Annotated in this window: 40 protein-coding genes and 2 tRNA genes (1 of these 42 running past the window's edge); 13 read left to right on the plus strand and 29 right to left on the minus strand. The window is 72.1% G+C overall.

What is annotated here, in order from left to right; translation table 11 throughout:
• The 3 genes from SM793_RS13920 to SM793_RS13930 form a co-directional block, all read right to left on the minus strand.
• Positions 1–163: the 5' portion of an aminodeoxychorismate/anthranilate synthase component II gene (locus SM793_RS13920; RefSeq protein WP_266270606.1), read on the minus strand. Its footprint begins 500 nt before the window's first position; the window shows 163 of its 663 coding nt (coding positions 1–163); it begins with the start codon at positions 161–163; the stop codon falls past the left edge of the window.
• A 57-nt stretch (positions 164–220) separates the two neighbouring features.
• On the minus strand, positions 221–400 hold the full coding sequence (locus SM793_RS13925; protein WP_320438474.1) for a hypothetical protein: 180 nt from the start codon (positions 398–400) through the stop codon (positions 221–223).
• 74 nt (positions 401–474) lie between these two features.
• Positions 475–1,230 carry a DUF881 domain-containing protein gene (locus tag SM793_RS13930; protein WP_320438508.1) on the minus strand — a complete coding sequence of 252 codons (756 nt, stop codon included), beginning with the start codon at positions 1,228–1,230 and terminating at the stop codon, positions 475–477.
• A gap of 120 nt (positions 1,231–1,350) precedes the next feature.
• On the opposite strand from SM793_RS13930, the gene crgA reads away from it, so the two are divergent.
• Positions 1,351–1,599, plus strand: a complete 249-nt coding sequence (gene crgA, locus SM793_RS13935) for a cell division protein CrgA (protein WP_030392407.1) — start codon at positions 1,351–1,353, stop codon at positions 1,597–1,599.
• 362 nt (positions 1,600–1,961) lie between these two features.
• Here the strand turns inward: crgA and SM793_RS13940 are convergent, their stop codons facing one another.
• A complete protein-coding gene (locus SM793_RS13940) occupies positions 1,962–2,870 on the minus strand; it encodes a rhomboid family intramembrane serine protease (protein WP_320438475.1) in 909 nt (302 codons plus the stop codon).
• A gap of 292 nt (positions 2,871–3,162) precedes the next feature.
• Between SM793_RS13940 and SM793_RS13945 the strand changes: the two genes are divergently transcribed.
• On the plus strand, positions 3,163–3,897 hold the full coding sequence (locus tag SM793_RS13945) for a DUF5324 family protein (protein ID WP_320438476.1): 735 nt from the start codon (positions 3,163–3,165) through the stop codon (positions 3,895–3,897).
• Between the two features lie 229 nt (positions 3,898–4,126).
• Here SM793_RS13945 and SM793_RS13950 read toward each other — a convergent pair.
• The 13 genes from SM793_RS13950 to dnaA all read right to left on the minus strand — a co-directional run bounded on the left by SM793_RS13950 (position 4,127) and on the right by dnaA (position 19,904).
• Positions 4,127–4,199 (minus strand) — tRNA-Ala (locus tag SM793_RS13950).
• Positions 4,200–4,390: 191 nt separating this feature from the next.
• Entirely contained in the window at positions 4,391–4,519 is a 129-nt protein-coding gene (locus tag SM793_RS13955; protein WP_014137031.1) for a DLW-39 family protein, read from the minus strand.
• A 256-nt stretch (positions 4,520–4,775) separates the two neighbouring features.
• The gene (locus SM793_RS13960; RefSeq protein WP_320438477.1) at positions 4,776–5,129 is read right to left on the minus strand and encodes a DUF6191 domain-containing protein; all 354 of its coding nucleotides are present in this window, start codon (positions 5,127–5,129) and stop codon (positions 4,776–4,778) included.
• 157 nt (positions 5,130–5,286) lie between these two features.
• Positions 5,287–5,363: transfer RNA gene (locus SM793_RS13965), tRNA-Ile, on the minus strand.
• A 16-nt stretch (positions 5,364–5,379) separates the two neighbouring features.
• Positions 5,380–6,774, minus strand: coding sequence for a cyclopropane-fatty-acyl-phospholipid synthase family protein (locus SM793_RS13970; protein WP_320438478.1), 1,395 nt, complete (start codon positions 6,772–6,774; stop codon positions 5,380–5,382).
• Between the two features lie 283 nt (positions 6,775–7,057).
• Positions 7,058–7,798: a DUF3566 domain-containing protein gene (locus SM793_RS13975; protein ID WP_320438479.1), complete on the minus strand. Its 741-nt coding sequence runs from the start codon at positions 7,796–7,798 to the stop codon at positions 7,058–7,060.
• A 158-nt stretch (positions 7,799–7,956) separates the two neighbouring features.
• Positions 7,957–10,503, minus strand: coding sequence for a DNA gyrase subunit A (gene gyrA, locus SM793_RS13980; protein ID WP_320438509.1), 2,547 nt, complete (start codon positions 10,501–10,503; stop codon positions 7,957–7,959).
• A gap of 121 nt (positions 10,504–10,624) precedes the next feature.
• A complete protein-coding gene (gyrB, locus tag SM793_RS13985; RefSeq protein WP_320438480.1) occupies positions 10,625–12,646 on the minus strand; it encodes a DNA topoisomerase (ATP-hydrolyzing) subunit B in 2,022 nt (673 codons plus the stop codon).
• A gap of 259 nt (positions 12,647–12,905) precedes the next feature.
• A complete protein-coding gene (locus SM793_RS13990; protein ID WP_320438481.1) occupies positions 12,906–13,427 on the minus strand; it encodes a DUF721 domain-containing protein in 522 nt (173 codons plus the stop codon).
• A gap of 172 nt (positions 13,428–13,599) precedes the next feature.
• Positions 13,600–14,733: a DNA replication/repair protein RecF gene (recF, locus tag SM793_RS13995; protein WP_320438482.1), complete on the minus strand. Its 1,134-nt coding sequence runs from the start codon at positions 14,731–14,733 to the stop codon at positions 13,600–13,602.
• 41 nt (positions 14,734–14,774) lie between these two features.
• The gene (gene gnd, locus SM793_RS14000; RefSeq protein WP_320438483.1) at positions 14,775–15,650 is read right to left on the minus strand and encodes a phosphogluconate dehydrogenase (NAD(+)-dependent, decarboxylating); all 876 of its coding nucleotides are present in this window, start codon (positions 15,648–15,650) and stop codon (positions 14,775–14,777) included.
• Positions 15,651–15,899: 249 nt separating this feature from the next.
• The gene (dnaN, locus tag SM793_RS14005) at positions 15,900–17,030 is read right to left on the minus strand and encodes a DNA polymerase III subunit beta (protein WP_320438484.1); all 1,131 of its coding nucleotides are present in this window, start codon (positions 17,028–17,030) and stop codon (positions 15,900–15,902) included.
• 954 nt (positions 17,031–17,984) lie between these two features.
• Positions 17,985–19,904 carry a chromosomal replication initiator protein DnaA gene (dnaA, locus tag SM793_RS14010; RefSeq protein ID WP_320438485.1) on the minus strand — a complete coding sequence of 640 codons (1,920 nt, stop codon included), beginning with the start codon at positions 19,902–19,904 and terminating at the stop codon, positions 17,985–17,987.
• A gap of 353 nt (positions 19,905–20,257) precedes the next feature.
• Here dnaA and rpmH point away from each other — a divergent pair, with 353 nt between their 5' ends.
• The 9 genes from rpmH (at position 20,258) to SM793_RS14055 (ending at position 27,097) form a co-directional block, all read left to right on the plus strand.
• On the plus strand, positions 20,258–20,395 hold the full coding sequence (rpmH, locus tag SM793_RS14015) for a 50S ribosomal protein L34 (RefSeq protein ID WP_030392420.1): 138 nt from the start codon (positions 20,258–20,260) through the stop codon (positions 20,393–20,395).
• 18 nt (positions 20,396–20,413) lie between these two features.
• Positions 20,414–20,842 carry a ribonuclease P protein component gene (rnpA, locus tag SM793_RS14020; protein ID WP_078879736.1) on the plus strand — a complete coding sequence of 143 codons (429 nt, stop codon included), beginning with the start codon at positions 20,414–20,416 and terminating at the stop codon, positions 20,840–20,842.
• Positions 20,839–21,210 carry a membrane protein insertion efficiency factor YidD gene (gene yidD, locus SM793_RS14025; RefSeq protein WP_320438486.1) on the plus strand — a complete coding sequence of 124 codons (372 nt, stop codon included), beginning with the start codon at positions 20,839–20,841 and terminating at the stop codon, positions 21,208–21,210. The genes rnpA and yidD overlap by 4 nt, the downstream gene beginning before the upstream one ends.
• Positions 21,207–22,397, plus strand: a complete 1,191-nt coding sequence (yidC, locus tag SM793_RS14030) for a membrane protein insertase YidC (protein ID WP_320438487.1) — start codon at positions 21,207–21,209, stop codon at positions 22,395–22,397. The genes yidD and yidC overlap by 4 nt, the downstream gene beginning before the upstream one ends.
• An 84-nt stretch (positions 22,398–22,481) precedes the next feature.
• On the plus strand, positions 22,482–23,012 hold the full coding sequence (locus SM793_RS14035; RefSeq protein WP_320438488.1) for a protein jag: 531 nt from the start codon (positions 22,482–22,484) through the stop codon (positions 23,010–23,012).
• Between the two features lie 175 nt (positions 23,013–23,187).
• On the plus strand, positions 23,188–24,039 hold the full coding sequence (rsmG, locus tag SM793_RS14040; protein ID WP_320438489.1) for a 16S rRNA (guanine(527)-N(7))-methyltransferase RsmG: 852 nt from the start codon (positions 23,188–23,190) through the stop codon (positions 24,037–24,039).
• Between the two features lie 266 nt (positions 24,040–24,305).
• Complete coding sequence (locus tag SM793_RS14045; protein WP_320438490.1) at positions 24,306–25,283, plus strand: ParA family protein; 978 nt, start codon at positions 24,306–24,308, stop codon at positions 25,281–25,283.
• 35 nt (positions 25,284–25,318) lie between these two features.
• Complete coding sequence (locus SM793_RS14050) at positions 25,319–26,356, plus strand: ParB/RepB/Spo0J family partition protein (RefSeq protein ID WP_413815952.1); 1,038 nt, start codon at positions 25,319–25,321, stop codon at positions 26,354–26,356.
• A gap of 123 nt (positions 26,357–26,479) precedes the next feature.
• Positions 26,480–27,097 (plus strand): GNAT family N-acetyltransferase, encoded by a 618-nt coding sequence (locus tag SM793_RS14055; protein ID WP_320438492.1) that lies wholly within the window; start codon positions 26,480–26,482, stop codon positions 27,095–27,097.
• A gap of 134 nt (positions 27,098–27,231) precedes the next feature.
• On the opposite strand, the gene trxA is transcribed toward SM793_RS14055, so the two are convergent.
• The 7 genes from trxA to SM793_RS14090 form a co-directional block, all read right to left on the minus strand.
• Positions 27,232–27,558 (minus strand): thioredoxin, encoded by a 327-nt coding sequence (trxA, locus tag SM793_RS14060; RefSeq protein ID WP_320438493.1) that lies wholly within the window; start codon positions 27,556–27,558, stop codon positions 27,232–27,234.
• Between the two features lie 135 nt (positions 27,559–27,693).
• Positions 27,694–28,659: a thioredoxin-disulfide reductase gene (gene trxB / locus SM793_RS14065; RefSeq protein ID WP_320438494.1), complete on the minus strand. Its 966-nt coding sequence runs from the start codon at positions 28,657–28,659 to the stop codon at positions 27,694–27,696.
• A 173-nt stretch (positions 28,660–28,832) separates the two neighbouring features.
• Positions 28,833–29,843 (minus strand): anti-sigma factor family protein, encoded by a 1,011-nt coding sequence (locus tag SM793_RS14070; protein ID WP_320438495.1) that lies wholly within the window; start codon positions 29,841–29,843, stop codon positions 28,833–28,835.
• Complete coding sequence (gene sigM, locus SM793_RS14075; protein ID WP_413815953.1) at positions 29,840–30,583, minus strand: RNA polymerase sigma factor SigM; 744 nt, start codon at positions 30,581–30,583, stop codon at positions 29,840–29,842. Before sigM ends, SM793_RS14070 begins: the two co-directional genes overlap by 4 nt.
• A 37-nt stretch (positions 30,584–30,620) precedes the next feature.
• Positions 30,621–32,672, minus strand: a complete 2,052-nt coding sequence (locus SM793_RS14080) for a serine/threonine protein kinase (RefSeq protein WP_320438497.1) — start codon at positions 32,670–32,672, stop codon at positions 30,621–30,623.
• A gap of 230 nt (positions 32,673–32,902) precedes the next feature.
• The gene (murJ, locus tag SM793_RS14085; protein WP_320438498.1) at positions 32,903–35,488 is read right to left on the minus strand and encodes a murein biosynthesis integral membrane protein MurJ; all 2,586 of its coding nucleotides are present in this window, start codon (positions 35,486–35,488) and stop codon (positions 32,903–32,905) included.
• Between the two features lie 56 nt (positions 35,489–35,544).
• Complete coding sequence (locus SM793_RS14090; RefSeq protein WP_320438499.1) at positions 35,545–38,022, minus strand: DUF6049 family protein; 2,478 nt, start codon at positions 38,020–38,022, stop codon at positions 35,545–35,547.
• A gap of 379 nt (positions 38,023–38,401) precedes the next feature.
• Here SM793_RS14090 and SM793_RS14095 point away from each other — a divergent pair, with 379 nt between their 5' ends.
• Positions 38,402–39,823, plus strand: coding sequence for a CCA tRNA nucleotidyltransferase (locus SM793_RS14095; RefSeq protein WP_320438510.1), 1,422 nt, complete (start codon positions 38,402–38,404; stop codon positions 39,821–39,823).
• A 120-nt stretch (positions 39,824–39,943) separates the two neighbouring features.
• On the opposite strand, the gene SM793_RS14100 is transcribed toward SM793_RS14095, so the two are convergent.
• From SM793_RS14100 to SM793_RS14120, 5 genes are all read right to left on the minus strand, one after another.
• The gene (locus SM793_RS14100) at positions 39,944–41,002 is read right to left on the minus strand and encodes a hypothetical protein (RefSeq protein WP_320438500.1); all 1,059 of its coding nucleotides are present in this window, start codon (positions 41,000–41,002) and stop codon (positions 39,944–39,946) included.
• A 34-nt stretch (positions 41,003–41,036) separates the two neighbouring features.
• Complete coding sequence (locus SM793_RS14105; protein ID WP_320438501.1) at positions 41,037–41,714, minus strand: hypothetical protein; 678 nt, start codon at positions 41,712–41,714, stop codon at positions 41,037–41,039.
• Positions 41,715–41,823: 109 nt separating this feature from the next.
• Positions 41,824–43,161 (minus strand): MFS transporter, encoded by a 1,338-nt coding sequence (locus SM793_RS14110; protein WP_320438502.1) that lies wholly within the window; start codon positions 43,159–43,161, stop codon positions 41,824–41,826.
• Positions 43,162–43,292: 131 nt separating this feature from the next.
• Positions 43,293–44,375, minus strand: a complete 1,083-nt coding sequence (locus SM793_RS14115; protein ID WP_320438503.1) for an inositol-3-phosphate synthase — start codon at positions 44,373–44,375, stop codon at positions 43,293–43,295.
• Between the two features lie 130 nt (positions 44,376–44,505).
• Entirely contained in the window at positions 44,506–45,204 is a 699-nt protein-coding gene (locus SM793_RS14120) for a PadR family transcriptional regulator (RefSeq protein WP_045938886.1), read from the minus strand.
• 508 nt (positions 45,205–45,712) lie between these two features.
• Between SM793_RS14120 and SM793_RS14125 the strand changes: the two genes are divergently transcribed.
• Complete coding sequence (locus tag SM793_RS14125) at positions 45,713–48,343, plus strand: transglycosylase domain-containing protein (protein ID WP_320438504.1); 2,631 nt, start codon at positions 45,713–45,715, stop codon at positions 48,341–48,343.
• The last annotated feature ends 12 nt before the right edge of the window (positions 48,344–48,355 follow it).

Here is a 48,355-nt window from a genome sequence, read left to right on the forward strand (position 1 = left end):
CCCGGTCGCCGTCGCGGCGCACCGCGTGCTCGACGGTCACCTCGTCGTTGCGGACCACCTCGCAGGTGGCGCCGAGCTGGTAGAGGTACTGGACCAGGTTGAAGACGAAGCTGTCGTAGTTGTCGACGACCAGGATGCGGGGCTGGGTCGGCCGGGAGGTCATGGGCGCGCGTTCTCCGAGGGGTGCGGGGACCGGGACGGGACGGGGCGGGTCGTCGGGTCAGCCGACGGCGCCGTCGCCGTTCCCGTCCACTGTGACGTCACCGAAGGGGAGCAGCGGTTCCGCCCACGGGAAGACGTAGGTGAAGAGGAGGTAGACCAGTCCCAGCACGAGGAGCACCGAGATGGCGGCCTTGACCAGGGTGTTCCCCGGCATGTGACGCCAGATCCAGCCGTACATGGTGCTCCCTCGACGTATTGGACTGGGGTCAAGAGTAGACCCGGACCCTGGGAGCGGTCCGGTGCACCGGACCGCTACTGGCCGGTGGCCGAGCGGAGGTCCGCGGTGCCCGAGTAGCCCGGCAGGGCGAGGTCGCCGCTCTCCTGCAGCTTCCAGCCCAGGCCGTAGGCCTGCACGTACTTCTGGTAGGTGCGGATCGAGGGGTCCGTGTCGACGGCGGCGCGCAGTGCGTCGGTCCGCCCGACCGCCCTGACAACGTAGGGCGGGGAGTAGACCCGGCCCTGGAGCAGCAGGGTGTTGCCGACGCAGCGGACGGCGCTGGTGGAGATCAGCCGCTGGTCCATCACCTGGACGCCTTCGGCGCCGCCGCGCCAGAGCGCGTTGACCACGGCCTGGATGTCCTGCTGGTGGATGACCAGGTCGTTGACGTCCGGCTCGCGCACCCCGGGGACGCGCGAGGTCGCGTTGGGCGGGGCGTCGTTGAGGGTGACGGTGAGGCCGGGGCCCTGGAGCGGCTCCAGCGCGGCGGCCTGTTCCAGGGCGGCCAGCCGGGCGGCGTCGGCCGGGCTGCCGCCCTGCTGCTCGGTGAGCCGCTGGGAGCGGTCCTGGAGGTCGGCGAGCTGGGCCTGGGACTGCTGGTTCTGGGCGCTGCGCTGCCGTATCACGTCGGAGAGGCTGAGCAGCGAGTTGTCGGTGCGCAGATCGGTGCCGCGGGCGGTCTGCGCGCTGATGTAGAAGAGCAGTCCGGCGAGTGCGAAGACGGCGCAGGTCAGGGCACGTCCGACAATTCGGGTGCCGGAGGCGCGGGTACGGACGGCCCGAGGGGGAATCGACAAATTAGGCACCGTACCCTTATCTCCTTCGGACCCGCCGAGCCACTACGCTAACGGACGCCGCCACACCACCGTGAACCCCTGCGCGGTCACAGCGCATCGACAGGAGAGCTCCTCGTGCCGAAGTCCCGACTCCGCAAGAAGTCCGACTACACGCCGCCGACCACGGCGACGGTGAAGATCAGTTCGGGCCGCGGCTGGGTTGCCCCCTTGATGCTGGCGCTGTTCCTGATCGGTCTGGTCTGGATCGTCACGTATTACGTGACCAGTGGCAGCTGGCCCGTCGAGAGCTGGCGGAACTGGAACATCCTGGTGGGCTTCGGCTTCATCGCGGCGGGCTTCGGCGTCTCCACCCAGTGGAAATGACGTCCGGGCCCCGGCCCTGAGTTCCTCCACCGCCGCCCCGGTACGGTTGGTCCCCGGGGCGGCTTCGTGGTGCGCCCGGACGGCTGGAGGCAGTTCCGGCGTTCGCGGTTATCCGCCTATCGCGTTTATCCACATGGTTATCCACACTGGGGAAAAGTCCTGCGGGCCTGTGGATAACTCGCGCCGGGGGCGCTTTCCACACCGCCCCGCGCCCTTCCCCGAATGCCGAATACGCACAGCTGGACGCGCGTAGAACAGTCGTCCGCAGCCATCGGCCGGCACCGCCTGTGCACAACCCCGCACCCGCTGTGGACAACCGTGCGGCCGTCGCACCCGCGCGCGTACCGTCCGGCGGGGTCGGATCACCCGCCGTAGGCGGACATCCCGACCAGGAGCATCACCAGCACCAGGCCCGCCACCCCCGCCAGCGTCAGCCACTGCACCGCCGCCCGGCGGGCCCGCGGGGCGTACATCAGGCCGGCCGCGGTCAGCATCCCGGCGACCAGCCCGCCGAGGTGGGCCCGCCAGTCGATGCCCTGCACCGAGAAGGTGACGATCAGGTTGAACACCAGCAGCGCGACGATCGGCCCGAGCGGCGCCCGGACCCGGCGGTACAGCACCACGGTCGCGCCCAGCAGGCCGAAGACCGCACCCGAGGCACCCAGCGACCGCATCGAGTCGCCGGCCACCAGGAACGCGAAGGCGCTGCCGGCCAGCCCGGAGAGCAGGTAGAGCGCGAGGAACCGGATCCGCCCCAGGGCGGCCTCCAACTGCGGGCCGAGCACCCAGAGCACCAGCATGTTGGTGGCGATGTGCCACGGCGCGGTGTGCAGGAAGACGGCGGTCAGCAGCCGGTACCACTGGCCCGGGCCCTCGGCGACGCCGTTGGTGAACGGGTACGCCGGATCGGGGGCGAAGCTGCGCAGTTCGAGGTCGTAGGCCAGCCACGGCGTGAGCACGTAGGCGGCCAGGACGAACACCACCAGGTTGATGCCGATCAACGCCTTGGTGACCAGGGGGTCGCCGCCGGCCGGGCGCCCGCCGAACCGGGTGGTCGCCCGCCGGACCTGCCGGCCGCCCTCCTGGACGCACTCGGGGCAGTGGAAGCCCACCGAGGCGTTCACCATGCACTGCGGGCAGATCGGCCGGCCGCAGCGCGAACAGCCGATGCCGGTCTCCTGCTCGGGGTGCCGGTAGCAGCGGGCCGGCCCCGGGCCGCCCCCGGGCCCCGGAGTCCGGTCGATCGGCGGCCTGGGCTCGTCCGGGAGCATCGGCTATCCCCTTCTGCCACGACTTACTACGACTTACTACGACTTGGTACGACTCGCTACGACGACACGTGCGCGCTCCCGGCGGGGATCCGCCGGACCGCCAGCCTACTGCGGCCCTACCCGCCCCCGACCGGCCCACGCACCCCCGTCACCGCGTCCCCGCTTCCGCACGGCGTCCCGCCCGGCACCCCGCGTACGGCCCACTCCGGCATGCCATCGGACAAATACGGAGGCATGATCAGCATTCAGGTGGATATGTGCATATAGGACGCCACCAGGAGGAGAGACTCTCGTGACCCGTTTGGACTCGGCCCGTGAGACGGCCGGCAACTTCGCGGACAACGCCCGGCAGCAGGCCTCCCAGGCCGCCCACACCGCGCGCGTCCAGTACGACCGGCACATCGCCCCCCAGGTCGGTCACGCCTTCGCCAGCCTGCCACCGGAGGCCCAGCAGAACGCCCTCAAGACGGTGCACCGTGCTCAGGAGAAGGCGCTCGCCGCCCGTCTGTCCGCCGCCCGGGCGGCGGACCAGGCCCGCTCCGCCGTCGTCCCCAGGGTCGCGCAAGCCGTCGAGGAGGCCCGCGCCACCGTCGTCCCGGTGGCGCAGGAGGCCCAGATGCGCGGCGCCGCCGCCCTGACCGCGATGCGCGGCAACGTCACCTCGGCCGAGATCGGCGACCTCGCGGCCCGCAACGCCCGCCGGTCCTGCCGGAGCGGCTGGGCCACCGGCCTGGCCGTGGCCGGCGTGGTCGCGATCGCCAGCGGCCTGGTCGCCTGGCAGTGGTGGCGGCACCGCAGCAACCCGGAGTGGCTGGTCGAACCGCCGACCACCGCCTCCGCCGGTCCGGTCGGCGCGCACGCCTCCGGCACCGGCGGCGGCACCGTGAACGGCTCCTCGGACATCCCGTCCGACGCCGCCGCGGTGGAGGACCGGCCCGACCCGGGCCCGTCGCAGGACCACCCCGGGCCCACCGCGGCTCCCGGCGAAGACCACCCCAAGCCGCACGATCCGCGCAAACCGCACTGAAAGAGCCCGGCGGCCGTCGACCCGAACCCAGGTCGGCGGCCGCCGGGACCATTCGGACCGGAGAAGTCCGCCAAGATCCTCGCCGCGGTCAGGACGTACATCTGCCCGACGTTCTGACCCGGGCGAGCGCGCGCGCAACGGGCCGGGCCCGGCAACGGCGAAGGGTCCGACCAGCGTTCTGCTGGTCGGACCCTTCGCCGTACCGCTGCCCACCCGAGGTGGGCGACTGTGGAGCGTAGGAGACTCGAACTCCTGACATCTGCCTTGCAAAGGCAGCGCTCTACCAACTGAGCTAACGCCCCGGGGCGGCACCATGCGCACCACCGGGCACAAGCGTACCCGGTCCCGGTGCGGATCCGGCGCCCCGTCCCGGCTCGCCGGCCGGGCGGGGCCGGGACCGTCCGGCCGACCCGGTCACCCGACCGGGCCGGCCGGCCCTGGAGGCACCGTCCGGCGCCTCCGAAGACTGTCGATCGTCAGATCGTCCGGGGCCTCAGCGACCGGCCGGGACCGGGTCGGTGGCCTCGGTCCACAGGTCCTGCTCGGCGCGGTCCGCCTGGACCTGACGGTAGACAAAGAAGCCGCCGAGGGCGACCAGGGCGACCAGGAGAAGCTTCTTCACCGCGGGACCTCGTCCTTCTTGCGTTGACGGACTCAGCAGCCGTGCGCCGATCGTTCCGATCGGGCCGACGAGTCCATGGTTTGTTACGAGCACGAACGGGCTGTCGGCTGGCCGGACTGCCCTTGCGGCCGATGATACACACCGGTGTCCCAATCGTGACCAGCCACCGCTGCCTCCAACCGACCCGTCCGGTCGGAGGATTGACGCCACACCTCCTGTCGTACGTTCCGCCCGGCGCAGACCCTCCGCAGGGCCGTCACCGTTCCTGCCCGACCGACCCCGGCACCGGACCGGAAGCCGCTGCGGGAGCCGGTACGGAAGCCACCGGCGGCACCACCACCGCCACTCCGCCCGCGAGGTCCACCCTGGTGCGCGGCGGCGCACCCTCGCCCTCCTCGTCGCGCAGCATCAGACTGCTCTGCCGCTCGTCGAGCTGGTGCTGCTTGCCGGCCGCGAACTGCGCGTGCAGCTGCTCGAAGCCGGTCGCGGATATCTGCCCCTCCCGGCCGGTCCCCCGCCAGGGCACCAGCCGCGACCGGCGCGCCCGCAGGGCCAGCTGGTCGACGAAGGACAGCGCCACCAGCACGCAGACCAGCCCCGGAATGGTCATCGCGAAGACCATCGCCATACGCGCCACCGCCTCGTCCGTCGGAAGCCGCCGGGCAGTCCCGGCCCTGCCCGGTACAACCCCCGGGCGGGGCCCGTGGTTCCGGCTCCGGGCCGGGAAACGCCGAAGGGCCCGGAGCGGTGCTCCGGGCCCTTCGCGGTGGTGGGGCTAACAGGACTTGAACCTGTGGCCTCTTCCTTATCAGGGAAGCGCTCTAACCGTCTGAGCTATAGCCCCTTGCCGCACTGAAAGATTAGCGGACCGATCGCCGATCCCCCAAATCCGATACGCCCGGCCCTCCGCCGGTGCCCTCCGGGACGGGCAGGTCGGAGGCGGTGCCCGAGGTGGCCAGCCATTCGGCGCGGGTGGCGGGCAGCCGGGCCGCGCCGTCCGCGCCGGTGCGGACCGCGAGGATCTGGTTGACCCCGATCCGGTTCTCCTCGAAGGCCAGCGCGGAGGCCGCCATGTAGAGCCGCCAGACCCGGGCCCGGCCCCGGCCGACCAGCCGGACCGCCTCCGTCCAGTGCGCCTCCAGATTGGCCACCCACTCACGCAGGGTCAGCCCGTAGTGCTCGCGGAGCGACTCGACGTCGCGCACCTCGAAGCCCGCCGCCTCCAGTCTGGACACGGTGGCACCGACCGGGGACAGCTCGCCGTCCGGGAAGACGTAGCGGTCGATGAACGGGCTGGGGCGGTACGGCTCGCCGGGGCGGTCCGGCCGGCGGGCGATCTGGTGGTTGAGCAGCCGGCCGCCGGGCACCAGCAGCCGGTACAGGTGCTCGGCGTACACCTGGTACTGGGCCTCGCCGACGTGCTCGGCCATGCCGACGCTGGAGATCGCGTCGAACGGGCCGTCCGGGATCTCCCGGTAGTCCTGGAGCCGGATCTCCACCCGGTCCGCGAGGCCCGCCTCCTCGACCCGCCGGCGGGCCAGCGCCACCTGCTCGGCGGAGATCGAGACCCCGACCGCCGTCACCCCGTAGTGCCGGGCCGCGTGCAGCACCAGCGAGCCCCAGCCGGAGCCGACGTCCAGCAGCCGCATCCCGGGCCGCAGGCCGAGCTTGCGGCAGATGAGGTCCAGTTTGGCCGCCTGGGCCGCCTCCAGACTTCTGGCGGCCGGCTCCCAGTACGCGCAGGAGTAGACCATCGAAGGGCCCAGCACCAGAGCGTAGAAGTCGTTGCCGACGTCGTAGTGGTGGTGGATCGCGGCCCGGTCCCGCCCGCGGCTGTGCGCCCGGCCGCGGGCGTCCGGCGCCTCCTCGGCCGGCGGGGCCGGCTGCGGGCCGACGGCACCGGCCCGCAGCAGGGCGCCCGCGGCGCGGCGGCCCCTGGCCCCCAGCACGTCGCCCGGGCCGAGCCGCATCCGGCGTACCTCGGGGAGTTCGGCGACGTGCGCGACGGCGCGCAGCACCTCGTACAGGTCGCTGCCCGGGGCGACGTCGAGGTCGCCCGCGACGTAGGCACGGGCCAGGCCCAGCTCGTTCGGCCGCCAGAGCAGCCGGCGCAGCGCCCGGCGGTTGCGCAGCACCAGGGTGGGCGCCCCGGGCGGGCCGGCGGCGCTGCCGTCCCAGGTCTGCAGCCGCAGTGGTACCGGGACCCCCAGCAGCCCGTCCAGGGCCTCGACCAGTCGCCTTGCGAGCTCCGCCACCGCGCGCCTCCGTCCTGCCGTGCCTTGTGCGGCCGTGCCGGTCCCGACCGGGGGGTCCGGGTGGGACCGGGAGGGCTGCGGCGGCCGGGAGGGCGGAACGGGCTGACCAAGCTAAGCCCACCACCCACCCGGCCCGTCCGGGCGGCACGCCGCGCTCCGCGGCTGTCACCCGAATGCCGACGGGCCCCACCGGCTGCAACAGCCGGTGGGGCCCGCTGATTCCGCCCCTGGGCGGAAGCGCCCCGTGCGGGGCGGGAACTGAGTCCGGGTCACGCCCGGACGGTCAGTCCTCCTCGGCCAGGGTGAGCTCGATGCCGCCGGTGAAGCCGGCCGCCGCGTTGTAGATGAACGCCGAGAGCGTGGACAGCGCGGTCAGCAGCACCACGTCGACCACGGCGATCAGCGAGGTGAAGGTCATCACCTTGCCGAAGCCCACGTAGTCCATGAGGTTCAGGCCGCCGCCGTTGGTCTCCGAAGCGGTGACGTCCTTCAGCGTCTTGGCGAGCGAGTCGAAGACGCCGAGCGAGTCCAGCGTCATCCACAGCACCGCGGCCGCCACGATGATGATGATCCCGACCGCCAGCGACAGCAGGAAGCTGACCTTCATGACCGACCACGGGTCGGCCTTGGTCACCCGCAGCCGGGCCTTCCTGGTCCGTCCCAGGCCGCCGGAGGCCACCGGCGGAGCGGCCGGACGGCGGGTGCCGCCGGCGGGCGTCCCACCGGGCGGGGTCGGGCCGCCGCCGACCCGGGTGCCCCGGGGCGGGGTCGGCTGCCCCTTGGCATAGGTGGTCGGCTGCGAGAACCCGCTCCCGCCACCCGCCGGTGCACCCGGCGGCGGCGGGACCGGCTGGCCGCCGTACCCCGCGCCGCCCTGGCCCGCACCACCGACCGGGGGCATCAGCGAGGTGGACGAGGCCGGGTGCTCGGCCGGCGGCTGCGGCACCCCGTACGCCCCGCCGCCCTGTGCTGCGCCCGGACGGCCGCCGGTGGCTCCTCCCGCAGCACCCGTGGCTCCACTCACTGGTCCTCCCGCACTTCCCACCAGGACGGCCGCACCGCCCTGCTTCGTCACTCGTCATCCAGCGCCCGGCGGGATTGCCCGGTACTGGTCGCCGGCCGGTACCGGCACGTCGTACACGTATGTACGGACGCGACGGTACCGGCCGACGCGGTACGAGGTCAGGCCTGGGCGGTCTGCTCGCCCGGCGCCGTACCCGTACCCTCGGCCGCTTCGGTGGACCCGGTGGCCTCGATGGCCTCCTCGTCCTCGACCGACTCCTCGTCCTCGGCTTCCGCGTTGCGGGCCATGCCCACGACCGCATCGCGCTTACCCAGGTTGATCAGTTGGACGCCCATGGTGTCACGTCCGGTTTCACGAACCTCGGAAACCCTCGTGCGGATCACCCCACCGGACAGGGTGATCGCCATGATCTCGTCGCTCTCGTCCACGACGAGGGCGCCGACCAGCGTGCCCCGGCCCTCGACGATCTTCGCCGCCTTGGTGCCGTAGCCGCCGCGTCCCTGGACACGGTACTCGTCCACCCCGGTCCGCTTGGCGTAGCCACCGTCGGTCGCGGTGAAGACGTAGGTGTCGGGCCGGACCACGTTCATCGAGAGCAGTTCGTCGTCCTCGCGGAAGGACATGCCCTTGACGCCCGAGGTGGCGCGCCCGGTCGGGCGCAGCGCGTCGTCGGTCGCGGTGAAGCGGATCGACTGCGCCTTCTTGGAGACCAGCAGCAGGTCGTCCGCGGCGGAGACGAGTTCGGCGCCGATCAGCTCGTCGTCGCGGCCCTCGTCGTCCTGGCGCAGGTTGATCGCGATCAGGCCGCCGGAGCGCGGGGAGTCGTAGTCCTTGAGCGGGGACTTCTTCACCAGGCCGGCCCGGGTGGCGAGGACGAGGTAGGGCTTGTCCTCGTAGGTGCGGACGGCCATCACCTGGGCGATGTGCTCGTCCGGCTGGAAGGCCAGCAGGTTGGCCACGTGCTGGCCGCGGGCGTCGCGCCCGGCGTCCGGCAGTTCGTAGCCCTTGGCGCGGTAGACCCGGCCCTTGTTGGTGAAGAACAGGATCCAGTTGTGGGTCGTCGTCACGAAGAAGTGGTCGACGATGTCGTCCTGCTTGAGCTGGGCGCCGCGCACGCCCTTGCCGCCGCGCTTCTGCGAGCGGTAGAGGTCGGAGCGGGTGCGCTTGACGTAGCCGCCGCGGGTGATCGTGACGACGATGTCCTCCTCGGCGATGAGGTCCTCGATCGAGAGGTCGCCGTCGGAGGGGATCAGGGTCGAGCGCCGCTCGTCGCCGTACTTCTCGACGATCGCGGTGAGTTCCTCGGAGATGATCTCGCGCTGGCGGACCGGCGAGGCGAGGATCGCGTTGTACTCGTCGATCTTGCGCTGCAGCTCGTCGTGCTCGTCCATGATCCGCTGCCGCTCCAGGGCGGCCAGCCGGCGCAGCTGCATCTCCAGGATCGCGTTGGCCTGGAGCTCGTCGATCGAGAGCAGCTGCATCAGGCCGCTGCGGGCGGCGTCGGCGCTCGCCGAGGCCCGGATGAGCGCGATGACCTCGTCGATCATGTCCAGGGCGCGGAGCAGCGCGCGCAGGATGTGGGCGCGCTCCTCGGCCTTGCGCAGCCGGAAGGTGGTGCGCCGGACGATGACCTCGACCTGGTGGTTGACCCAGTGCCGGATGAAGGCGTCCAGCGACAGGGTGCGCGGCACGCCGTCGACCAGGGCCAGCATGTTGGCGCCGAAGTTGGTCTGCAGCTCGGTGTGCTTGTACAGGTTGTTCAGCACGACCTTGGCGACGGCGTCGCGCTTGAGCACGACCACCAGTCGGGTGCCGGTGCGGGACGAGGACTCGTCGCGAACGTCCGCGATGCCGGCGACCCGGCCGTCCTTGACCAGGTCGGCGATCTTCAGCGCGAGGTTGTCCGGGTTGACCTGGTACGGCAGCTCGGTGATCACCAGGCACTGGCGGCCCTGGATCTCCTCGACCTCGACCACGGCGCGCATGGTGACCGAGCCGCGGCCGGTGTGGAAGTAGTCGTTGATGCCGCGGTGGCCGACGATCAGCGCGCCGGTGGGGAAGTCGGGGCCCTTGATCCGCTCGATCAGGGCTTCCAGCAGCTCCTCGTTGGAGGCGTCCGGGTGCTCCAGCGCCCAGAGTGCGCCGGAGGCGACCTCGCGGAGGTTGTGCGGCGGGATGTTGGTGGCCATGCCGACGGCGATGCCGGTGGCGCCGTTGACCAGCAGGTTGGGGATGCGCGCGGGCAGGACGGTCGGCTCCTGCGAGCGGCCGTCGTAGTTGGCGGCGAAGTCGACGGTGTCCTCGTCGATGTCGCGCATCATCTCCATGGCCAGCGGCGCCATCTTGCACTCGGTGTAGCGCATGGCCGCGGCCGGGTCGTTGCCCGGCGAGCCGAAGTTGCCGTTGCCGTCGACCAGCGGCATCCGCAGCGACCACGGCTGGGCCAGCCGGACCACGGTGTCGTAGATCGAGGTGTCACCGTGCGGGTGGTAGTTGCCCATCACGTCGCCGACGACGCGGGCGCACTTGTAGTAGCCCTTCTCGGGGCGGTAGCCCCCGTCGTACATCGCGTACAGCACCCGGCGGTGGACCGGCTTGAGGCCGTCGCGCACCTCGGGCAGTGCCCGGCTGACGATGACGCTCATGGCGTAGTCGAGGTACGAGCGCTGCATCTCGGTCTCGAGCTCGACCGGCTCGATGCGCATGGTCGCCGTGGTGGCGACCTCGGGGGTCTCGGGCTGCTCGCCGTCGGGACGGTTGTCGTCGACCACTGGTGGTCAGTTTCCTTTCACGCGGACTGGTACGTGCGGGGCCTGCGGGCAGGCGTCACACGTCCAGGAAGCGGACGTCCTTGGCGTTGCGCTGGATGAAGGAGCGGCGGGCCTCGACGTCCTCGCCCATCAGGACCGAGAACAGTTCGTCGGCGCGGGCGGCGTCCTCCAGGGTGACCTGGAGGAGGAGGCGGTGCTCGGCGTCCATGGTGGTGATGCGGAGCTCCTCGGCGTTCATCTCGCCGAGACCCTTGAACCGCTGGATCGCGTCGTCCTTGGGCAGCCGGCGCCCGGCCTCGACGCCCGCCGCGATCACGGCGTCGCGCTCGCGGTCGGAGTAGGCGTACTCGAAGTCCTCCTTGCCCCACTTGATCTTGTACAGCGGCGGCATCGCGAGGTACACGTAGCCCGACTCGACCAGCGGCCGCATGAAGCGGAACAGCAGGGTCAGCAGCAGGGTGCGGATGTGCTGTCCGTCGACGTCGGCGTCGGCCATCAGCACGATCTTGTGGTAGCGCAGCTTGGACTCGTCGTAGTCCTCCTGGATGCCGCAGCCGAAGGCCGAGATCAGGGCCTGGACCTCGGTGTTCTGCAGCACCTTGTCGATCCGGGCCTTCTCGACGTTCAGGATCTTGCCGCGGATCGGGAGGATGGCCTGGGTGCGCGGGTCGCGGCCCTGCTTGGCCGAGCCGCCGGCGGAGTCACCCTCGACGATGAAGATCTCGCACTCGGCCGGGTCCTTGGACTGGCAGTCGCTGAGCTTGCCGGGCAGCGAGGCGGACTCCAGCAGGCCCTTGCGACGGGTGAGGTCGCGGGCCTTGCGGGCGGCCATCCGGGCGGTGGCGGCCTGGATGGACTTGCGGATGATGTCCGCGGCCTCGTTGGGGTTGCGGTCCAGCCAGTCGTTCAGCTGCTCGTGGACGACCCGCTGGACGAAGGTCTTCGCCTCGGTGTTGCCGAGCTTGTCCTTGGTCTGGCCCTCGAACTGCGGCTCGCCGAGCTTGACCGAGATGATCGCGGTCAGGCCCTCGCGGATGTCCTCGCCGGAGAGGTTGTCGTCCTTCTCCCGGAGCAGCTTCTTGTCGCGGGCGTAGCGGTTGACCAGGCCGGTCAGCGCGGAGCGGAAGCCCTCCTCGTGGGTGCCGCCGCCGTGGGTGTGGATCGTGTTGGCGAAGGAGTAGACCCCCTCGGTGTACGAGGTGTTCCACTGCATGGCGATCTCGACCGAGATCGCCTTGTCCTTGTCCTCCGCCTCGAAGTCGATCACCGTGGGGTGGATCACGTCGCCCTTGCGGGAGTTGAGGTGGGCGACGAAGTCGGCGATGCCGCCGTCGTACTTGTACGTGACGGAGAGCGGCTTGCCCTGCTCGTCGACGTGCTCGGGGCGCTCGTCGGTCAGGGCGATGGTCAGGCCCTTGTTGAGGAACGCCATCTCCTGGAAGCGCCGGGAGAGCGTCTCGAAGGAGTAGACCGTGGTCTCGAAGATGTCCGGGTCGGCCCAGAAGGTGACGCTGGTGCCGGTCAGCTCGGTGGCCTCGTGCTGCGCCAGCGGGGCGGTCGGCGCGCCGACCTTGTACTCCTGCGTCCAGCGGTGGCCGTCGGTGTGGATCTCCACGGCCAGGCGCGTGGAGAGCGCGTTCACCACCGAGACGCCGACGCCGTGCAGACCGCCGGAGACCGCGTAGCCGCCGTTGCCGAACTTGCCGCCCGCGTGCAGGACCGTCAGCACGACCTCGACGGCGGGCTTGCCCTGGCCCGGCATGATGCCGACCGGGATGCCTCGGCCGTTGTCGACCACGCGGACGCCGCCGTCGGCCAGGAGCGACACGTTGATGGTGTCCGCGTGCCCGGCCATCGCCTCGTCGACGGAGTTGTCCACGATCTCCTGCACCAGGTGGTGCAGTCCGCGCTCACCGGTGGAACCGATGTACATGCCGGGGCGCTTGCGGACGGCGTCGAGGCCCTCCAGCACCTGGATGGCGCTGGCGTCGTACGACCTCCCGGCCGGGTCGGTCTGGTCTGGGATCTGGCTGGGGTTGCCGGAATCGGCCACGAAGCGCCCTCTCTGGCACAGCACGGGCCGCATCCCCGCTCCCCTACGGGCGGGCGTGCGACCACGGCGTTTCGACTCGGTTGCCACTAGCAACAGTGTTTGCTCTTCAGTCTACCGGTACGACTGACATCGATGGGCGTTTGGCAGCCTCTGAGGGCAGAGATGCCGCCCTGAATCCCCTCGGGACATGTCCCGATACTCGCCTGGGGGGCCCAGGGCGCCTGGAAGGGCCGTCAGGGGTTCCGGAGGATTACGGTCCGCTCCCTCCCGGCACCCTCCGGGGTCACCCCCAGGTGTCACCCGGCCCCTTGCTGCCGGGAGCGCGCAGCCGGCCGTAGCCGCGCACCGGGGCGGCCGGGCCGAGCACCTTGATGGTCCGCACCGTGCCGTGGCCCAGCTCGTGGTTCAGACGTGCCACCAACTGCCTTGCCAACCAGCGCAGTTGGGTCGCCCAGGCGGTGGAGTCGCACTGCACGGTGAGCACCGCCGCCGCGTCGTCGTAGGCGGTCGGGGTGCAGTGCGCGGCGATGTCGGGCCCGACGATCTGCGGCCAACGGCCCATCACCCCGCCGACCGCCGCCGAGGACTCCCAGCCGCGTTCGGTCAGCAGCCGGGTGAGCGCCGCTCCCAGCGGCACCGGGTCACGGCCGTCCGAGCGGGCCCCGCTGCGCAGACCGGTCCGCTTCGCCTCGCGCTTCTCGCGGACCTGCTCACCGCGCTGGCGGGCCTGCGCCCGGGCCGCCCGCAGTGCCGAACGGGCCAGATCGGCACCGGTCGGCTCGGGGTGCTCCGCCGACTCGCTCACGGCGATCTCCTTATCCCCACCCTGTGGACAACGGTGAGCCGTCCAGCGTACGGGAGCCGACCGGGCCCGGGCGGCGCGGGTGGGTGTCGTACGAGGGTGCCCGGGGCCGCCCCGGCACCTCGCGGCGGGGCGGGGGAGACCCGCCGCGGGCTGCGTGCGGAAAACGGCGGGATCAGGCGGTGACGCGCTGGACCGCGCCGTCGGCGACCGTGAACCGGGCCCCTGCCAGCGCCTTCGGCACGTCCTCGGCCACCGCCGCGGTGACCAGCACCTGCTCGCCGCCGGCCACCAGCTCGGCCAGCCGGTCCCGGCGGGCGGCGTCCAGCTCCGCGAAGACGTCGTCCAGGATCAGCACCGGCTCTCCCCCGTCCGAGCGCAGCAGTTCGTACGAGGCCAGCCGCAGCGCCAGCGCGAACGACCAGGACTCGCCGTGACTGGCGTAGCCCTTGGCCGGCAGCGGACCGAGCTTGAGCACCAGTTCGTCCCGGTGCGGGCCGACCAGGGTGATCCCCCGGTCGACCTCCTGCTTGTGGACCGTCCGCAGCGCCTGGAGCAACTGCTCCTCGGCCTCCTCACGGCTGGTCGGCAGCTCGCCCTCGAAGGAGCTGCGGTACTCCAGCGCGGTGTCGCCGCCCGCCGGCGCGAGCTGCCCGTAGGCGGCCGAGACCAGCGGTTGGAGGGAGGCCACCAGCTGCAGGCGGAAGGCCGTGAGCTCGGCTCCGGCGCGGGCCAGATGGCCGTCCCACACCTCCAGGGTGGAGAGGTCGGCGCCCTTGCCGCCACCGGCCCTGCGGGCCATCGCGGCGGTCTTCAGCAGGGCGTTGCGCTGCTTGAGCACCCGCTCGTAGTCCTGCCGGACCCCGGCCAGCCGGGGGGCGCGGGCGGTCAGCAGCTCGTCCAGGAAGCGCCGGCGCTCCCCCGGGTCGCCCTTGACCAGGGCGAGGTCCTCGGGGGCGAACAGCACGGTGCGCAGCAGGCCCAGCACATCGCGCGGGCGGACGTTGTCGGAGCGGTTGATCCGGGCCCGGTTGGCCTTGCCCGGAGTGATCTCCAGCTCGATCAGGGTGGAGCGCCCCCGGTCGACCACCGAGGTGCGGACCACGGCGCTCTCGGCGCCCAGCCGGATCAGCGGGGCGTCGGTGGCGACCCGGTGGCTGCCCAGGGTGGCGACGTAGCCGACCGCCTCGACCAGATTGGTCTTGCCCTGGCCGTTGGGGCCGACGAACGCCGTCACGCCCGGGTCGAGGGGGACCTCGGCCCGGGCGTAGGAGCGGAAGTCGGCGAGCGACAGGTGCGCGACGTGCATGGCGGTGGACTGCGCTCGCCTTCTGTGGAGGAGCTTCGGGACTACTTCGACTCGACCGCGTGGCCGCCGAACTGGTTGCGCAGCGCGGCGATCATCTTCATCTGCGGGGAGTCGTCCTGGCGGGAGGCGAAGCGCGCGAACAGCGAGGCGGTGATCGCCGGCAGCGGCACGGCGTGGTCGATCGCGGCCTCGACGGTCCAGCGGCCCTCGCCGGAGTCGGCGGCCCAGCCCTTGAGCTTGGCCAGGTGCTCGTCGTCGTCCAGGGCGCGGACGGCCAGGTCGAGCAGCCAGGAGCGGATCACGGTGCCCTCCTGCCAGCTGCGGAAGACCTCGCGGACGTCGGTGACCTCGGGCGCGGCCTCCAGCAGCTCCCAGCCCTCGGCGAAGGCCTGCATCATCGCGTACTCGATGCCGTTGTGGACCATCTTGGCGAAGTGCCCGGCGCCGACCGCGCCCGCGTGCACCGAGCCGAAGTCGCCCTCGGGCTTGAGCGCGTCGAAGACCGGCTCGGCCAGGGCGACGTGCGCGGCGTCGCCGCCGTACATCAGCGCGTAGCCGTTCTCCAGGCCCCAGACACCGCCGGACACGCCGCAGTCGACGAAGCCGATGCCCTTGGCGGCCAGCGCCTCGGCGTGCTTGATGTCGTCGGTCCAGCGGGAGTTCCCGCCGTCGACGACCACGTCACCGGGGGACAGCAGCTCGGCCAGCTCGTCCACGGTGGCCTGGGTGGCGGCGCCCGCCGGGACCATGACCCAGACGACGCGCGGGCCCTGCAGCTTGGAGACCAGCTCCTGGAGGCTCTCGACGTCGGAGATGTCGGGGTTGCGGTCGAAGCCGATGACGGTGTGGCCGGCGCGGCGGATCCGCTCGCGCATGTTGCCGCCCATCTTGCCGAGACCGATGAGGCCGAGCTCCATAGCCAAATCCTTACCTGTGGTGACGTCTCTGCGGGCGGCGCCGTTGCCGCGCTTCCTTGAGCCTACGTGCTGGAGCGCGAGCGCCTCCCCGCGATCGGGGCCGACCGGGGGAGGCTTCCACAGGTTTGTTCACAGGGCTGTGGGCGAACGGCCCGGCTGAGCGGAACCCGGCCGGAATGCGACCGGGACGCGACCGGAGCCCGGCCGGAGCGCGGACCCGGCCGGAGCGTCCGGCCGGGTGTGCCGGGCTCAGCCGGAGAGGCGGACCGGCATGATCAGGTACTGGTACGCCTCGTCGGCCTCGGCGTCCACCGCGGCCTTGCCGCTGAGCAGCGCGGGCTTGGTCGGGGTGGTGAAGCTCAGCTGGGCGTAGGGGGAGTCGATGGCCTTGAGGCCCTCCTCCAGGTAGCCCGGGTTGAAGGCGATCGAGATGGCGTCGCCCTCCAGGGAGGCGTCGATCCGCTCGGTGGCCTGGGCGTCGTCGCCGGAGCCGGCCTCCAGGGTGAGCACGCCCTCCTCGAAGTTCAGCCGGACCGGGGTGTTGCGCTCGGCCACCAGGGAGACGCGCTTGAGCGCCTCCAGGAAGGGCTGGGTCTGGATCGCGGCGATCGCGTTGAACTCGGTCGGGAAGAGGCTGCGGTACTTGGGGAACTCGCCCTCCAGCAGCCGGGTGGTGGTCCGCCGGCCGGCTCCCTCGAAGCCGATCAGGCCCTCGCCCGCGCCGCCCGAGGAGAGCGCGATGGAGACGCTGTCGCCGCTGCCCAGGGACTTGGCGATGTCCTGCAGGGTCTTGGCCGGGACCAGCGCGACCGCCGAGATGTCGGACTGCTCGGGCTTCCACATCAGCTCGCGGACGGCGAAGCGGTAGCGGTCGGTGGCGGCCAGGGTGATCCGGTCGCCCTCGATCTCGACCCGGACGCCGGTGAGCACCGGCAGGGTGTCGTCGCGGCCGGCGGCCACGGCGGCCTGGCTGACCGCGGAGGCGAAGACGTCGCCCGGGACGGTGCCGGTCGCGGTCGGCATCGCCGGCAGGGCCGGGTACTCGTCCACCGGGAGGGTCGGCAGGGTGAACCGGGAGCTGCCGCAGACCACGACGACCCGCTGGCCGTCGGTCGAGATCTCCACCGGCCGGTTGGGCAGGTTGCGCGAGATGTCGTTGAGCAGCCGGCCGGAGACCAGCACGGTGCCGGGCTCCTCGATGTCGGCCTCCAGACCGACCCGGGCCGAGACCTCGTAGTCGAAGCCGGACAGGGCCAGGCTGCCGTCCTGGGCCGTCAGCAGCAGGCCTGCCAGCACCGGCACCGGCGGCCGTGCCGGGAGGCTGCGAGCAGCCCAGGCCACCGCCTCCGCGAGGACGTCACGCTCCACCCGGAACTTCACCGGTAACCGCCTCCTGGATCGAGCGCTCCCGCTCGCACGTCTGGTTCTTCTGATCTTGGTCTTCGGTGCGGCTGTCCGCCGAGCTCCGCTGCTCCGCTTCCAGTCGCCGAGGACAGTCTGACGTACTCCACCGACAGACGGGGCAGACGGGCGGAAGCAACTCGAACGGATGTCGGGGAGCGGTTGTCCACAGATTTCGGGCCCACCTGCTTTTAAGCAAGTCGATGGGTCTATAGGTGTAGTGGTAGTAGTAGGGCCTGTGGAAACCGTGGATAACCCTGTTTTAGCAGGTCAGACCCGGTTTTTTGTCCACAGGACATGTGGATGGCGGCTGTGGACGAACACGGCCCCCTGTGGACGGCGCAGCGTTACCCACAGGGCACGCTGAGTATCCACAGGTTATCCCCAGCTCTGTCCCCAGATCCGGGCCCGGTTATCCACGGGCCCCGGTCAACTTTTCGTGACGCCTTTCACACCTGAGAGTGAACGCCCGCAGAAGGTTGTCGAACTGTGGACGGAGCTGTGGACAACCTGTGGACAACCCCCTTCCCCCTGGGGACAGCCGGTGGACAACCCGGATGGCCCAGTGACGGGCCGACAGTTGTCCACAGCCTGTGGATAACGGTTGTGCACAAGTCCACAGGCACCTGACCTGCGCGGAAGAGCGTAGCGGCGGCCGCCCTGTGGAGGAATTCTGGATAACTTCCGGCCACCCGGCCTGTGGACAGCGGAGAACCGGTCCGGCCTGTGGATTTCGGCCTCGCGCACCCTGGGCGTTCGAATCCCTGGTCAGATGTTCGGCGCGGGCTGTGGACTGGCGGAGCGTCCGTCACCCGGATCCCTGCCCCGCGGGCCGGCGCCGCACACCTCCGGATATGCCGAAAGGGCGTCAGGATCGCTCCTGACGCCCTTTCCGGCCACTCGGCACCCCGGCCCTGCGGGCGGGCCGGGAAGTCAGCTCTTGATGCGGTTGGTGAGCTCGGTGACCTGGTTGTAGATCGAGCGCCGCTCGGCCATGAGCGAGCGGATCTTGCGGTCCGCGTGCATCACCGTGGTGTGGTCGCGGCCGCCGAACTGCGCGCCGATCTTCGGCAGCGAGAGATCGGTGAGCTCGCGGCAGAGGTACATGGCGATCTGGCGGGCCGTCACCAGCACCCGGCTGCGCGAGGATCCGCAGAGGTCGTCCACGCCGAGGCCGAAGTAGGCCGCGGTCTGCTGCATGATCACCTGGGCGGTGATCTCCGGTCCGGCGTCCTCGGCCCCGCCGGGGATGAGGTCCTTGAGGACGATCCCGGCCAGCTCCAGGTCGACCGGCGCCCGGTTGAGGTTGGCGAAGGCGGTGACCCGGATCAGGGCCCCCTCCAGCTCCCGGATGTTCCGGGTGATCCGGGACGCGATGAACTCCAGCACGTCGGCCGGGGCGTTGAGTTGCTCCTGGATCGCCTTCTTGCGCAGGATCGCGATCCGGGTCTCCAGCTCCGGCGGGGTGACGTCGGTGATCAGTCCCCACTCGAAGCGGTTGCGCAGCCGGTCCTCCAGCGTGGTCAGCAGCTTCGGCGGCCGGTCGGAGGAGAGCACGATCTGCTTGTTGGCGTTGTGCAGGGTGTTGAAGGTGTGGAAGAACTCCTCCTGCGTGGACTCCTTGCTCGCCAGGAACTGCACGTCGTCCACGAGCAGGATGTCCATGTCCCGGTAGCGCTTGCGGAAGGTGTCCGCCTTGCCGTCCCGGATCGAGTTGATGAACTCGTTGGTGAACTCCTCCGAGGACACGTAGCGCACCCGGGTGCCCGGGAAGAGGCTGCGCGAGTAGTGCCCGATGGCGTGCAGCAGGTGGGTCTTGCCCAGCCCGGACTCGCCGTAGATGAAGAGCGGGTTGTACGCCTTGGCCGGTGCCTCGGCGACCGCCACCGCCGCCGCGTGCGCGAAGCGGTTGCTGGCGCCGATGACGAAGGTGTCGAAGAGGTACTTGGGGTTCAGCCGGGCGGCCGGCTCGTCCTTGCGGGACCCGCCCGCGGGCGGCGCGCCGGGCGGCGGGGGGACCCCCGGTACCGCCGGCCGGTCGGTGGCGCGCTCGGCCGGAGCCTTGTCCGCGGGGCGCCCGGCGGGGCGGCCGCCGGGGGCACGCCGACCGGAGCCGGTCCGCGGGTGCTCGCCGGGGCCGGGGCCGTAGGCGCCGCCGAAGAGGTCGCCCTGGGTGGTCGAGGACGGCGGCAGGGCCCGCGGCGCGGGCCGGTCCATCGACTCGTCGGACTCGCCGTAGGCGGGCTGCTGCTCCTGGTAACCGGGCCAGACCGGCCCGGCCGGCGGTCCGCCGTAGGGCGCGGGGCGCTGCTCGTAGCCGCCGGTGTCGTAGCGGGGCCGGGCGTAGTCGGACTCGTAGGGGCGCGGGTAGCCCGGGCCGCCGTAGTGGCCCTCGTCCTGCGCGTGGCGCTCGTCCTGCCGGTGCCGGTCGTCCTGCTGCCGCCGGCGGTCGTCGTGGCGGCGGTCGTCGTGCCGGGGCTCGTCGTGCCGGCGGTCGTCGTCCTCGTCGTCCTCGTCGTCCTCGTCGTGTTCCGACGGGTTCGGGTACGGCTCCACGGGTGCCTGGGCGGCGGGCATGGTGGGCATCGCGTTGGCGTCGACCATCACGGCGATCCGCACCGGGCGGCCCAGCTCACGGGAGAGCGCCTCGGTCAGCTGCGGCAGCAGCCTTCCCTCCAGCACCTGCTTGGCCCGTTCGTTGGGGGCCGCCAGCAGGGCGGTGTCGTGCATCATCCACATCGGCTGGGTGCGCTGCACCCACTGTTTGTCCATCTCCCCGACGTCCGGGTCGTCGACCAGCCGCTCTACGACCCTCGCCCAGACCGGGACGAGGTCGCTGTTGACATCAGCCACTGGTGCACGCTTTCCAATGAACAAACCAGACAAGTTCTGCAACGGTAGTCAGCGAACAGAGCCGGATCAAGTCGTTGTCCACAGCCTGTGGGCAAACCGCCTCCCGACGGCCGGTTTGACCCTCGTGCCCCGTCCCGCGTACCGTAACCAGGTCGAGTTGTCGATGGCCGCTGCCGCATGTCCGCGGGTCCACCCGCTCCATAAGGCGCGCAGCACGGGCGCCGTGGATTGCCCCAAACCCCAGCCGAACTGGGGTGATGGGCCGGATTTCCGTATTTGGGGAGATCACGCGGACGCACGGTGACGGCCAAGCGATCACCCGTCATCCTACGATTCACCTCAGGAGCCCCCGAGTGAGCAAGCGCACCTTCCAGCCGAACAACCGTCGTCGCGCGAAGACCCACGGCTTCCGGCTGCGTATGCGTACCCGCGCCGGCCGCGCCATCCTGGCTGCCCGCCGTGGCAAGGGCCGCACCAGCCTGTCCGCCTGATCCGCACAAGAGTCTGTTGTGCTGCCCTCCGAGAATCGGCTGCGGCGGCGCCAGGACTTCGCGACCGCAGTCAAACGCGGTCGTCGGGCCGGTAAGCCCTTGCTGGTCGTCCATCTCGCGAGGGAGGACGGCTCCGGGGACCACACCGACCGGACCAGCGACATCCGCCCGCACGTCGCCGAGGGGACTCCTTCGGCGCGTGCGGGTTTCGTCGTGAGCAAGGCCGTCGGCCCGGCGGTCACCCGCAACCTGGTCAAGCGCCGGTTGCGGCACCTCGTGCGTGATCGTCTGTCCCGGCTGCCCGCCGGTAGCCTGATAGTGGTGCGTGCGCTGCCTCCGGCCGCGTCCGCCTCGTACCAGGAACTCGAACGTGACCTGGACGCGGCGCTCAAACGGCTGCTCAAGGCCGAGCATGCTGTTTCGGCGCCGACGGGAGCAGGTCGATGAAGTACCTGCTGATGGGTCTGATCAGGGTCTACCAGTGGACCATCAGCCCACTGCTCGGTCCGGTGTGCCGCTACTACCCCTCCTGCTCGCACTACGGCTTCGAGGCCGTGCGGACGCACGGAGCGGTGAAGGGCGGCGCACTGACCGCGTGGCGCATCCTGCGCTGCAATCCATGGACGCCCGGTGGGGTCGACCATGTCCCGCCGCGTAAGCATCCGGTGTGGCACCGCCGGCTGCGGGACCGGCTGAAGGGCCGGTCCGCCGCCGACCAGCCGGTGATCATGCCCCCCGCCGGTCCGGACCCAGAGGGCCCGGCGACCATTGGCCCTGTGGGGCCGATCCCAATGTCCAAGGAGCCTGACCGGTGACCTTCTCCTTCCTCAACCCCTTGTACACAGCGGTGTCCTGGATCATCGTCCAGTTCCACTCGCTGTACAGCCACGTCTTCGATCCGAACGGTGGCTGGGCCTGGGGTCTGGCCATCGCCTCGATGGTGGTCGTCATCCGGATCTGCCTGATCCCGCTCTTCGTGAAGCAGATCAAGGCGACCCGGGCCATGCAGGCGATCCAGCCGAAGATGAAGGCCATCCAGGAGCGGTACAAGAACGACCGCCAGCGCCAGTCCGAAGAGATGATGAAGCTGTACAAGGAGGCGGGTACCAACCCGTTCTCCAGCTGCCTTCCCATCATCGTCCAGGCGCCGTTCTTCACCGCGCTCTACGGAGTGCTCGCCAAGGTCGCCGACGGCAAGCCGATCGGCGTGATCGACGGCACCCTGCTGGACAGTGCCCAGCAGGCCCACATCTTCGGTGCCCCGCTCTCGGCGACCTTCGTCGGCAGCAGCGAGGTCAGCGTCAAGATCGTCGTCGCCGTCATGATCGTCATGATGTCGCTGTCGCAGTTCATCACCCAGCGCCAGCTGATGACGAAGAACGTCGACCTCACCGTGAAGACGCCGTTCATGCAGCAGCAGAAGATGCTGATGTACGTCTTCCCGATCATGTTCGCCGTGATGGGCATCAACTTCCCGGTCGGTGTCCTGGTCTACTGGCTGACCACCAACATCTGGTCGATGGGCCAGCAGCTGATCGTCATCCGCAACAACCCGACGCCGGGCAGCAAGGCCTGGGACGAGCGCCAGGAGCGGCTGAAGAAGCAGGGCCGGCTGAACCCGGACGGCTCGGTCATCCAGGGCCCGCTCTGGGGCCTGCTGCCGGCGAAGAAGTCGGCCGCCACCGCCGAGGCCGTGGTGGAGGAGTCGGTGCAGGTGCGCCGCCAGCAGCCGCGGAAGCAGACCAAGTCGCAGCGCCAGCACGGTGCCGGCCAGCCGGCGAGCCTGACCAAGGACGCCCCGGCCGACCAGCCCGCGGACGCGGTGCCGGCGGACTCGGTGTCCGCGGATTCGGCCGACAGCACGAGCACCGGTGCCGGTGGTGCCGGTGGTGCGGCCAAGCAGACCGCGGCCCGTCCCGCGGGCGCCAAGCCGGCCGCGACCCGTCAGCAGGGCGGCCGGCAGCAGCCCAAGCGCGGCGGGCAGCGGCCGAAGAAGAAGTGACCGGCCCGGCCCGAACCGCCTCCGCGGCCCCCTGAACCTCGTTACCGGCCCACCAACCGGGCCCATCTCCGAAGGAGTCCATCAGTGACGGAAGGCACCACCTCCGCCGTCGAGGCCGAGGCCGCCCCCGGCGCCGACGAGAACATCGTCGCCCGCCTGGAGCAGGAGGGCGACATCGCGGCGGACTACCTGGAGGGTCTGCTCGACATCGCGGACCTCGATGGCGACATCGACATGGACGTCGAGGGGGACCGGGCCCTGGTCTCCATCGTCAGCGACGGCAACGACCGGGCCCTGCATCGGCTGGTCGGCCAGGACGGCGAGGTGCTGGAGGCGCTGCAGGAGCTGACCCGGTTGGCCGTCCACCGGGAGACCGGCGAGCGCAGCCGCCTCATGCTGGACATCGCCGGCTTCCGGGCCCGCAAGCGTACGGAGCTGGCAGCCCTCGGGTCCCAGGCGGCGGAGCAGGTCAAGAGCTCCGGCGAGCAGGTCAAGCTGGCTCCCATGACCCCGTTCGAGCGCAAGGTCGTCCACGACGCGGTGGCCGCGGCCGGTCTGCGCAGTGAGTCGGAGGGCGAGGAGCCCCAGCGTTGCGTGGTCGTGCTGCCGGCCTGACGGCCGGGCGACCGCCGGCCGTCAGGGCGGCCGGCATGCGACACGAGGACCCGACCCCGTCCGCCTCGCGCGGGCGGGGTCGTCGTCCCTTCGCGGGGCGCTGGCCCGGCGAGAGATGTTTCACGTGAAACGGTGCAGGAGCGGGTCGGTGGATCCGGGGAGCGGAGAGGTCGAGATGGACACGGAGAGCGTGCCTGCCGGAGAGCCGGAGCCGGCGACGGGGGCCGGTGGTCCGGATGCCGGGAGCGCGTCCGCCGGTGGGCGGCCGGCGGTCGAGCCGCCGCCCGCCCCGCCGGCCGTCGCCCGGGAGGTCTTCGGCGAGCGGTTCGACGCCGCCGTCCGCTACACCGAGCTGCTGGCGACCGAGGGCGTGACCCGGGGCCTGATCGGCCCGCGCGAGGTGCCCCGGCTCTGGGACCGCCATGTGCTGAACTGCGCCGTGCTCGCCGAGCTGCTGCCGGCCGGGACGACGCTGTGCGACGTCGGCTCCGGCGCCGGGCTGCCCGGCATTCCGGTGGCCCTGGCCCGCCCGGACGTCTCGGTGACCCTGCTGGAGCCGCTGCTGCGCCGGACCACCTTCCTGGAGGAGGTGGTCCGCGAGCTCGGTCTGGAGAATGTCACCGTGCTCCGCGGCCGGGCCGAGGAGATGGTCGGCAAGGTCGCGGTGGAGGTGGTGACCGCCCGTGCGGTGGCGCCGCTGGAGCGGCTGGCCGGCTGGGGCCTCCCGCTGCTGAAGCCGTACGGCCAGATGCTGGCGCTCAAGGGCGACAGCGCGGAGCAGGAGCTCGCCGACTCACGGGCCGGACTGGCGAAGCTCGGCGGGGTGGAGTGGTCGGTCATCTCGGTCGGCGACGGCACCCTGGAGACCTCGACCCGGGTGATCCAGGTCAAGGTGGGCGAGAGCCCGGGCGGCGTGCGGGCGGCGACCCGTCGGGCCAAGGCCGCGGCCAGGGCGGGCCGGGCCGGTGCCGGGGGCGCGACCCGCGGCGGCGACCGCGCCCGCAACCCCCGGCGGCGTCCCCGCTGACATCCGGCGGGTCCCGACACGGGCGGGTGGTCCTCGGACCACCCGCCCGTGGTCGTCCGCGGCCCTCGGGCGGCAGTCCGGCGTTCCGGTGACGGGAGGGCGGCCGGCGGGACGACATGGGGTTCACCGGAGTGTCGCATCGTCAGAATTCCGACATTGCGGGCATGGTGTTTCACGTGAAACGTCGCTCTCTGCTCTCGGGAATCCTCGCCCGCAGCCGGGCGGTGACTGTTGCCGCTCCGGTTTCACGTGAAACACTGAGCCCCATGCAGGACTCGGAGACCATCGACCAGATCGATGACACGCCCATCGCGCGTGCCGCCCAGGCTGCGGTCCAGGCCATCGGCCGCGCGGGCGAAGGACTGCCCCGGCCGGCCGCCACCCGGGTGATGGTGGTGGCCAACCAGAAGGGCGGGGTGGGCAAGACCACCAGCACCGTCAACCTCGCCGCCTCGCTGGCCATGCACGGGCTGCGGGTCCTGGTGGTCGATCTCGACCCGCAGGGCAACGCCTCGACCGCGCTCGGCATCGACCACCACGCCGAGGTGCCCTCGATCTACGACGTACTGGTGGAGGGCAAGCCGCTGGCCGACGTGGTCCAGCCGGTGGTCGAGGTCGAGGGGCTGTTCTGCGTCCCCGCCACCATCGACCTGGCCGGCGCGGAGATCGAGCTGGTGTCGCTGGTGGCCCGGGAGAGCCGGCTGCAGCGCGCCATCGCCGCGTACGAGCAGCCGCTGGACTACATCCTGATCGACTGCCCGCCCTCGCTGGGCCTGCTGACGGTCAACGCCCTGGTCGCCGGCCAGGAGGTGCTGATCCCGATCCAGTGCGAGTACTACGCGCTGGAGGGCCTCGGCCAGCTGCTGCGCAACGTCGAGCTGGTCCGGGCGCACCTCAACCCGGCGCTGCACGTCTCCACCATCCTGCTCACCATGTACGACGCCCGGACCAGGCTGGCCGCCCAGGTGGCGGAGGAGGTCCGGACGCACTTCCCGCAGGAAGTCCTGCACACCGCGATCCCGCGCTCGGTCCGGGTCTCGGAGGCACCGAGCTACGGTCAGACGGTGCTCACCTACGACCCCGGCTCCACCGGTGCGCTCTCCTATCTGGAGGCGGCCAGGGAGCTGGCGCTGCGGGCGGTGCCCGCCGCGGGCGGCGGCTCGTTGGTGGGGCAGCAGCGGGACGGTTCGGGGCAACAGGGCGCCCCGGTCGCACAGCACGGTACGACGGAGGGCAATCGGTGAGTGGTCGCAGGGGTCTGGGACGAGGACTCGGGGCGTTGATCTCCCCGGTGGCCCCGGCAGGCGGAGGAGCCGGGAGCACGACGCAACCCGCCGCCGCCCCGGTGCTCCCGTCCGGCGCGGCGTCGCCCACGGCGGTGCCGACGCTGCCCTCGGGCCGGGGCACGCTGGCGGCCAAGGCGGCCGCGGAGAGCCAGCGCGAGCAGGCCGCGGCCGAGGCGGAGCTCGCCCGGGTGACGGGCGCCTACTTCGCCGAACTGCCGCTGGACGCGATCACGCCCAATCCGCGTCAGCCGCGCGAGGTGTTCGACGAGGACAAGCTGGCCCAGCTGGTCGCCTCGATCAAGGAGGTGGGCCTGCTCCAGCCGGTGGTGGTGCGCCAGTCCGCGCCGGGACGCTTCGAGCTCATCATGGGCGAGCGGCGCTGGCGGGCCTCCCGGGAGGCCGGGCTGGAGCTGATCCCGGCGATCGTCCGGGCCACCGAGGACGACAAGCTGCTGCTGGACGCCCTGCTGGAGAACCTGCACCGGGCGGAGCTCAACCCGCTGGAGGAGGCGGCCGCCTACGACCAGCTGCTGCGGGACTTCTCCTGCACCCATGACGAGCTGGCGGACCGGATCGGGCGCTCGCGTTCGCATGTGTCCAACACGCTGCGGCTGCTGAAGCTGCCGCCGGCGGTCCAGCGGCGGGTGGCCTCGGGGGTGCTCACCGCGGGCCACGCCCGGGCGCTGCTCGGGGCGCCGGACCCGGAGCGGCAGGAGGAGCTGGCCAAGCGGATCATCGCGGAGGGGCTCTCGGTGCGGACCACCGAGGAGATCGTCGCGCTGATGGACCGGGAGGAGCGGCCCAAGCGTCAGGCGCCCAAGGCCGGGAAGATCCTCTCGCCGGCCTTCAACGATCTGGCGAGCCGGCTGTCCGACCGCTTCGAGACCCGGGTGAAGGTCGAGGTCTCGCAGCGCGCCGGCAAGCTCGGCAAGGGCAAGGTGGTGTTGGAGTTCGGCTCCGTGGAGGACCTCAACCGGATCCTGGACAGCCTCGCGCCCGGCGAGGACGGACTGCGGCTGTCGCAGAACTGAGCCGGGCCGATCGCGGGACGCGATGGGTGCATGTTCCACGTGGGCGCTGTTCCACGTGAAACATGCACCCATCGGCATTCGGGGGCAATGCTCGATCGAGGAGTGGACGAGGAGGTGCGGGGCATGGGACGCCGGATCGTTCCGTTGACGCTGGACAACCTCGCGGATCTGCCGTCGACCTGCCGCTCCTGTGTGTTCTGGGAGCTGGACCCGGTCAGCGGCCGGGCGGCGGTGGAGTCCGGCAAGCCCGAGCTGGAGAAGGAGGGGTGGATCTCCGCGGTGCTGCTGGAGTGGGGGTCCTGCGGCCGGGTCGTCTACGTGGACGAGCAGCCGGCCGGGTTCGTGCTCTACGCCCCGCCCGCGTACGTGCCGCGTTCGCAGTCCTTCCCGACCAGCCCGGTGGCCTCGGACGCCGTTCAGCTGATGGTCAGCCGGGTGCTGCCGGGCTTCCAGCGGCAGGGGATCGGCCGGGTGCTGGTGCAGACGGTGGCCAAGGACCTGCTGGGCCGGGGGTTCCGGGCGATCGAGGCCTTCGGGGCGGTGGGGCGGCAGCCGGTCAGCTGTGTGCTGCCGGCCGAGCACCTGCTGGCGGTGGGCTTCAAGACGGTCCGCCCGCACCACCGCTACCCGCGGATGCGGCTGGAGGCGCGGACCACGCTCTCCTGGCGGGGGGACGTCGAGGGGGCCCTGGAGCGGCTGCTGGGCGGCGGCCGGAAGGAGCCGGCGCTACGGCCGTTCTGAGCGGGCCGCGGTGCCTGCGGGCTGCGGACCCGCGGCCCGCAGGCTCGGGTGGAGGTGCGGGGAGGCGGGGACAACGGACGAGGGCGGGACTCCCGGTGGGGAGTCCCGCCCTCGTGGCGTTCCGGGAGACGGACCTAGATCAGGCCGTCCAGCTCCCGCAGCAGCGCGGCCTTCGGACGGGCACCGGTGATCTGCTTCACCGGCTCGCCGTTCTTGTAGAGGATCAGGGTCGGGATGGAGATCACGTTGTACGTCGCGGCGGTCTGCTGGTTCGCGTCGACGTCGAGCTTGGCGATGGTGAGCTTGTCGCCGTGCTCGGCCGCGATGTCCTCCAGGACCGGGGCGACCTGACGGCACGGGCCGCACCATTCGGCCCAGAAGTCGACGAGGACGGGCTTGTCGCTCTTGAGGACGTCCGCATCGAACGTCGCGTCGGTCACAGTGGTGGTGGCGCCGGCCACGGTCACTCCTAAGGGTCAAGCGGGAGGGGGTCTGCCAGGTCTACAACACCGCACGGGGCGGATCTGTTTCGTCCCGGCGGGGGCGGGTGTGTTCCACGTGGAACACACCCCGTCCGGACGGTGGATCGCTTCGGGTCAGACCGCGACGGTGGCGGCCTGGGCCTCCAGGTCGGCCAGCGAGGCCAGGTAGCGCTCGGCGTCCAGCGCGGCGGAGCAGCCGGTGCCGGAGGCGGTGATGGCCTGGCGGTAGGTGTGGTCGACGACGTCGCCGGCGGCGAAGACACCCGGGATGTTGGTGCGGGTGGAGGGGGCCTCGACCTTGAGGTAGCCCTCGGCGTCGAGCTCCAGCTGGCCCTTGAAGAGCTCGGTGCGCGGGTCGTGGCCGATCGCGATGAACAGGCCGGTGACCGGGAGCTCGCGCAGCTCGCCGGTGGTGGTGTCGCGCAGGGTGACACCGGTCAGCTTCGGGTCGCCGTGGATGGCCTCGACCGCGCTGTCCCACTCGAAGCTGATCTTCTCGTCGGCGAAGGCGCGCTCCTGCATCGCCTTGGAGGCGCGCAGGGTGTCGCGGCGGTGGATCACCTTGACGCTGCGGGCGAAGCGGGAGAGGAAGGTCGCCTCCTCCAGGGCGGTGTCGCCGCCGCCGACCACCGCGATGTCCTGGTCGCGGAAGAAGAAGCCGTCGCAGGTCGCGCACCAGGACACGCCCCGGCCGGACAGCTTGTCCTCGTTGGGCAGGTCCAGCTTGCGGTGCTGGGAGCCGGTGGTGACGATCACCGCGCGGGCCCGGTGGACGTTGCCCTCGGAGTCGGTGACGGTCTTGACGTCGCCGGTGAGGTCGACCGAGACGATGTCGTCGGGGATCAGCTCGGCGCCGAAGCGCTCGGCCTGGGCCCGCATGCTGTCCATCAGCTCGGGACCCATGATGCCGTCCCGGAAGCCCGGGAAGTTCTCGACCTCGGTGGTGTTCATCAGCGCGCCACCGGCGGTGACGGCACCCTCGAAGACCAGGGGCTTGAGGGAGGCGCGGGCCGTGTAGAGGGCGGCGGTGTAGCCGGCGGGGCCGGAACCGATGATGATCACGTTACGGACGTCGCTCACTGCATCTCCTGGTTCGCATCGCGACCCGCGTTTGCTGCGGGGAGGGCGGTCCTGCTCCGCCGCCCGGGACAACGACTGACCAGTGTCTCGCATTCCCAGGGGGATCAGTACCAGGCGACCGCACTGTGGGAGTGTCGCGCGGACCGTGGCATGGATCGCACGGGAACCACCGCTCAGGGCGCCGGAACGGTCAGATGGCGCAGGACCGGTCCGCAGTCGGGGGCGCGGAGGTAGACGTCGAGCAGCTCGGGACGGCCGGGCAGGGCGTACACCAGGAGGTCCGCGGCCGCGCCGGCGTAGCTGCCCCGGTCGGTGGCCAGTAGTGCGGCGGTGCTGGGGGGCGGGCAGGCCGGGGTGGAGCGGTTGCCGCCGGCGAGGCCCTGGCCGCCCTCCGCGGGCGGTACGGCGGTGGCCCCGAACGACTCCGAGGGGTCGGTGGCGGCGGGACCCGAGCCGGGGCCCGCGGCGGGCCCCGAGGAGGGCCCCGAGGAGGGCCCCGAGGAGGGCCCCGAGGAGGGCTTGACCGGGCGGGCGGTGCCCGCGGCGGTGAGCAGCTGCCCGACCTGGGCGGCGAGCTGGTCGTCCAGGTAGACCGTGCCGCCGGTGGCACGGTCGGTCCTGGTCCCGGCGGGGCTCTCCGGGACGGCCGTGCCGACGGCGGGGCGGGCGGCCGCGTCGGCGGTGGTGCTGAGGTCCTGCCGCCCGGAGGAGGACAGGGACAGGAAGGCGCCCCCGAGGCCGAGGGCGAGCAGCGCGGCGGCCGAGCCGAGCAGCAGCGCCCTCCGGCGCGCCGGGCGGGGCCGTCCCGGGCCGGTGCCGGTGGCGGGGCGGGCCGGTGGGGCCTTGGGCGCCGCGGCGGGCGCGAGCCGGGCGGCCGGCACGGCCGTGGTGGTGGGTGCGACGGCAGGTGCGGCGGACGTGGTCGGTCCGGCGGCGGCCGCGAGAGCGGCGTCGATCCGGGCGGCGACATCGGCCGGTACGGCCGGGGGCTCGGCCGCGCCGAGCAGCGCGCGCACCTCGGCGAGCGCGTCGACGGTCTCCCGGCAGTCGGCGCAGCCGGCCAGGTGCTCCCGGAGCGCCTCGGCCTCGGCGGGGGCGAGCAGGTCCTCGGAGAGGTCGGCCAGCTCGTCGACCGAGGGGTGCGGTCCGGCGGTGGGGTCGGGGAGGGAGGGCGGTGCCGTCATCGCGTGCTCGCATCTCCTTCCAGAATCGGCCGGGCTGGATCCGGGGCTGTCCCTGTGACGGTGCGCCCGCCCGGTGGGTTCCCGGACGGTCGGGAGGTGCCGCCCGAGGCGGATGTTTCACGTGAAACACCGCTCCCCCGCGACCCCGGGTCCGGATCCTCGCGCAGATGCCGGACGAGCGGCAGCAGCCGGGCCCGGCCCCGGGCGCAGCGGCTCTTCACCGTGCCCACCGGGACCCCCAGCAGTTCGGCCGCCTCGGCGACCGGATAGCCCTGCATGTCGACCAGGACCAGGGCGGCCCGCTGCTCGACCGGAAGCTCGGCGAGCGCGGCGGACAGCTCGCGGTGCACCTCGGCGCGCACCACCGGGGAGTCGGCCGGTTCGGCCGAGCCGACCAGGGCGTCCAGCCGCTGCGGGTCGTCGTCCAGCGGCTTGGTCCGGCGGGTGGCCGCCCGGCGGGCGCGGTCCAGGCAGGCGTTGACCACGATCCGGTGCAGCCAGGTCGTGACGGCCGAACGGCCCTGGAAGGTATGGGCGGAGCGGAAGGCGGAGACCAGGGCGTCCTGGAGGGCGTCGGCGGCCTCCTCGCGGTCGCCCAGGGTGCGCAGGGCGACGGCCCAGAGCCGGTCCCGGTGGCGGTTCACCAGCAGGCCGAACGCCTCCCGGTCGCCGCCGACGTGCCGGGCGAGGAGCGCCGCGTCGTCGTCGGCCCGCTCCGGTCCGTCCTGCGCCACGTCCACCCCTCGCCGTTCGTGTCCCGCCGCCGAAGCCGGCGGGTCAGCCGAAGACCTTCACGTCGCCGAGGAAAGCCTGGTACTTGCCCTGGTTCGGACCGTCCGGATTCTTGGACAGGTTGGTCAGCCAGATCAAGAGATAGCGGGTGGTGACCGGGCTGTCCAGGCTGTACTCGACCGCGGTGCCGGCCTTCTTCCCCAGGACGGTGAAGTCACCCGGCTTGGCGGTCTGCGCGTTGCCGACGCTCTTGCCCGGCATCCGGAGCTCGGCGGTGGTGGCGGTGCTCCACTTGAGGGTCACCTTGGAGACCGTCTGCACCGAGCCGAGGTCGAGCAGCAGCCCGGTGCCCTCCTTGGTGCCCGGCTTGGACCCGAACGCGTCGCTGTACCAGTTGGTCTGCCACTCGCTGGCGGGGTCCTCGTCGATGGCCTTGGGCAGGCTGGCCGCGCCGTCCGCCTTCTCGCCCAGCGGGTTGTAGGACAGCGCCTCCTTGACCGGGATCGGAGCCGGGTCGTGGGTGGCCGCGTGGGCGGTGGGGGTGGCGGAGGTGGAGCTGGCCTGGGGGGAGGCGACGGCCGTGCTCCCCGGGCGCAGGCTGTCCACCAGCTGCCAGGAGGCGACGCCGATGGCGCCGAGGGCCACCGCCGACGCGGTCATCTTGACCACCGTGCGCAGCCGCCGTCCGCTGCGCCGCACCGGCGCGACCACCGGGGCCGGCGCGGTGCCGGGGGCGGCGACCACCCGGGTCGGGTTGGGCGCGGTCGGCAGCGCGTGGGTGTTGTGGCGCGGCGGGCTGGGGAAGGCCGGGAGTTCGGGCTGGGGCTGGCGGATGCGCGGCATCAGGGCGATCGCCCGGGCCAGCCCGTCGGGGGTGGTGATCGGCTCGGCGTGGTGCGGCGGGTGGTCGAGCAGGGCTCGGGCGGCCAGCTCGGACAGGCCCTTGTGGACGCCGGCGCGGACCTGGTCCGGCGCCACGTCGCGGAGGTTCCTGGGCAGGCCCTGGAGGTCGTAGCGGTCCTCGGGGTAGGGCCAGCGGTGGGTGAGGGCGGCGAACAGCAGGGCGCCGATGGCCCGGGTGTCGACGCGCTCGGCGTCCTCCCCGCTGCCCTCGCCGGTGAGGCCGCGCAGCGCGGCGTCCACCGCGATGCCGTTGATCCGGTACTGGCCGCTGTCGGTGCGCAGCACGCAGCGCGGGGTGAGCCGCAGATGGGCCTGGCCGCGGCGGTGGGCGGCCGCCACCGCGTCGGTGACCTGGCGGACCATCTGGTAGGCCTCGTGGGGCTCCAGCGGCCCGTCGGAGAGCAGCTTGGCGAGGTCGGAGGCGTGCGGCAGCCACTCCCGCACCACGTAGACCAGCTCGCCCTCCTGGACGGCGTCCAGGACCTGGACGAAGCGCGGGTCGCCGAGCAGGGCCGCGGACTTGGCGGCGGCCAGCACCTTGCGGGCGCGCTGGTGGCCGGAGGCCATCAGGTGGACCCCGACCGCCCGGCGGAGCTTCTCGTCGACCGCCCGCCAGCTGCTGAAGGTCTCGGTGGAGGAGATGCACTCCTCCAGCCGGTAGCGGTGGCCGATCATGTCGCCGCTGCGGCGCTGCGGGGCGGGCAGGGTCTGCGGCAGGGTGGCGGTGTCCCGGGGGTCGTGGGTCGGCTGGGGGTCCCGTGGGGGGCGTTTCGCGGGTGCCGTGGCGGCCGGGCCGGGGGCGGTCCGGCCGGCGGCGGCGTCGCCGGAGGCCAGCTCGGCGGCGATCTCGGAGACCGACAGCGGGGCGGTCGTCTCCGAGGTCGCCTCGCCCGCGGCCGGTGCGGCGGGCGCCGCGGGCGCGGGCGGGGCCGTAGTGGTCGCGGCGGGGGCCGTAGTGGTGGCGGCGGGCGCGGCCGACGGCACGGCCCGGGCCTCCCCGTCGGTGCTCTTCGCGCCGGCGTCCGCGCCGCTGTCGGTACGGCCGCCGGGGCCGTCCTTCTCCGCGGTGGAGCCGGCCGCGGTGGCCCGGGCCGTGCCGTCGGCGAGTTCGTCGACCGCCGCGGCGAGCGCGGCCTCGTCCGCCGCCCCGTCAGCTGCCGATGTGTCGACGACCGCCTTGGTGCCATCAGCCACCGTGGTCCTGCCTCCCCTTGTGTCGCCCCGGGCCTGAGAGAGAGTCGTTGGAACGCATCGGCGGGTGACTCCGGTGCTCCAGGACAATTGTGCCCACTGTTCTCCACCGGGTACGACCGCCGAAAGGTCCGAGCGGTTGCCTGATGGTGGAGAGATGTGGTGCAGATCCGACGCCGGGCCGCCCTGCCGGGCCCGGGACGACCCGGGACCAGCGGCGGCCCGACCTCGGGTCAGCGGCCCAGTCGGCCGCGCACCATACCCAGCATGGCGTTGAGTTCCTCGATCCGCAGCCGCTTCGCGATGAGCACGAAGACGGCCAGCTGGAGTCCGCCGGCCAGGACGACCGTCAGCACCGCGCCGGCCCAGCCGCCGACGACCTCGGTGACCGCCAGGCTGACGGCCAGACCGACCACCGCGGCCGGGACGGAGGCCGTCGTGAGGCGGGAGTAGGTCCTGCCGATCCGCTTGGTGTCCAGCCCGCCGATCTTCTTCTTCAGCTTGGGCACCGCGACCGTCACCCCGATGGCGTACGCGAGGCCGTAGCCGAACGCCATCCCGGTGACTGTCCACTCCGGGGGCAGGAGCACCCAGCAGAGCAGCGAGAAGCCGGCCTGGCAGGCGGCCACCCACACGGTGTTGGAGAACGGGGTGCGGGTGTCCTCGTAGGCGTAGAAGCCTCGGAGCATCACGTACTGCGCCGAGTAGGGGATCAGGCCGAGGGCGAAGGCGGAGAGCATCAGGCCCACGTTGCGCGCGTTCTCCAGGGCCGTGCCGCCGCCGCCCACCGCGTAGATGGACTGGCCGATGGCCGGTCCGAGCGCCAGGAAGAGGAACGAGGCCGGGACGACCGCGACGGCGGTGGTGCGCAGTCCGTAGGAGATGTCGTCGCGGACGGCGCCGGCGTCCTCGTCGGCGGCCGCGCGGGACAGCCGGGGCAGCACCGCGCTCATGATCGAGACGGTGATGACGGCCTGCGGGAGCTGCCAGATCAGCAGCGCGTTGGAGAAGGCCGCGAGGCCGACGCCGCCGTGGCCGCCCGTCTCGGCGTCGGCGCCGGCGGCGGTGGCCAGCTGGGTGATGACCAGGTAGCCGGCCTGGTTGGCGAGGACGAAGAAGAACGTCCACTTGGCCAGCCGGGCCGCCTTGCCCAGGCCGTGCCCGCGCCAGTCGAAGCGCGGCCGGAAGGCGAAGCCGGCCGCCCGCAGGTACGGGATCATCGCCAGGGACTGCACGGTGAGGCCCACCAGGGTGCCGATGCCGAGCAGCCGGACGCCCTCGGGGGTGATCGACTCCGGCTTGACGTGGGTGCCGTCGAAGCCGCCGTAGACCCAGATGTAGGCGCCGAAGGTGAAGATCACCACGAGGTTGTTGAGGACCGGGGTCCACATCATCGCGCCGAACCGGCCGCGGGCGTTGAGGATCTGGCCCATCACCACATGGATGCCCATGAAGAAGATGGTCGGCAGGCAGTACCGGGCCAGCGCCACGGTGGTGTCCGCGCGGGCCGGGTTCTCCATCATCGGATGGGCGATCAGCTGGACCAGCACGGGTGCCCCGAGCACGGCCAGGAACACCACTCCGGCCAGGCCGACCATCACCAGGGTGAGCAGCCGGTTGGCGTAGGCGGTGCCGCCGTCCGCGTCGTTCTTCATACTGCGGACCAGCTGCGGCACGAAGACGGCGTTCAGCGCGCCGCCGCCGATCAGGATGTAGAGCAGCGTCGGCAGGGTGTTGGCGGCGTTGTAGGAGTCACCCATCACGGCGATGCCGATCGCGCCGGCGATCACCATGGTGCGCAGGAAGCCGGTGCCCCGGGAGACCAGGGTGCCGGCCGCCATGATCGCGCTGGAGCTCAGCACCGAGGCGATCCTGCCGCCGGCGGCGGGCTGCTCGGCGGGCGCGGCCGGAGCGGCGTCGACGGGGTGGGCGTGCTCCTCGGCCGCCAGGTCGGCGAGCGGCTCCACGGCGGGCGGCAGCTGCACCGCGGCCACCTGGAGGGTGGCCTCCGCCTCGGAGAGCGGCGGGTCGAACTCGATCGGCGGGACGAACGGCCTGGGGCCGTCCTGGCCGCCGTGGCCGTACGTGGGCTGCGGCCCGTGCTGCGGCGCGTGCTGTCCCGGGTACGCGCCGGCCGGGGGGAACGGCGCGGCCGGGGCGGCGGGCGGGACGGCGGCCGCGGGCGGCTGGGCGCCGTACTGCTGCCCGCCGTGCTGCTGGACCGGGTACTGCTGGGCGCCGTGCTGCTGGGCGGGGTACTGCTGCCCGCCGTGCTGCTGGGCGGGGGACGCCTGGGCCGGCGGGCGCGGGGCCTCGGCCGTGGTCCGGCCGCCGCCGAACAGCGAGTCCACCCCGACGTACTCGGTGGACTCGGCGTCCCAGGCGGAATGCGCCGGGCCGGGCTGCCACTGCTGCTGCCCGCCCCAGCCCTCGGCCGGGGGAGCCGGCGCCGCGGGGGCGGCCGGAGCACCCGGCTGCTGCGGCCGGTCGTCGCGCCAGTCCGCCCGCGGGGGGGTGTCCCAGCCCGGCTGGACCGGGGGCACCGGCGGGCCGAACGGCGTCGGCGGCACCGGGTAGTCGTCGCCCTGCGGCGGCAGCTGCGGCGGCACGTCGTACGCGGCCACCGGCTGCTGCGGCGCGACGGGCGGGGCGGTCCGCAGACCGTACGGGTCCGGCTCGCCCGGACCCTCGCGGTACGCGTCGGCCGCGTACGGGTCCTGGGCGTAGGTGTCGGCCACGTACCAGTCGCCGGACGGCGACTCGGCCCCCGGACGGCCCTCTCCGCGGCCGGGAGGCCGCTCCTCGCTGCGCCCGGTCATGTCACCTCTTCGCTGTCGTGGGGAGGCCGCTCCGGAGTCGGGCGGTATCGGCGCTGTCAAGGACCAACCTTCTCATCACTGGTGGCCCGATCCCGGCCATCCGCGCTGCTGTCGCGCGGTGTCCGCGCCGCTCCGTCGTGTTCCGGCCGTTCCGGGCCGTCCGCGTCCCCGGCGTCGGCGGCGGTCCCGGGGCCGTTCCCGCCCTCACCCCGGCCCGGCCCGTCGGTGTCGTCCGGGCCGGCCCCGCCGTCCTGCGGGGCGAGCGGCGCGTCACCCTCGTCGCCGTGCGCCACCCGGCGCTTGCGCTGGCGGACGAACCGCAGCGCGGCGAGCAGGAGCAGCAGCGCGGCGCCGCCGAAGACGTAGAGCACCCCGTTGGTCACCGAGGTGACCTGGACGGTGAAGGTCACCGGTTCGCCGTACTTCTGCGGGTTCGGCCCGGTGGTGTAGAGCTGGGCGGTCATGCTCACCGGCCCGTTGTTCTTCGCCTCGGCGGGGAAGCGCAGGGTGACGCTCTGCGAGGCGGGGAGCACCAGTTCCTCGGTCGGCAGCTCGACCCGGAGCCGGTTGGGCTGGGCCGGGGTGAGGACCAGCTTGAGGTTGGTGACCGTCTGGGTCAGGTCGTTGCGGACGCTGACCTGGAGCACTCCGGTGTCGCCGGCGAAGGTGATCTCCCGCTTCGGCGGCACCTTCACCGCGCCGGTCAGCTCCTTGAGGTAGCGCTTCACGCCCTCCCGGTAATCGGCCCCGGCCGGACCCTCGGTGCGCCACTCGGTGGACAGCGAGCGGACCATGGCCGCGCTGAACGGGCCGCGCACCCGCTGCGGCAGGGTCAGCACCCGCATCAGCGTGTCCAGGTCGGTCTGGATCCGGGTGGTGGTGGTCAGGTCGAAGGCGGACAGCTCCGAGTCCCGGGCCCGGGCCGGGTAGTCGGCGGGGGCGGGGACGGCCGTGCTCGCCCTGGGGTCCGGCGGCAGCTGGGCGAGGGCGTCCAGCCTGACCGGCTCCACCCACTTGCCGTCCTGGGCCGCCTGGAGGGCGCTCGCGAGCACCTTGGCCGCGTCGGCGCCGAGGTCGCGCGGCGGCATCACCAGCAGGCCGCGCGGGTTCTGCGGCTCCTGGCGCGAGATCACGAAGGTCTCGGCGAGGAACCGCTGGACGGCCCGGCTCTGCTCCTCCTCGGTGGTGAGCCCGTCCTCGAACAGCGAGGAGATCAGCTGGTCGGCGACCAGCGCGGTCTGCCCGTTGCCGATCGGCCGGGCGGCCGAGGGGGTGTACTTCAGCGCGTCGGACTCGGGCATGCTCGCGCCGTTCACCAGCACCAGGCTGTTGCCGGTGCGCTGGGCGACGGCGGCGATCCGCTGGTCCAGGTAGCCCCGGTGGGGCCAGGCGACGTCGGCCCGGGTGTCCACCGACAGCCGGCCCTCGACGGTCAGCCGGCCGGCCGTGGCCGCCTTGCCGAGCGCGGTGTCGATGCCCTCCAGCTCGGGGGCGTTGTGCGCGATCGAGGCGAGGTCGGGATCGGCGTACGGCAGCGCCACCACCTGGCTGCCCGGCTTGGCCACGGCGGCCCGGAGCTTCTCCAGCCAGGCGGTGGCGGCGGCGGTGCCGGTACCGGGGACGGTGTTGTCGTCCTTGGCCGCGTTGCCCCCGGTGCCCGGCTTCTGCACGACGTAGCGCCTGGTCATCGCGAACGCGGTGTCCAGCAGGTCCGGGTCCACCACCCAGGTCAGCCCGGTCAGCGCGGCGCCCGTGTCGACCAGCGCGTACAGCCGGCCGCCGGGGGCGAACTCGGTGGCCAGGCTGTCGTCCCGCAGCACCGGGACGGTCTGGTCGTTCTCGGAGAGGGTCTGCGCGGCCAGCACCGGCGCGTGCACCAGCGGCCAGAGGGTGGTCACCTTGGACGGCTGGGCGTCGGCCGGGGACGGGTTGTAGGGCAGGTAGCTGCGGGCGATGCCCAGCGGCCGGTCGCGCTGGTTGTCGGCGGTGGAGCCCCAGACGTCCACCGCCAGCTCGTACACCCCCTCGCCGGAGAACTGCAGGTCGGCGACGGCGACGCTGAGGGTGTACGGCTGGCTCTGGCCCGGGCCGAGCTCGTTGAGGGCGTACTGCGGGCTGTCCATCGAGATGCCGTCCGCGTTCAGCGGGACGCTCCGGGAGGACACCGAGGCGAGTTCGCTGCGGGTGGTGAGCGGCTTGCTCGGCCAGGGCCGGCGGACGGCGGCGTGCGCGGACTTCAGCACCGACCGGCCGGCGTTGGTGACGTGCCCGGTGATCGTCACGGTGCCGCTCTGGACGGCGACCGGCTTGCTCACCGACTCGATGGTCATCGTCACCGGGAGTTCGGCGCTGACCGCCGTGTCGGCGACCGGCCTGGTCCCCCCGGCCGGGGCCGCGCCGGCGGAGCCGGGCAGCGCCGCGGCCAGCACCAGCGCGGCGCCGAGGGCGCCCGCCAGCCGCCGCACGGTTCGTCCCAGGGCCCGCCCGGGGCGCCCGTCCGCCTCCGGACCGGGGTGCCGTGCCGGCTCACTCACGCGGTTCGCCCTCGTTCACGGGTTCGCCCTCGCCGTTCTCGATCGCTGCTGCTGCTGCCGTGCTGCTGCGGATGTTCCGTCGGCCGTGGAATGCCGGGAGGAGCAGCCGTGAAGAAAGTGGGCGGCCCGGTGCCCCGGTGGCCGTGGCGGCGCACGGCGCCGCGACCCGTGCTCGGTGCATCCGGACTCGTTCCACCGGCATGGTAACGATGTGGTGAGGGGTGCGGTGTTGCGGGCCGGGGAGTGAGCCGGTGGAAACACGCGGGCGACCGGGCCGCCGGGCCACGTACCCTTGTGAGCCGTGTCCACTGCCAATGAGCCCACCGCCCACCCGACCGGCGCCCATCGTTCCGGTTCCGTCCTCCAGGTCGTCCCCGGCCTGAGCGAGGCGCAGACCCTGGGACTGCAGGAACTGCTGCGGGTCTCCCCGGTCGCCGACGAGATCGCCCGCCGCTTCCAGGCGGCCGGTCACCGGCTCGCGCTGGTCGGCGGCTCGGTCCGGGACGCCCTGCTGGGCCGGCTCGGCAACGACCTCGACTTCACCACCGACGCGCGTCCGCAGCAGGTGCTGAAGCTGGTCAAGGGCTGGGCCGACGCGGTCTGGGACGTCGGCATCGCCTTCGGCACGGTCGGCGCGCGCAAGGACACCCCGGAGGGCTCCTTCCTGATCGAGATCACCACCTACCGCTCCGAGGCGTACGACCGCACCTCCCGCAAGCCCGAGGTGAGCTACGGCGACACCATCGAGCAGGACCTGGTCCGCCGCGACTTCACGGTCAACGCGATGGCCGTCGACCTGCCCGGCCGGGGCTTCGTCGATCCGCACCGCGGCCTGGACGACCTGGAGGCCCGGGTGCTGCGCACCCCCGCCACGCCCGAGGAGTCCTTCTCCGACGACCCGCTGCGGATGATGCGGGCCGCCCGGTTCGCCGCCCAGCTGGACTTCGAGCCGGCCCCCGAGGTGGTCGCGGCGATGACCGCGATGGCCGAGCGGATCACCATCGTCTCCGCCGAGCGGGTGCAGGCCGAGCTGAACAAGCTGCTGCTGGCCGAGCACCCGGTCAAGGGCCTGCGGCTGCTGGTCGACACCGGCCTGGCCGACCACGTCCTCCCGGAGCTGCCGGCGCTGCGCCTGGAGCGGGACGAGCACCACCGCCACAAGGACGTCTACGAGCACTCGCTGACCGTCCTGGAGCAGGCGGTCGACCTGGAGCAGGACGGCCCGGACCTCACGCTGCGGCTGGCCGCGCTGCTGCACGACATCGGCAAGCCCCGCACCCGCCGCTTCGAGCAGGACGGCCGGGTCTCCTTCCACCACCACGAGGTGGTGGGCGCCAAGATGACCCGCAAGCGGATGCGTGACCTGAAGTACTCCAAGGAGCTCACCGAGGACGTCTCGCGGCTGGTCGAGCTGCACCTGCGCTTCCACGGCTACGGCGGCGGCGAGTGGACCGACTCGGCGGTGCGCCGCTACGTCACCGACGCCGGCCCGCTGCTGGAGCGGCTGCACAAGCTGACCCGCTCCGACTGCACCACCCGGAACCGGAAGAAGGCGGCCTCGCTTTCCCGCACCTACGACGGCCTGGAGAGCCGGATCGAGGAACTCAGGGAGCGGGAGGAGCTGGACGCCGTCCGCCCCGCGCTGGACGGCAACCAGATCATGGAGCTGCTCGGCCTCCGGCCGGGCCCCGCGGTCGGCAAGGCGTACAAGCACATGCTGGAGCTGCGGCTGGAGCACGGCCCGATGGAGCACGAGGCGGCGGTCGCCGCGCTGCGCGACTGGTGGGCCGCCCAGCAGTAGGGCGCGCACTGCCGCGAGGGGTGGTCCCGGGGGTCTCTCCCGGGACCACCCCTCGTCCGTGCGCGGGCCGGTCTGCGCGGACCGGTCGGCGCGGGCCCGCGTACGGGCCCGGGCGCCGGCTCAGAGCTTCTTCAGGCAGAGCACGAAGCTGAGCGCCTCCGTGCTGGACTCACGGGTGTAGGTGCTCTCGGCGCCGGTGACGTTCTCACAGGCCTTGTCGTTGTCGCTGGTCCCGTAGACCTTCTTGAGCACCTTGTACTGGGCCTTCGGGTCGCCGCAGGGCAGCATGGTGATCCGCGGGCTGGCGTCGTGGGTGGCGCTGGTGCCGTTCTCGTTGCGCAGGCAGTCGCCGACCTTGGCGGTGTCGATGTCGCTGGCCACCTTGGTGGCGGACGGCGTCGGCAGGGTGATCGTCGGCACCGGCACCGGTGCCACCGAGACGGACGGGAAGGTCGGCGCCGGGAAGGTCGGCACGGTCACCGTGGGCATGACCAGCGGGCGGCGGGGGACGTCGTGCGCGGTGGACGCGAAGAGCGCGCCGGTGGCGATCAGGACGATCCACGAGCCGACCCCGAGCACCGGCAGCAGCAGCATGAAGATGTGCGGGCGCTTGGTGAGCGGCACGCCCGGGTCCAGCTGCGGCCCGTGGGTGCCGGGCGCCGGCGGCGGCAGGTCCTTGATCTTGTTGTGGGCGGCGAGGTTCCGCAGCAGGGTGACCACGGTGAAGATGCCGGAGAGGTAGCTCCACCAGCCCTGCACCAGGGTGCGGGCGGACATGTCGCGGACCACGGCAGTGCCGCAGGTGCGGCAGAACGGTCCCGGCTGCTTCAGGAACCGCATGATGATGATGATGCCCTGGTGGCCGCGGACGGTGGTCTCGACGGCCGGGAAGCCGCCGCAGAACCGGCACACCGGACCGCCCTGCGCGGCGTAGCCGGCCGGTGCCGGGTAGCCCCCGGCCTGCGGCGGGTAGGCGTAGCCCCCCGGCGGGGCCTGGGCGGGTGCGCCGTAGCCGGGTGCGGCCGGCGGCGGTGCGGCCGGGTAGCCGTAGCCGGCCGGGGCCGGTGCGCCCACCGGCTGCGGGGCCGGCTGGCCGGCGTACGGGTTGCCGGTGGCGTACGGGTTGGCGCCGTCGGCGGGCGGCGGCGAGCCGTACGGCATCTGGGGCGGAACGGACATGGGGATCCCCCGGGGGAGTTCAGGTGGCGGACGGTCAGGACTTCTTGACCGGCGGGACGCCGGCGAGCGGGCCGAGGCAGAGCACGTAGCGCTTCTTGTTCCAGCGGCGGCCGCTCTTGCCCGAGACGGTGCTGGTGGTTCCGGCGGTCTCGCGGCACCTGCTGGTGTCGGTGGTGGACTCGAACTTGGCGAGCACCTTGTAGTTCGCCTTGCCGTCGGTGCACTTGACCACCGAGACGTCGCGCGAGCCGGAGGCCTTGACGCAGTCGCCGGCCTTGGCGCTGCCGACGCTGGGGCCGGTGACGAAGTAGCCGACGATCAGGGCGATCACACCCAGGACCAGGCCGACCGCCTTCAGCCGGGCCTTGCCGCGGCCCTTGGCGGCCGGTCCGGGCTGCGGGGCGGCCGGCGGGTAGCCGTGCGGCGAGGGCTGTCCGTGGGGGCCGGGTGCCTGCGGGGCCTGCGGGTAGGGCGCGGGCGGGTAGGGACCCTGCGGGTGGCCGGGCTGCGGGTGGCCGGGCTGCGGGTAGGGCTGGGCCGCCTGCGGCGCGGCGGGGTAGCCGTAGCCGGGCGGGGGCGGCGGTGCGCCGTAGCCCGCGGGTACCGGCTGGGGCGGGCCGTACGGCGGGGGCGCCGGGTGACCGTAGGGCTGCGGCGCCGGCGCGGCACCGTAGCCAGGAGGCGGTCCGTACGGACTGGGTGGTGTGCTCATCAGATTGTCCCCCGAGACAGAGTGCTGCCGCTGCGACAGATCTGACGTACCTTAGCGACTCGGAACGACGCTTTCCGGGCGCAGGGGCCGCCCGGGCGGACAGCCGTGGTCAGCGGGCCGGGTCGCCGGGGAGCGGCCCGGTGCGGCGGGCCGCGCGCAGGTAGAGCGCGGCCGAGGCCGCGTACACCAGGGAGACGCCGGCCACGACCGCGGCCGAGCGGCCGGAGAGCGGCAGCACCAGTGCGGTGACCAGGGCGGCGGCCACGAAGGCGACGTTGAAGAGCACGTCGTAGATGGCGAAGATCCGGCCCCGGAACTCGTCCTCGACCGACTCCTGCACCACGGTGTCGGCGCAGATCTTGGTGCCCTGGGTGACCACGCCGAGCAGCAGCGCCGCGATCAGGCAGGGCACCAGGTTGAAGCCGAGGCCGAGCGCGGGCACGAAGACCACCGGGGCGGCCAGGCAGAGCGTCATCCAGCCGGCCAGCCCGAGCCGGCGGCTGCACCAGGGGCTGATCACCGCCGCGATGAAGAACCCGGCGGCCGAGAGGCCGACCGCCTGGCCCAGGGTGGCCAGACCGGCCGCGCTGTCCGCCGGGTCGTTGAAGGTGTACCGGGCGAGCATCACCAGGACGACGATCAGCACGCCGTAGCAGAACCGGGCGGCGGTCACGGCGGCCAGCGCGTGCGCCGCCGGGCGGCGGTCCCGCACCAGGTGGGTGACGGCGGCCCGCAGCTCGCGGGCGGCCTGGGCCAGGGCCTGGCCGATCGCGGGCCGGCCGGGGTGGTTCCCCGGGCCGAGCAGGTCCTTGTCCATCCGCAGCGCGGCCAGCGCGGCGGACAGGTAGAGCAGCGCGGCCAGGCTCACCAGGGCGGCGTCGGCCCGGGGGCCCGGCGGCATCAACTGGTGCAGCAGGAAGCCGAGACCGCCGCCGATGGCCGCCGCGACGGTGCCCAGAGTGGGGGAGAGCGCGTTGGCGGTCACCAACTGCTCGGCCCGCACCACCCGGGGCAGCGCGGCGGACAGTCCGGCCAGGATGAACCGGTTGAGCGCGGTGACCAGCAGCGCGGAGGCGAAGAAGAGCCAGGTCGGCGCCTGGGCCAGGAGCAGCCCGCCGGTGAGCAGGCCGAGTCCGAAGCGGCCCAGGTTGCCCAGGTAGAGCACCTGCCGGCGGCGCCAGCGGTCCAGCAGGACGCCGGCGAAGGGGCCGATCACCGAGAACGGCAGCAGCATCACGGCCAGCACGGAGGCGATGTCGGCGGGCGAGGACTGCTTCTCGGGGGAGAAGACGACATAGGCGGCGAGCGACACCTGGAACACGCCGTCGGAGAGCTGGGACAGCACCCGGGCGGTCAGCAGCCGGCGGAAGTCGCGGCCGCGGAGCAGGCCGAAGAGCGTGGCGCGGTGCGCGGCACGGTGGGTACTGCCGTTCTCGGTGATCGCCACCCGCTCAGGGTGCCATGGATCCGGGCGGTGTTTCACGTGAAACATTCGCCGGGAAAAGGTGAACGGGCCCGCGGTCGTGGAGACCGCGGGCCCGTTCGGTGCTCAATGACTCAGCACGGGGTGGAGCGGGATCAGCGCTCGACCTCGCCGCGGATGAACTTCTCGACGTTCACGCGGGCCTCGTCGTCGAAGTACTGGACCGGCGGGGACTTCATGAAGTACGAGGAGGCCGACAGGATCGGGCCACCGATGCCGCGGTCCTTGGCGATCTTCGCGGCGCGCACGGCGTCGATGATGACACCGGCCGAGTTCGGGGAGTCCCAGACCTCGAGCTTGTACTCCAGGTTCAGCGGGACGTCGCCGAACGCGCGGCCCTCGAGGCGGACGTACGCCCACTTGCGGTCGTCCAGCCAGGCCACGTAGTCCGAGGGACCGATGTGGACGTTATTGGCGCCCATGTCGCGGTCGCGGATCTGCGAGGTGACGGCCTGGGTCTTGGAGATCTTCTTGGACTCCAGGCGCTCGCGCTCGAGCATGTTCTTGAAGTCCATGTTGCCGCCGACGTTCAGCTGCATGGTGCGCTCGAGGACGACACCGCGGTCCTCGAACAGCTTGGCCATCACGCGGTGCGTGATGGTCGCGCCGACCTGGGACTTGATGTCGTCACCGACGATCGGCACACCGGCCTCGGTGAACTTGTCCGCCCACTCCTTGGTGCCGGCGATGAACACCGGGAGGGCGTTCACGAAGGCGACCTTGGCGTCGATGGCGCACTGGGCGTAGAACTTGGCGGCGGCCTCGGAGCCCACCGGCAGGTAGCAGACCAGGACGTCGACCTGGGCGTCCTTCAGGACCTGGACGACGTCGACCGGGGTCTCGTCCGACTCCTCGATGGTCTCCCGGTAGTACTTACCCAGGCCGTCGAGGGTGTGGCCGCGCTGGACCGTGATGCCGGTCGGGGGCACGTCGCAGATCTTGATGGTGTTGTTCTCGGACGCCGTGATGGCGTGCGCGAGGTCCTGGCCGACCTTCTTGGCGTCGACGTCGAAGGCGGCGACGAACTCGACGTCACTGACGTGGTAGTCACCGAACTGGACGTGCATCAGCCCGGGGACCTTGCCGGCCGGGTCGGCGTCCTTGTAGTACTCGACACCCTGCACCAGCGACGTGGCGCAGTTGCCCACACCCACGATGGCTACGCGAACCGAACCCATTCCCGGTTGCTCCCTGTGATCTCATGAGCGCCGCCGAAGGTCGGCGGTACTCGTCCTGCTTATTTCGATGACTGCTGACGGGCGCATGACGCGCCCACTCCTGCCCGCGCGGCACAGGGCTGACGCGGACTCAGCGCTCCTGGGCGGAACGCCCCGGGCGGTCGTGCGGTGGCCCGGGCGGGTCCACGGACCCGTCCTCCTGGCCTCGGCCGTCCGAAGTCTGGGGTACTGCGGAACCGGTCCCGCCGGCGGGCGCCCCGGTCCGACCGGAGCGGTTGGCCCGCTCGGTCTCGATCAGCTCGTTCAGCCAGCGGACCTCGCGCTCCACCGACTCCAGTCCGTGCCGCTGCAGTTCGACCGTGTAGTCGTCGAACCGCTCGCGGGCCCGGGCCAGCGAGTTGCGCATCCGCTCCAGGCGCTCCTCCAGCCGGCTGCGGCGGCCCTCCAGGACGCGCATCCGCACGGCCCGGTCGGTCTGACCGAAGAAGGCGAAGTGCACACCGAAGTGCTCGTCCTCCCAGGCGTCCGGGCCGGCGTCGGCGAGCAGCTCCTCGAAACGCTGCTTGCCCTCGGCGGAGAGCCGGTAGACGATCTTGGACCGCTTGCCGTTGAGCGCGGTGGCCGGCACGTACTCGACGTCCGGGTTGTCCTCGACCAGGAAACCCTGGGCCACCAGGCTCTTCAGGCAGGGATAGAGCGTCCCGTACGAGAAGGCACGGAATGAGCCGAGCAGGACGTTGAGCCTCTTGCGCAGCTCGTAACCGTGCATCGGGGCGTCGTGGAGCAGTCCGAGAACGGCGAACTCCAGCACTCCTGAGCGTCTGCCCACTGCCTTCGTCCTCCCTTCTCCGGTCGGTCCGCGACCCGCCTCGATCGGCGGTATGCCGTTCCGATGTATCGGCTCGATATATCGAGAACAGTAAGCCTGGGTCCGCGAACGGGCAAGGGGGACGCGCGTGAATGTGATCACAAGACGACGCGCGGGTGTGCTTGGCAACGGGCGTGTAATGATCTGTTGCCGTTTTGCGGTTAATGGCGATTGATGCCCGATTAGTTCGGATTCGGAGCTGCGTACGCTGTCGCGTGTGCACGAGGACCACCTCCGGGATCAGGGCGGTTACGGGCATCGGACGTGGACCCTGCCTTCAGGCTCGACCGGCCTGGCGAGGAGTAGCTGGAAGATGAGCGAACGACGGCGCAGGTCGCCCGGCGGCGACGGTCGCCCGCCGGGCGGCGGCAACGGACGGTCGGAAGGAACCGGGCGCGACGAGCTGGGCTCGGAGGGTCTGGGCCGACGGCGCCCGCCGGGCACGCGGGACACCGCCCAGCAGCCCCGGATGACTCGTGCCGAAATGCGGAAGGCCGCCCAGAAGGGCGGCCGTCGCGGTGCCGAGACAGCGGCCGGCGGCGCGGCCGCCGGCGGGGGCGGCGCCCCCGGAAAGAAACGGTTCATCGACTACCCGCGCTTCGGCAAGCAGGGCGTCCGCCGCTGGCTGCCCTCCTGGCGGCAGTGGCTGAGCGCGGTGCTGCTCTTCGCCGCGGTCTGCGTGGGAGGGGTCTTCTACGTCTACCAGAGCACCAGGATCCCGCCGCTGAACGCCCTGGTGAACGACCAGAACAACATCTACTACTGGGCCGACAACACCGAGATGGTCCGCAAGGGCGAGACCAACCGGCAGATCGTCGAACTGGGCGACATCTCGCCCAACCTCCAGAACGCGGTCATCGCGGCGGAGAACGAGACCTTCCGCACGGACAGCGGCATCGACCCCAAGGGCATGCTGCGCGCGGTCGTCAACATGGCCAAGGGCGGCGAGACCCAGGGCGCCTCGACCATCACCCAGCAGTACGTCAAGAACGCCTACCTGACCCAGGAGCAGACTCTCAGCCGCAAGGTGAAGGAGTTCTTCATCACCCTGAAGGTCAATCAGGAGTACGAGAAGCCCGACATCCTCAAGGGCTACCTCAACACCAGCTGGTTCGGCCGCGGCGCGACCGGCGCCCAGGCCGCCGCGCAGGCGTACTACGGCGTCAACGCCAAGGACCTCGACCTGTGCCAGAGCGCGATGCTGGCCGGCCTGCTCAAGGGCGCGTCGTACTACGACCCGACCATCAAGGCCAACCAGGCCCGCGCCGAGGAGCGCTGGAAGTGGATCCTCGACCGGATGGTGGAGACCAAGAACACCACCGCCGAGGAGCGGGCGAAGTGCGCCGCCTTCCCCACCCCGATCAAGCAGGTCCCGTCGGCCAATATGAACGGTCAGATCAGCTACATGGTCGAGACCGCCAACAAGTACGTCATGGCCAAGGACCCGACGATCGACCAGCGGGCGATCGACAAGGGCGGCTTCAAGATCTACACGACCTTCCAGAAGGACAAGGTCGAGGCCCTGAAGAAGGCCGTGGACGACGTCAAGGCGGAGACCCTCAACGTCCAGAAGCGCCCGAACAACGACAACTTCGTCCAGTTCGGTGCCTCCAGCATCGTCCCCGGTGACGGCGCGATCGTCGCCATCTACGGCGGCGAGGGAGTGGAGAACGGGAACTTCGGCAACAACGCCGACGCCCAGGGAGTCCAGGTCGGCTCGACCTTCAAGCCCTTCGTACTGGCCACTGCCATGCAGACCGGCGTGCTGACCGCGACCGACGACAAGGGCAAGCCCAAGCGGATCAACGCCGACAGCCGCTACCTGTCCGACGACCTCTCGGAGATCCGCAAGCCGGACGGCTCGCTGCTGCTAGGTGACGACGGCAAGCCGTACCGGCAGCGGAACGAGGAGAAGGGCAAGCGCGGCTACGTCTCGCTGCGGATGGCCATGCAGTACTCCTACAACGTGCCCTTCGTGCAGTTGAACCAGGACGTCGGCGGCCAGAACGTGATGCAGATCGCCGAGGCGCTGGGCATCCGCAAGGAGAGCATCGAGAAGGAGTCGAAGACCGCGACCTTCCCGCTCGGCGTCTCCACCGTCAGCCCGATCCGGATGGCGGACGCCTACGCGACCTTCGCCGCCAGCGGCAAGCAGGCCGAGCCCTACTCGGTCGCCAAGGTCCTGGTGGACGGCAAGGAGCGGCCCGGTTTCGGCAAGCACGAGACCAAGCAGGCGGTGGAGGCGGTGGTCGCCGACAACATCACCGACGTGCTGGTGAACGTGGCGCAGAACGGTACCGGTAAGAAGACCAACACCCTCGGCCGCCCGGTGGCCGGCAAGACCGGTACCACCGACGAGAACAAGTCGGCCTGGTGGGTCGGCTACACCCCGCAGCTGGCCACCAGCGTGGCGATGTGGCGCGAGGACCCGACCGCGCACGAGCGGCTGTCGCTGAACGGCACCGGCGGCAAGGACTCGGTGCACGGTGGTGACGTCCCCGCGGACATCTTCACCCGGTACATGAAGGCCGCGCTGGCCAACGAGAAGAAGCTGAACTTCCCGACCCCGCAGCCGGTCGGGTCGCAGGTCGACTCCTCGGGCGCGCCGAGCACGGCGAGCGCCGTGCCGACCCCGACCACGACCGAGAGCGTGACCGCTCCCCCGGTCGACCCGAACGCCGGGCAGCCGACCCAGCCGCCGGCCACCCAGGCGCCGGCCTGCGTCCCGGGCGTCGACTGCCCGGGCACCGTGCCCACCCAGCCCGGTCCGACCAAGACCAACCCGAACCCGGGCGGCGGTACCACCGGCGGCGGCACGACCGGTGGCGGCACGGCCGGCGGTGGCGGTACCGGCGGTGGCGGTACGGCCGGTGGTGGCGGGACGACCGGCGGCACGACCGGTGGCACGACCGGCGGCGGCACCACGCCCTCGCCGACCTGCCTGCTCGGTCCGATCGGCTGCAGCACGCCGACCCAGCCGGCGACGCCGACCCCGGACCCGGGCGGCGGGCCGGGCGGTGCGACCGGCGGCGCGACCAGCAAGCCGCCGAAGCCCTCCGCCTCACCCTCGCCGGGCAGCGGCAACGCCGTGGTGCCGTAGCACGCGGCGACC

The sequence above is a fragment of the Kitasatospora purpeofusca genome (assembly GCF_034043715.1).
Lineage (GTDB): Bacteria > Actinomycetota > Actinomycetes > Streptomycetales > Streptomycetaceae > Kitasatospora > Kitasatospora purpeofusca_A.

Excerpts from the sequence above, each read along its gene's own strand:
- SM793_RS13925 (WP_320438474.1), bottom strand. The coding sequence starts at position 400 with ATGTACGGCTGGATCTGGCGTCACATGCCGGGGAACACCCTGGTCAAG.
- SM793_RS13940 (WP_320438475.1), bottom strand. The coding sequence starts at position 2,870 with ATGCTCCCGGACGAGCCCAGGCCGCCGATCGACCGGACTCCGGGGCCC.
- SM793_RS13960 (WP_320438477.1), bottom strand. The coding sequence starts at position 5,129 with ATGACCATTCCGGGGCTGGTCTGCGTGCTGGTGGCGCTGTCCTTCGTC.
- gyrA (WP_320438509.1), bottom strand. The coding sequence starts at position 10,503 with ATGCGCATCGAGCCGGTCGAGCTCGAGACCGAGATGCAGCGCTCGTAC.
- recF (WP_320438482.1), bottom strand. The coding sequence starts at position 14,733 with ATGCACGTCGCGCACCTGTCGCTCGCCGACTTCCGCTCCTACGCCCGG.
- gnd (WP_320438483.1), bottom strand. The coding sequence starts at position 15,650 with ATGGAGCTCGGCCTCATCGGTCTCGGCAAGATGGGCGGCAACATGCGC.
- yidD (WP_320438486.1), top strand. The coding sequence starts at position 20,839 with ATGAAGTACCTGCTGATGGGTCTGATCAGGGTCTACCAGTGGACCATC.
- rsmG (WP_320438489.1), top strand. The coding sequence starts at position 23,188 with ATGGACACGGAGAGCGTGCCTGCCGGAGAGCCGGAGCCGGCGACGGGG.
- SM793_RS14045 (WP_320438490.1), top strand. The coding sequence starts at position 24,306 with ATGCAGGACTCGGAGACCATCGACCAGATCGATGACACGCCCATCGCG.
- SM793_RS14055 (WP_320438492.1), top strand. The coding sequence starts at position 26,480 with ATGGGACGCCGGATCGTTCCGTTGACGCTGGACAACCTCGCGGATCTG.
- SM793_RS14070 (WP_320438495.1), bottom strand. The coding sequence starts at position 29,843 with ATGACGGCACCGCCCTCCCTCCCCGACCCCACCGCCGGACCGCACCCC.
- murJ (WP_320438498.1), bottom strand. The coding sequence starts at position 35,488 with ATGACCGGGCGCAGCGAGGAGCGGCCTCCCGGCCGCGGAGAGGGCCGT.
- SM793_RS14100 (WP_320438500.1), bottom strand. The coding sequence starts at position 41,002 with ATGTCCGTTCCGCCCCAGATGCCGTACGGCTCGCCGCCGCCCGCCGAC.
- SM793_RS14105 (WP_320438501.1), bottom strand. The coding sequence starts at position 41,714 with ATGAGCACACCACCCAGTCCGTACGGACCGCCTCCTGGCTACGGTGCC.
- SM793_RS14115 (WP_320438503.1), bottom strand. The coding sequence starts at position 44,375 with ATGGGTTCGGTTCGCGTAGCCATCGTGGGTGTGGGCAACTGCGCCACG.
- SM793_RS14125 (WP_320438504.1), top strand. The coding sequence starts at position 45,713 with ATGACTCGTGCCGAAATGCGGAAGGCCGCCCAGAAGGGCGGCCGTCGC.